A 57,527-nucleotide genomic window follows, 5' to 3' on the forward strand; every position below is an offset into this window, starting at 1 on the left:
ACCGGACAATATAAAAACGGCCGCATCGTTGGAAAGCGATGCGGCCTTTTGGTTTTTATGGCGCCGACAATTTATACGTCGGTATCCAATTCCTCGGCGGCCAGTTTTTTACCGGGCAGATAACTCGGCGCCACACTGATCAAAATGGTCAGAAAGGTGGCCAGATAAGGCACGGCCTGTACGGCCAATACCGCGACCCACAGGCGGCCGCTGGTGTTATCGAATTGCGGCTCCATGCGCATCGCCACGATGCCGGCAATCAGCAAACTCAGCAACAGAATCTCCTGCCAAATGACCAGCAAGCCGGCAATCAACGGACCTTGGGCTTCGTATTTCGGCGTGCGCATGAAGGGCTTGCCGGAGGTGAATAGGCCCTGCAAGGTACCGCGCGCCACCGTGTGGGTCAGGGACAAACCGGCCAAGGCCGCCCCCATGGCCTGCAAGGTCGAGCAGGCCACCCGCGCCTTATACAGCCAAAGTCCGCGGCCAACCTTAAACACAAACAAGCCTATGGTGGGCAATAGGAAGGCATTGATGGGCAATTCGCTGTGCAGCGGATTAAGTACCAACAAGGTTGTCAGAATCAAACTGGCGCCGGTAAACAACAAGGCCAAGGCATCCGAAAACCAGGGCAGCCAGCCGGCCACGAAGTAGTAACGTTGCGCGGACGTTAGCGCGGATTTCTTATTGGGTAAAAAGTGCCGCCAGTGCTTCTTGATGATTTGCATGGCGCCATATACCCAACGGAAGCGTTGCGTCATATAACCGGAGAAAGTATCCGGCATCAGGCCGCGGCCGAAGGATTCCTTGCAATAGACCGAATCGTAGCCGGCTTCATAGAGGCGCAGCCCCAGTTCGCTATCCTCGCAGATACACCACTCGCCCCAGGCGCCCACCTTATCGAACGCCGATTTGCGCACCATGGTCATGGTGCCGTGCTGGATGATGGCGTTGTATTCGTTGCGCTGCACCATGCCGATATTGAAGAAACCGGCGTATTCCCAATAACAGATGTCCTTGAAGGTGCTCTGGTGAGCATCGCGGTAATCCTGCGGGGATTGCACGAAGCCGACGTTTTCCCGGTCGAAATAGGGCACCATGGACTTCAGCCAATCAGGCGACAGGATGTAATCGCTATCGATGACGGCGATAATCTCGGCGTCTTCGGCGGTATTTTCCAGTGCATAGTTGATTGCGCCGGCCTTGAACCCCGGCCAATTATCCAAATGGAAAAACCTGAATTTGGCTCCCAACCGATCGCAGTCGGCCCGCACGGGCTGCCAAACGGACGGATCCTTGGTATTGTTATCCATCACCAGTACTTCATAATTCGGGTAGTCAACCTTGGCCAAGGCATTCAACGTCTTGCGCACCATTTCCGGCGGCTCGTTATGAATCGGCAGATGGATGGACACCTTGGGATATTTGAAGTCAGGCGAAGGCGTCAAGGGGGTAAAGGTGCGCCGCCCCTTGCGGTGCCAGAGCACTTCCGCCAGTTCCAGACTTTCCGTCAGCAGCACCAGAATCGCCATGGCCTGCATCATCAGCAATATGCCCCAAAACACCACCGAAAAACTGGTTTGGTACTGGGCCGCCGCAATGGAGGCCGACCAGAACAGTACGGAAGCCGCCAGGTTCGCCACGATGCCGAACAAAAATTTGCCAGGCAATTTCAAACTTTTGCGGGTAAACAAAAAAGCCGCCATCAAGATGACGCTGAGTATCGCCGCGCCGCTGGCGAAATTGCGCCACATCGGATTGGCGACTACCTCGCCCTCCATCGGAAACTTGGGCTGGCGATCGGCGTTGAACAAGCCCCAATAGGCGCCGGCGGTACCTTCGAGTTCGATTTTCCAGGGCTGATCGAATGCCTCGATCACATAATAGATGATGTTTTCCGCCGTGGCCCGATTCAGAAAAGCCCGCAAGAATTTGGCTTCGTTGACCAACGACGCGGTTGCGTTTCTTTGCGGCGGCCCGTCGGAAGGCCAGCCGGCTTCGGTAATCACGATGGGTTTGTTGGGATACTGTTGCTGCAATTCGTAATAACGCTTGAATACGTAATCGACGGCCCCAACACCTTCGGCCCCCTTGGGCAGGTCGACGGGCACTCCCTCCCAATAGGGCAGAATATGTACGCCGATATAGTCGACTTCCGCCACCAAGTCCGGGTTAGCCGCCCAAATATCCCAGGTTTCGGAGGTACTTACCGGCTTCCAGGTGCGTTTTTTGACTTCCCTGATGTACTCGATCAACTGCTTGGCTTTCTCGGCAACTTCGAGCTTTACTTGTTCTTCAATTTTGTCCTTGAGCTCCCTATCGCTCAGTTGTCCGCCAAATTCCGCCCGAACTTGCGCGGCTACCCGCCCGGAAAGTTTGGAACGCGCCCGCAACAGCGATTCGTTACCCACCAAGGTACGGACTATGGTTTTGGGGTACTGGTTGCTTAAATTGATCAGGCTTTCGATTTCGCGGCGATTTTTTTCCTCGATAGCCTGCTTGTCCGCTTCGGTGGTATTGTCGTCGAACAAGTCTATCCAGGCGCCCATCGCCAAATTGATGCCGGTTTTGGAAGCCAATTCCGGCACGACTTCCATACCTTCGGTAGAGGTATAGGTTCTGATGGAATGAACCTTGCCGGCAAAAAGCTCCAGATCCGCCTGCACTTGTTCGCGGGTCGGGTAGTTTTTCTTCTCCGGGTTGAAATCTCGCGGGGTACCGTTGTAGGTAACCCCCATCATGGTGCTGTTCCAGGACGGCAGTTGCAACGGGTTATTGATATAGGTCCAGATGGCATAGTTGCCGGCAACCAGAACTATCAACGTAAATAAGGTAGCTATTTTGGCTTTCATTTCGAGCGGAAAACTCCAAATCTAAAAAAAGGGACCGGTAAACTTTAATTTGCGGAATGGATACGCGGACGGCTAAAAATCGTCATGCCTGTTTTAGCGCTTACAGTAGTGTAGTCCGGTTTCGGTCGGTATACAGAATTACCACGGACATCCGCGCAAAAAAAACCCCGCAAAACCCGACCTAAGTAAAGCGTTCATCACTGCGGGCGAATGCCCCGCCAGTTTGATCGACGCTGCTTAGGCCAAGCTTAATGCGGGGCCCGTGGGAATCTTATTTCAGAGACAGGGTTTCGGCGCGCCCTATGGTCTCGACATTCAATTTATCTTCTTTCAACAGCCAGCCAATCGCGCGCTGGACTTCATTTTTGCCCAAGCCGGTTTCCGTTGTAACTTTCGAGACACTGGCTTCACCATTTTCATTCAGATAGTGCCAAATTTTACCTGCCGCATCACCAATTACATCTCTCATTTCACCACCTCACATTTCAACAAAAAAACCATCTTTGGCCTTGCCCGAGCAATCCCGCGAAGCTTATCGCGGCGAAAACACTAGCGGTCGTCGGGTAACACAATATTCAATTCCAGGGTTTCTTGATTGCCATCCTGCTCAAAATTCACCGTAATGGCATCCTGGCCGACGTTGACATATTTCCGGATGACCGCCAGCAATTCCTGCTGCAATTGAGGCAAATACGAAGGCTGGTTGCGCGAGGAACGTTCGTGGGCAACCAGAATCTGCAATCGCTCTTTCGCCAGCGAGGCGCTGCTCGGTTTCGACGATCTGAAATAATCCAAGAGACTCATTACTTTCTCCCTAACAGCTTGCTGAACAAGCCTTTCTTCTCTTCCTCAATGAAACGATGGGGTTTGTCTTCCCCTAAATACCGGGCCACGATGTCCTGATAGGCTTGACCGGCGTCGCTTTGTTCGTCGAGGATGACGGGCGTGCCCGAGTTTGAAGCATTCAATACCGATTTCGATTCAGGAATCACACCCAACAAATGCAGCGACAGAATTTCCTGTACATCGTCCACGCTCAACATTTCGCCCAGTTTGACCCGATCCGGCGAATAACGCGACAGCAGCAGATATTCCCTGATGGGGTCCTCGCCTCTTTCCGCGCGACGCGACTTGCTGGACAAAATACCCAGCATGCGGTCGGAATCGCGCACCGAAGAGACTTCGGGATTGGTGACCACAAAGGCATCGTCGGCAAAGTACATGGCCAAGGTGGCCCCGCGTTCGATGCCGGCCGGCGAGTCGCAAACGATATATTTGAAATCCTTTGCCAGTTCTTCCAGAATCTTGCCCACGCCTTCGGTAGTCAAGGCATCCTTGTCGCGGGTTTGCGAGGCGGGCAAAATATAAAGCTGATCGCAACGTTTGTCCCGGATCAAGGCTTGATTCAGGGTGGCTTCATTGTTGATGACGTTGACCAGATCGTAAACCACCCGGCGTTCGCAGCCCATGATCAAATCCAGATTGCGCAAACCCACGTCAAAATCGATAACCGCGGTTTTATGACCTCTTTTTGCCAAGCCCATTGCGATAGCCGCACTGGTTGTGGTCTTGCCCACACCACCTTTTCCCGACGTGACGACGATAATTCTGGCCAATGTAATTCCTCCGAGGAAAGCTTAAATATCTTTAATAATTAGGGTCTGATTGTCCAGACTGATCTGAACTGGCTTGTGCGCTGTTTCCGGACTTAAATCGTCGCTAAGCTGATAAATACCGGCAATGGAAATCAATTCGGCCTGCAGGTCGGAGCAGAAAATCCGGCTGTTGATGTTGCCCGGCACGCCGGCCAGGGCTCGCCCGCGCAAGGTGCCGTAGACGTGAATATTGCCTTCCGCCATGATTTCGGCGCCGGCACTGACCGTCGCGGTCACGATCAGGTCGCCCTTGGCATATACCCGTTGGCCGGAACGCACCGGCTGGGTGATCAATTTGTTTTCGAGGGTTTGTTCGGGCTGTTTGCTTGCTTCCACTTCCGACGACACGGCCAGGGTTTTTGCCGCCGGCTTATGCGTCGCGGCTGAATTGCCACCGTGCAGTGAGTGCACCGGCAGGTTCATATCCAGCGCCGCGCGATTTTGCCTGTCGTTGCCGCCGCGAATGCCTATAGGCAAAAAACCCAAATCACGCACCTGTTTAACCAGGGACTGTAAATCCATATCCAGCCCCTGGCCGTTCAATTTTTGCAAATCGATCAACAGGGGCGAGTGCTTGAAAAATTCGGGCGCCTGGGCGATTTTTTCCTGTAATTGCAGCTCGATATGCTTCTCGTCAATACTGGCCAGCAGCAGCACCGGCACCGTCAAAGAGGTGCTTTTGAATTCCAAGGCGGCTTTCTGTAGGGACGGGGAACTGGTCGACATCGAGTTTCCAAGGGGAATCAGCTATTTGTAAGGGAAATACTATCATTATCCATCGGAAAAAGCATAGCGGGACTTAGAGCAGGAACAGGGTTGCCAAACCCAGGAATGCCATAAACCCCACCACATCGGTGACGGTGGTCAACAATACCCCGCCCGCCAAAGCCGGATCAACGCCCAATCTATCCAACACTACCGGAATGGCCACTCCAGACAAGGCCGCGCAGACCAAATTTATCATCATTGCCGCCCCCAACAGCAAGCCCAGATGCGGATCATGAAACCAGAAACCGGCCACTCCGGCCACTACCGCGGACCAAACCAAACCGTTGACCAAACCTACCGACACTTCCTTAAACAACAGACTGATGGCGTTGCCGGCGGATACTTGCTGCAAGGCCAAGCCGCGAATTACCAGGGTCAGGGTCTGACTGCCGGCTATACCGCCCATGCTGGCCACGATCGGCATCAATACCGCCAAGGCCACAATTTGCTGAATGGTATCCTCGAACAAATCGATCACCCAGGCGGCCAAAAAGGCGGTCAACAGATTGATGCCCAGCCAGACCGCCCGCCGCTTGGCGCTGGTGACCACAGGCGCGAACATATCGTGTCCCTCGGTCAAGCCGGCCATGCCCATCAACGAATGATCCGCTTCCTCGCGAATGACGCCGACGATATCGTCGATGGCGATGCGGCCCATGACCTTGCCGTCATCCGCCACCACCGGCAACGACAAAAGCTTACGCTGTTCGAATAAGCGCACCACGTCTCGGCTGGGTGTACTGTGAAGCACTGCAACACCGCGACTATCCATCACGTCGGCCACCTTGCTATGCGGGTCGCTGGCCAGAAACTGGCTTAGCGGCAATATGCCCCGGAACTGCTCGGTGCGGTCGACCACAATCAGGCTCTCCGTGCCCGGCGGAATTTTACCGCGCTTTCTCAAATAACGCGCCACCACATCCAAGGTCACATCGGCGCGTACCGTCAACACTTCGCGGGACATCAGGCCGCCGGCGGTATGCTCGCCGTAACCCAAGGCGCTTTCGAAGCGACTGCGATTGCGCGCGCCTATGGTTTCAATGACTTGCGACAACAATGGCTCCGGCAGCACGTGCAACAGATCGACCATGCTATCGGAGCCCATGTTTTCACAGGCGGCGATCAAATCCTTGCGGTCGGTGATTTTCAAAAGACCGGCGCCGACTTCGACATTGACTTCGACCAATATCTCACCCATCACGCTGGGAGGAATAACCGCCCAAATTTTGGCGCGATGCTCGGCTTCCAACGATTCCAGAATGTGCGCGGTTTCGGCGGGATATAAGGAATGCACCCAATTCCGTATATCCATTTGGGTTCCCGACCGCAGGATCTCGGCGGTTCTGTCCAGCAGTTGTTTGCGGTTTTCCAGCGCTAATGATGACATGGTGAAAAATTGATATTGAACCGGCCGCATTGTCCGTTACCGCAGTTCGCGGTGTCTGACAATCACATTCGGAATTTTGTCTTTAAAATACCGGCTCAGCTCCTCGACCAGAAAAACCGAGCGGTGCTGTCCGCCGGTACAACCGATGGCAATGGTCAGATAACTGCGGTTGTCGGACTCGAAGCGGGGCGCCCAGCGCTCGATGAATTGGCCGATATCCCGCAAAAACTCCCGCACCACGGATTCGTTCTGCAAAAAATCGATTACCGGCTGGTCTTTGCCCGTACATCCCCGCAATTCCGCTACCCAATAAGGATTGGGCAGGCTGCGGGCGTCGAAGACGAAATCGGCATCCAGCGGAATACCGTATTTAAATCCAAACGATTGAAATAATATCGACAATCGGCTTTTGCCCTTCTCCCCCAGGCGGTTTTTCAGCAAATCCCGCAACTGGTGATAATGGGTATAACTGGTATCGACGGTAATGTCGGCATGCACGGCCAATGGCCGCAACACTTGCTGTTCAATTTCCAGCGCCTCGCGCAAGGGCCTGCTGGCGGTAGTAAGCGGGTGTCTGCGGCGGGTTTCGCTATAGCGCTTGAGGATGATATTTTCCTCCGCATGCATATAGACCACCTCGCACTCTATCCCCTTGTCGCGAATGAATTTTAATTTGTTGGGAAAATCCGCCAGACTTTCGGTTTGATTGCGAGCATCTATGCCTATGGCGGTTTTTTGATAAATATCCCGGCCTTCCAGCATGACATGGTCAACAAAGTCCCGCAGCAAGGCAATCGGCAGATTGTCGATACAGTAATATCCGCAATCTTCCAGGGTATCCAGTGCGATGCTTTTTCCCGAGCCCGACAAGCCGCTGATAATGACCAATTTCATAAACTGTAACAGGGCGAAGCCGGGCTTCGCCCTGCCCTGGTGGCTGGATGATTAACGATGGTTTTGTAATTTTTCTTTGTGTTTGACGATTTGTCTGTCGAGTTTGTCGACCATGTTGTCGATCGCGACATACATATCTTCTTGCGTATCATCGGCGTACAGTTTGGCGCCGCTGACTTGCACGGTGGCTTCGGCTTTTTGCTCCAGTTTCTCGACGGTCAAAATAACGTGGACATCGACCACATTATCGAAATGGCGCTTGATTTTGCTGATTTTGTCTTCCACATGGGCTTTTAATGCCTCGGTGACTTCTACGTGGTGACCTGTGATACTGACTTGCATGGAAATACTCCTGTTTATAAAAAATGTGCTTCCCGTTTGATTTAAATGTGCCTCTTCCGCTGGCTGGTGGAAGGAATCGACATGGCTTCGCGGTATTTTGCAATGGTACGCCGCGCCACATTGATACCCTTCTCGTTCAATAAGTCGGATATTTTACTATCGCTTAAGGGTTTGGCCGGATTTTCATTCCCCACCAACTCTTTTATCAGTGCTCTGATCGCCGTGGCGGAACACTCGCCTCCTCCCTCGGTACTGACGTGACTGGAGAAGAAGTATTTAAATTCGATCACTCCCTGCGGAGTGTGCATATATTTTTGCGTGGTGACCCTGGAAATGGTGGACTCATGCAGTTCCAGTTCCTCGGCGATATCGCGCAAGACCATGGCCTTCATGGCAATCGGTCCGTGTTCGAAAAATTCGCCCTGCTTTTCCACGATACTCTTGGCCACCCGCAATAACGTATCGTTGCGGCTATGCAGGCTTTTGATAAACCAACGCGCTTCCTGCATGTGGTTTTTCATGCTGACATTGTCCTGGCTGTTATCGGCCCGCTTGATCATGCCGGAATAGAACGGATTGATGCGCAGTTTGGGAGCGATATCCGGATTCAGCGTAACCAGCCATTGATCCTTGACCTTGTGCACGAACACATCGGGCACCACGTACTCCACATCGGCTTCCTGCAGGCGCGCGCCCGGCTTGGGATCCAGACTTCTGATCAAGGCCAGCACGCCCTTCAATTGTTCTTCGGTGAAGCCTACCCGTTTCATCAGCCGGGCTTGGTCGCAACTGGCCAACAACTCCAGGTGCCGGGTAACGAAATCCAACGTGTCGGCTTTGTACGGCGTATGCTCGGGCAACTGCTGCACTTGCAAGCGTAAGCAATCCGCCAAATCCAGGGCGCCCACGCCGACGGGATCGAAATTCTGGATCATGTGCAGCACGGCCTGCACCTCGTCCATCTCCAAATCGTCCAATTGTTCCAGCAGGCCTTGATAGATATCGTTCAAATCGGTGGCCACATAACCGTCGTCATTTATGGCATCGATTATTCCCACCGCAATCGCGTAGTCGCGTTCGGAGACATGGGTCAATTCCAGTTGCCAGATCAAATGATCCTGCAAGGTTTGAGTTTTACCGCGAAAAGTTTCGAATTCCGCGCTATCCGACGAATCGTCACCCGCCGGCAAGGCACTCTCGTAGACGTCGTCCCAGCTGACATCGACCGGCAGTTCATCCGGCATGTCGGTTTGCGAACCTTCGCTGGTAATCTGATCGGTATTTTCGGATTTTTTATCCCTGTACTCCAGGGTAGGCAAATCATCCTCTTCAACCTCCAACATCATGTTGGATTCCAGCGCCTGCTGAATTTCCTGTTGCAGATCCAGGGTCGACATTTGCAACAATTTGATCGCCTGTTGCAATTGCGGCGTCATTGTCAGGCTCTGACCAATTCTGAGCTGTAAAGATTGCTTCATGACTACTCGATCTCTATAAGCTAAATGTGTCGCCCAAATATACGCGGCGGACTTCCTCGTTTTCAACCAATTGCCGCGAGGCTCCCTCGGCAATCACCTGCCCCGCATTCAGAATGTAGGCCCGGTCGCATATTTCAAGCGTTTCCCTAACCTTATGTTCGGTAATCAATATACCGATACCCCTTTCCTTCAGTTGGGCAATAATTTTTTGCAATTCCAGCACCGAAATCGGGTCGACGCCGGCAAACGGCTCGTCCAGCAGAATAAATTGCGGCTCCGAAGCCAGTGCCCTGGCGATTTCCACCCGCCGGCGTTCCCCGCCCGACAGGCCCAGCGACTGTTGATTGCGTAAATGGCTGATGCCGAATTCGCCCAGCAACTCATCGATCATCAATTCGATCTGGCCATCGGTCAGATCGGCGCGTATCTGCAACACGGCCCGCAGGTTATCCGCCACGCTCAATTTACGGAACACCGAGGCTTCCTGAGCCAGATAGCCGATACCCAGCCGCGCCCGCCTATGCATGGGATGATGCGTAATGCATTGATCGTCCAGATAAATCTGGCCGGCATCCGCCTTGACCAAACCCACCAGCATGTAAAAACTGGTGGTTTTGCCGGCGCCGTTGGGGCCCAATAAACCGACCACCTCGCTGGTATTGACCTCCAGACTGACCCCGTTAACGACGTTACGGCGGTTGTAGCTTTTGAAAATTTGTTCAGCTCTCAATCGCGCCATGTCAGTTAGCCGGTTTCGCCTTGGGTTTGATGACGGAGTGGACCCGCTTGCCGTCCGAACTGGACTCGCCGGCCTTCAACAGAGAATTTTTTGTATCATACTCGATACGATCGCTGGATTGTCGGGCATCGCCCTGCCAAACCGAAGCGTTCTTCATAAAAATCAACAGATTCTTGTCCGGATAAAATTCGTTGATCAGTCCTTCTCCGTACATCTTGTCTTTCCCCACGGCGGGCAACTGTTCGAACTTCGACGGGTTACCGGTCGCCACCAACTTGATAATGTCGCCGTCTTTCAGATAGACCACCAATTTATCGGCATCGATTCTGATACTGCCCTGTTTGGCCACCACCTTGCCGGTATAAGTACTGATTTGGGCCTTTTCGTCATAAACCGCGCTGTCCGAATCGATATAGACAGGCTGCTCGGAATCGCTTTCCAACCCCAAAGCCGGACCCACGCACAGCAATAGCCCCAAGCCGATCAACTTACTTAATTTCATAACGCCCTTTAACCTTGGACAATAATTTCAAGTGAATAGGACTCACAAAGGTTACTTCCATGCCGGTGCCCGATGTTTGATTGGGTGGGCTGACGATATCCGCCCAAGCCGCTGTTTCCGCATAGTGGGTTGACAATTTAACCCGCAAATCCGAAGTACTGATTTTCATGGCGGACGAACCCTTGGAGGCCTGGCGCTCTATCAAGGCCTTGCCGTTCAAGCGCAGATTGTCCCCGTCGGCCGCCATGATACCGCTATCGGATCGAATCACCCATGGCGCGGCATTGGGGCTGTGCAAAACCATCATCGGCCTCTCCAGATGGGTGGAGCCATCCGCCTTGAAATGCCGCAACTTTTCCGCCGTCAACTCGCTCTTGGGCAAACCGTCCAGATCCATTTCTTTTTTGTAATAACCGGAACTGAAAAAATCGGGGCTGTTTTCGGCCACTTTGATCTCGATGGCGCGCTGTTCGTACAACTGCTGCAACCACCAAGTCAACAAAGCGGCCCCGGCCACGTAAATGAACAGCTGGTATTTATCCCAAAAGTTCATAAATAGTTCCGCAACATCGCGTCAAAACTACCCTGCACCTGCATGATCAGGTCGCACACCTCGCGCACGGCTCCCATGCCGCCCGGCGTTTGCGTGCACCAATCCGCCCGCTGTTTGACCGCAAAGTTGGCATCGGCAACCGCCACCGCGAAACCGGCTTGCAACATAATCGGCAAATCCAGCACATCGTCGCCGACGTGGGCAGCTTGCCCGGGACGCAAGTTCAGGTTTTGCAGGATCTCGGCAAAGGCCGCCCGCTTGTTTTCATGCCCTTGGTACACCAAATCGACGCCGAGAGTCTGCATGCGCAACGTCACGGAATTCGATTTGCGCCCGGAAATCACCGCCACCTCGACGCCGGATTGCCGCAATAGTTTAATACCGTGGCCGTCGCGGGCATGAAAGCATTTGTATTCCTGGCCGTGGTCGTCGAAGAAAAGACGTCCGTCGGTCAACACGCCGTCGACATCCAGTATCAACAATTTCAGCCGTTTGATTTTATCCTGTTGCTCCCGCGACAAATTCAGCATGCCCCCTCCTCAAACAATGCCGGCCCGCAACAAATCGTGCATATTCAATGCACCGTGCAGATGTTTATCTTCATCGACCACCAGCAGGGCGTTGATCTTTTTGCTTTCCATGATTTGCATGGCTTCGGCGGCCAGGATGTCCTGTTTGATCACCGCGCAAGGCCGCGTCATAACCTCCGCAACCCGGGTACCGCGCACATCGAGATTCTTTTCCAGCATGCGCCGCAAATCGCCGTCGGTAAATATGCCCGCCACCTGCCCATCCTCATCGACCACCGCCGTCATGCCCAGCTTCTTTTCCGTCATCTCCAGCAAAGCTTTACTGACCGTCACCGAATCGGCAACCATCGGCACTTCGACGCCTCTGTGCATAATGTCGCCGACCTGCAGCAACAAGCGCTTGCCCAAACTGCCGCCCGGATGCGACAAGGCAAAATCATCGCGGGTAAAGCCCTTGCTTTGCAACAACGACACAGCCAGCGCATCGCCCATCACCAAGGCCGCCGTGGTGCTGGAGGTCGGCGCCAAACCCAATGGACAAGCCTCTTGTTCGACAGCCACATCGATATGCACGCTGGCCAGCTTGGCCAAGGCCGATCCGGCGTTGCCCGTCATGGCAATCAAAGGCACGCCCAGCCTCTTAATGATAGGCAAGATCGTCAAAATTTCCTCGGTTTCGCCGGAATTGGACAAGGCCAACACGACATCCTGCCGGGTTATCATGCCAAGGTCGCCGTGACTGGCCTCGCCCGGATGCACAAAAAAAGCCGGAGTACCGGTGCTGGCCAGGGTAGCGGCGATTTTGCCGGCGATATGGCCGGATTTACCCATCCCCGTCACCACCACCCGGCCCTTACAGGCCAGAAGCAAATGGCAAGCCCGGATAAATTGTTCGTCTATGCGCTCCGCCAACATGGCAACGGCTTTGGTTTCGGTTTGAATAACCGCCACAGCCAAGGCCTGAATATCCTGATCGCACACCAAACCAATCCCCCACCAAAAACGCTAAAAAAGGAACCATTATTGCATGTTATTGCCGACCTTTTCATCCCGAGTCATTGACTTATTATTGACCCCTCATACAAAATAGCCCACTTCACTCCCCAAATTATGTAATTCCGGCAGATGCCCACTAGCGCAAGCTCGACAAATCATATCGTTAGCGTCGAAAACCTCAGCTTTTCCCGCGGCACGAGAAAAATTTTTGACGATGTCAGCCTGAACATACCGCGCGGCAAGGTCACCGCCATCATGGGCCCCAGCGGAACCGGTAAAACCACGCTGCTGAAATTGATTGGCGGGCAGTTGTATCCCAACGCCGGCCGAATACTGGTGGACGGGCAAAACGTGCATCAGCTAAAGACCAGGGAGCTATATAACTTGCGCAAGCGCATGGGCATGTTGTTTCAAAGCGGCGCCCTGCTGACCGATATGAATGTCTACGACAACGTGGCCTTTCCATTGCGGGAACACACGCATTTGCCGGAATCCATGATCCGCACGCTGGTGCTGATGAAGTTGCAGGCCGTCGGTTTGCGCGGAGCCCATCAATTGATGCCTAACGAACTGTCCGGCGGCATGGCCCGGCGGGTGGCGCTGGCCCGTGCCATCGCCCTCGATCCGATGATGATCATGTATGACGAGCCGTTCACCGGACAGGACCCTATTTCGATGGGAGCCTTGGTACATCTGATAAAGTCTCTGAATACCACCCTGGGCCTGACCAGCATCATCGTCTCGCACGACGTGCATGAAACGGCCGCCATCGCCGACTATATCTACGTACTCTCCGAAGGCAGAATCGTCGGCCAGGGCACGCCCCAGCAACTGGCAAGCTCGGATTCGGCCTGGGTACAACAATTCATGAACGGCGACGCCGACGGCCCAGTGCATTTTCATTACCCGGCCAGGGATTACCTCGACGATCTGCTGACCGCCAAATAACCCGGACTCGCGATGCTTGAATTTTTAGAACTTCTGGGAAAGACCGCCCGCGGCAGTTTCGCCAAACTGGGCCGGGCCACCTTTTTCCTGATGCATGTGCTGGCGGGCATACGCGAAGTATTACCGCGCCCCAACCTGTTGAACAAACAACTGTACTCGGTGGGCGTGCTGTCGTTTCTGATCATCGCCATTTCCGGCCTGTTCGTCGGCATGGTGCTGGGCCTGCAGGGCTATTATATTTTGTCGGATTTCGGCGCCGACGAATCCCTGGGCCTGATGGTGGCGGCTTCGCTGGTGCGCGAACTGGGGCCGGTGGTTTCAGCGTTGCTGTTCGCCGGCAGGGCCGGGTCGGCGCTGACGGCGGAAATCGGCCTGATGAAAGCCACCGAACAATTGTCCGGCATGGAAATGATGGCGGTGGACCCGATCAACCGCATCATCACCCCGCGTTTTCTGGCCGGCCTGATTTCCACCCCGCTACTGGCGGCCATTTTCAGTTCGATAGGCGTCATGGGTGGACACTTGGTTGGCGTCGGCATGCTAGGCGTCGACGACGGCGCCTTCTGGGCCCAAATGCAAAACGGCATAGACTTTAACGAAGACATCATCAACGGCGTCATCAAAAGCGTGGTGTTCGGATTCGTGGTGTCCTGGATCGCCTTGTTCGAAGGCTACGACAGCGTACCCACCTCCGAAGGCGTCAGCCGCGCCACCACCCGCACCGTGGTCAATTCCGCCTTTTCGATTCTGGGACTCGATTTCATTTTAACCGCTCTGATGTTTGGAGACATTTGACATGCAGCACTCAAAAACGCAGGACACCCTGGTCGGCATGTTTGTCGCCGTCGGTATTGCCGCCCTGTTTTACATGGCCCTGCAAATCAGCAACCTGGGCTCCTACAGTAACGGAGACAGCTACACCGTCAGCGCCCGCTTTCAGAACTCCGGCGGCCTGAAGATCAAATCGCCGGTATCGCTTGCCGGGGTAAAAATCGGCCGCGTCTCGTCCATCACGCTGGACAAGAGCTCGCACGAAGCCGTGGTGGAAATGCGTATCGACAGCCAATACGACAATCTGCCCGACGATTCCAGCGCCAGCATTTATACCGCCGGCCTGTTGGGCGAACAATACATCAGCATAGACCCCGGTTCGTCCGAGGATTATTTGAAAGACAAAAGCCGCCTGGACATCACCAGCTCGGCCATCGTGCTGGAAGAAATGATAGGCAAGTTCATGATGAACAAAGCGGAAGGCAAATAATGGCCAAGCTGAGCTTGAGCGAACAATCGCCCGGCTATTTTACGGTGGAAGGCAATCTGACCTTCGCCAGCATAGACAAACAAACCTTGCAGTCCTTCAGATTTTTGAAGGGCATAGAGACCATTTACATAGACTTGTCGAAAGTCGGCAAAACCGACAGCGCCGGGCTGGCCCTGATGATCGAATGGATCAAGCAAAGCCGCGCCATCCGTGCCGAACTGCGCTTCAAAAACATTCCGGAGCAACTGATGGCTCTGGCCAAATTGAGCGGCTTCGACGAAACCGAATATTATTCCGGCAGTTCATCCGGTTCTGCCCCCAACAATGTAAGCAACATCAATGGATAAATTACTGATTACCGGCGGCGAACCGCTCGACGGCGAACTGCGCATTTCCGGCGCCAAGAATGCCGCCCTGCCGATTCTGGCGGCCACCATATTGTCCGAAACGCCGGTCAGCGTCGGCAACATTCCGCATTTGCACGACATTACCACCACGCTGGAACTGCTGGGCCAAATGGGCGTCGGCCTGATGGTCGACGAAAAAATGAATATCGAGGTCGACTCCAGTACCATCGATAAATACGAAGCGCCTTACGAACTGGTAAAAACCATGCGGGCCTCGATTCTGGTACTGGGCCCGTTGCTGGCCCGCTTCGGCGAAGCACACGTATCACTGCCGGGCGGTTGCGCCATCGGTACCCGGCCGGTGGACATACATATCGACGCCTTGATCAAACTGGGCGCCGACATTCAAGTGGAAGCCGGCTACATCCACGCCAAGGCCAAGCGCCTGCAAGGTTGCCGTCTGGTGCTGGATAAAATCACCGTCACCGGTACCGAAAACATCCTGATGGCCGCCACCCTGGCGGAAGGCGTCACCATTATCGAAAACGCCGCCAAGGAACCGGAAGTCTCCGATCTGGCCCACTTTTTAAACAAAATGGGCGCAAAAATCAGCGGCATCGGCACCGACATTCTGACCGTGGAAGGGGTGGAAAAACTCGGCGTGCCCGGCTTGCACTACGACATTCTGCCGGACCGCATCGAAACCGGCACTTATCTGGTGGCCGGCGCCATCAGCCGCGGCCGGGTCAGATTGAAAAACACCGATCCCACCACGCTGGACGCGGTACTGGACAAACTGAAGGAAGCAGGCGCCGAAATCACCACCGGCGACAACTGGATAGAGTTGAACATGCACGGCAAGCGACCCAAGGCGGTCAGCGTGCGCACGGCGCCCTACCCGGCCTTTCCCACCGACATGCAGGCCCAGTTTACCGCGCTGAATGCGGTAGCCGAAGGCGTGGGCCTGATCACCGAAACCGTGTTCGAAAACCGCTTCATGCACGTACAGGAAATGCAACGCATGGGCGCGCAAATCAAACTGGAATCCAACACCGCCATCATCACCGGGGTTGAAAGACTGACCGCCGCGCCGGTGATGGCAACCGACCTGCGCGCCTCCGCCAGCTTGGTCTTGACCGGCTTGGTAGCCGACGGCAGCACACTGGTGGACCGCATTTATCATATCGACCGCGGCTACGACCACATCGAAGAAAAACTCACCCAGCTTGGCGCCACCATCCGCCGCGTGCCTAATTAATAGACGACTGAAATCATGTTGACCATAGCCGTATCCAAGGGCCGCATTTACGAAGAAGCCCTGCCGTTTTTGCAGCAAGCCGGCATCACGCCGGTTGACGACCCCGACAAAAGCCGCAAGCTGATCTTGCAAACCACCCGCCCGGACGTGCAACTGGTGATCATCCGCGCCACCGACGTGCCGACCTTCGTCGAATACGGCGCGGCCGATATGGGGATTGCCGGCAAGGACGTGCTGCTGGAACACGGCGCCGAAAGCCTTTACGAGCCGCTGGATCTCGGCATAGCCGGCTGCCGGCTTATGACCGCCGGCCCGGTCAATGCGCCGGAAGTCAAGGGCCGTTTGCGTGTCGCCACCAAATACGTCAAAACCGCGCAACGCTATTACGCCGACCTGGGCATACAGGCCGAAATCATCAAACTCTACGGCTCGATGGAACTGGCGCCGCTGGTCGGCTTGGCCGATTGCATCGTCGATTTGGTTGACACCGGCAACACCCTGAAAGCCAACGGCCTGGAACCGCGCGAATTGATCGCCAACATCACCTCCCGGCTGGTGGTCAACAAGGCGGCGATGAAAATGAAGCACCAAGCCATCCAGGCGTTGATAGACCAGTTCGAAACTACTTTGGCACAACGGTAATCACCATGACAGCAATCCAAATGTTGCGCCTCGACAGCGCCGACCCTCACTTTGCCGATGCGTTAACGCAAAGACTGGCCTGGGATGCCAGCGACGACTTGGAGATACACCAACGGGTATTGGAGATCATCGCCAACGTGCGCAAACACGGCGACCAAGCCTTGCTCGACTACACCAACCGCTTCGACCGCACCAACTTTAAAGCCGCCGCTGAATTGGAATTGGGTCAAGCCGCCTTGAAGCAAGCCTGGGACAGCCTGCCGACGGATCAAGCCCAAGCCCTGCAAATCGCCGCCGAGCGCGTCCGCGCTTATGCCGAGCATCAAAAACTGCAATCCTGGCAATTTACCGAAGCCGATGGCACGCTGCTGGGGCAAAAAGTCACCCCGCTGGATAAAGCCGGATTGTATGTACCGGGCGGCAAAGCCGCCTATCCATCCTCGGTATTGATGAATGCAATTCCGGCCAAGGTTGCCGGGGTCGGCGAATTGATTATGGTTGTACCCACACCCGGCGGGGAAACCAATGCCATGGTACTGGCGGCCGCCTATATCGCCGGCGTCGACCGGGTTTTCACGATAGGCGGCGCCCAAGCCGTAGCGGCGCTGGCTTACGGCAGCGAAACCGTGCCGGCGGTGGACAAGATCGTCGGCCCCGGCAACATCTACGTCGCCACCGCCAAAAAACTGGTATTCGGCCAGGTCGGCATCGACATGATTGCCGGCCCGTCGGAAATTTTGATCATCTGTGACGGCCAAACCGATCCCGACTGGATCGCCATGGACCTGTTCTCGCAAGCCGAACACGACGAAAACGCCCAGTCGATTTTGATCAGCGACAACGCCGAATTTCTGGACCGGGTCGAGGCCAGCATCAACAAACTGCTGCCGGAAATGGAACGGGCCGAGATCATTCGCGCATCGATGACCGGGCGCGGCGCTTTCATCAAGGTCAACGATTTGACCGAAGCCGCCGAAGTCGCCAACCGCATCGCCCCGGAACACTTGGAATTATCGGTCGCCGACCCGGAAACCCTGGCCGCGCAAATCCGCAACGCCGGCGCTATCTTCATGGGCCGCTACACAGCCGAAGCCTTGGGCGATTATTGCGCCGGCCCCAACCACGTACTACCGACTTCCAGCACCGCCCGCTACTCTTCACCGCTGGGTGTGTACGACTTCCAAAAACGCAGCAGTTTGATCAATTGTTCGGCTGCCGGCGCTTCCGAGCTTGGCAAGATTGCTTCGGTGTTGGCGCGGGGGGAGAGTTTGACTGCTCACGCGCGGTCGGCGGAATATCGGATTTAAGAACTATTCCCTCTCCCGCCGGGAGAGGGTTAGGGTGAGGGGAGTTTTAAATTTGTGTCGCTGCCGCGACAGTCATTTAGAAGTCGGTTCGCGGACCGACAGCCGCGATACTTTCTTTTGCGTCGCCAAAAGAAAGTATCCAAAGAAAAGGCGACCCGAATCCCGCGTTAATCCTGCGCTCCTCAGGTTTGAGCGGGGTTTCCCGAAGGGGCCTCCAAGCCCCCGCGGAAAACGCGATGCATCCCTGCATCGCCCCTAGCGGGCTAGTCCGCCCAAACCCTCCGGTGCTCGGCGCGGCATAACGGGAACAAAACCAATCCGTAATTTAAAGAAAACCAATACGATATATACAGTTCCAAAATGTAAGAAGTGGCAATAACAAAAGCCAGTCAATCGAGAATAATATCATTCTCACGCTACTTAACAAGCTCTAACGGCTAACCTGTACTAATAATAACGAAAAAAGTAAGTGATAAAATTAATGACATTTTTTATTAATAGAGAAATCAATTCATTAGCTTTAGACAAGAAGCAATCTAAGCATATTAAATCCAGTTCATTAAAAAACTGCATTATCAAAATACAAATAACACCCAATACAACAAAATGGGTTCGTCTTTCGGTTTTCCTATAAGCGCTAATAGAATCATTCAACGGCTTTTTTGCTAAAGATTGATAGTCATTGTCATCTAGAAACGCATAGAGCTTCGTACGCCACGATTCTCTTGATATTTCAATAATCCGCAAGAAATTATTATTCGTTGTAATAGTAATCCAGTATGAAATTCCAATATACATAGCTATCAAAATAAAAATCCCCGCATAAGCAACTGATATTTCAGTAACTTTGCCATTTGGCATAGAATAACGCACAGCAACTGCACCAATGGCAATAGCGACATCACGCCAAACGGAACCTGATAAATCTTTTGATTGCTGTAAAAGTTTCTGAATTTCTTCCGCTAGCGTTTTTCTCAGGTCAGCTAGCGACTTTAAAGTCTCTTTGCTACTGGTTCTTAAATGCGCCTTATAAACGAGCCGAGCTGAATCAAGTGCACCTGGTAATCGTAAAGCCAAACCTTCACAAAACGAAACATCAGAGCTCCAAGAACGAGCTAATTCAGAGGTTAAAAAGGTATGCCTTACCTCAACATCCTCACCTTCTAAGTAGACCCAATTTGCGGAGTCTTGAAGTATTTGAAATGGAATTTCTTCTGCCAAAAAACAACCGAAATCGATTATTTTTGGAGGCTGTCCTGATAAATTAAGCTTAAAACTGTCGCCTTCTGTATAAAGCTCATTTGGCAGCGATTTAGCCAACATCTCTGACGCCACTTCTTGCCATATAGCAAACGCAGGGCAATCATCCGGAGCTGATCCGTTTAAAAGCCATGGTTTAATAGACACTGGAGCCATCAGCTCAGACGATTGACATCTGACATATTTTCTTGGCCCAACAAAAGGTTTTGATTTGAAGTCATCAAGGGCGTAACCCTGTGGAGCATTAACCCATGGCTCGACCATAAAGGCTTTTGACTCGAATCCATTCTGAATAAAAGCCAGCTTGATAGCGTTAGCCGATATTAGCTTTTCTTCACTACGAAGTAATGCTTTCCATCCTTCTAATGAAAAAAGATGCGGAACGTTAATTGGGCATTCAAATGTCAGGTCTAACCGAAACTTATCTCCTTCATTTCCAGCTTCTGGATAAATAGAATCACCTGTCTCATCCTTGCATACTAAAGTTAACCAAGGGATACTCTCATCAACAACAGCTTGCCAAGCTGTTAGAGTCGCGCCGTTTAGCCTTCCACCTACCCAAAGATGGCCTGGATCTTCGGATATTCTGAAATCAGCAGAACTTCGGCTAAGTTCAACAGCCTTAAGAACCCTTTCCAATATCGATGTCATCGGTAGTTATTTCGGTAGTAACGATCACTATTTTCGTCCTGACTCCATCTTCATGAGGTATTCGCTCAGGGGCATGCTCCTCATCGTAAATAACTTGTGTCCCTTCCACAGTTTCCAATCGCCGGCGAGGAGGCTTCTGAATACTTTCCGGAATGATCTCAAATGACTCTTCAGCGATACCCAAATCTTTTAAATTCTTAGATAACGTATTTCGAATAGGCGAGTTTTCATCTACAGCTCCAAAAATAGCAGATATCAATGGTTCATAATTTTCAGCATCAAATTGCTGTCCATTTTGGCGTAAGACAGCATAAATATGGCTAACACCGCTCCGTTGAATTTCGATTGGCAATGAAGTTCTATGCTTTTTAAATGTATTTTTGAAAGCATCCACTAATTTACTACTCATCTTTTCAGGTGAGTTTACTCGGCGAACTTCCAAAAAACTCTGAAAATAATCTGAGATATGAGTTGGCTTACTTCTATCTTTTACGATTACTTTGCCTCCTTGATCATCTTGAAGACGTACTAGGGCAATTTTTTGCATAGCCTCCGCTTTACGCACAAAGGTTTCCCGAAACCTCTCCAATTGAGGCACTATCTCTGTTCCATTCTGATTTAAGATATAACGAACAACATCCTCGTTATCATATTTTATGAGAGCATAAATTGTATTATCTTGCCCCGCCATCAATTCAAAAACAAAGAAAACACCTTCACTTGTATTACCACCAGAATGAAGTCTTTGAAAATCGCGCGCTAATGCCTTAGTAGAGTTGGAAAAGTTATTTTCATTTTCTCCTATCGAACGCAGTGTGGCTTCCGTCGGAGAATGCAGCTTGAATTCAAAGAGATTCCCTTTTAATGCGGACTTGACGCGCTCTAAGAAGAAGTCCGTAAATTGTGGTGGCTCAATTTCTTCAAGCAAGATCGGCTCTTCGAGAGATTTCCCAACAACATGAAAAATCATTCGACTAATAGAGAGCATCTGTTTTTCTGCATCAGTCAAAAAGCTCATTGAATTTCCTTAACTCAATCAATTATCCAAAAACAAAGAAATAAGTCGCAACCTAGGGTTGTTAAAAAGGCATAGCAATTAGGGGGTGCACACGATACCTACTAAATATTAAACGATTTCAAGTTTCGCTACGGGGTTTTTCCCGTTATGCCGCGCCGAGCACCGGAGGGTTTGGGCGGATTAAGGCCGTAAGGTGCAATCGTAGGGCGTCAATAGGCGCAGCCGTATTGCGCCGTATGTTAGCCTTCAAGCATTCGGCGCATTACGCTATATCGGGTCAGAGGGAGCCGCAGCTCCCGTCTGCCCACAGAACCGTGCGTACGGGTCCGTACACGGCTCCTCACGCAAGACGAATCCACTGAGAAACATCAAACCAATGTGCCAATTGTCGGTCGGATCGTATTTCCTGGCCCATCAGGTTGATAAACCAACTATTCGGATAGGCTCTTGTCACCGCACGGGTGACTGAAAGCGCCCATCGTTTCTGGTTGGAAAAGACCGTTTGGGCGGCTTGCTTTCGCGGTACACCTCGTTTGACCAGATGTCGATACAGATACGGCTTTCGCTTCTGTTGGCTCACCAGTCTCGCCCGCAAACGCCTTCGAATGTGGGCTTCGATCTTCCTCAATTGGGACGGGTACTGAGTCAGACTATAAGGCCGTAAGGTGCAATCGTAGGGCGTCAATAGGCGCAGCCGTATTGCGCCGTATGTTAGCCTTCAAGCATTCGGCGCATTACGCTATCGCTAATGCGCCCTACAAACTTCCAAAATAGTAAACGATTTCAAATTTCGTAATGGGTTTGCTCCCGTTATGCCGCGCCGAGCACCGGAGGGTTTGGGCGGATTAGCCCGTTAGGGGCGATGCAGGGATGCATCGCGTTTTCCGCAGGGGCTGGGATGCCCCTTCGGAAAACCCCGCTCAAATCCTTCGGCGCGCAGGATCAACGCGGCATCCGGGCCGCCTTTTCTTTGGATACTTTCTTTTGGCGACACAAAAGAAAGTATCTCGGCTGTCGGGCCGAGACCCGACTTCCAAACATCCGTCGCGATAGCGACACCTTAAAAAGCCGGAGCTTGGGAGCCAGAAAGCTACCCCAACCAATTCTCCATCAACAACCCCGGCACCCTCTCAAATTCCCGCAAATTATTGCTCACCAAAATCAAACCATGACTACGTGCATGCGCGGCAATGTGCAAATCGTTAACAATTATCGTTTGACCAATGCGTTCCAACGCGGCGCGTATGCTGCCGTAATGCGTGGCGGCGTTATCTTTGTATGGCAACACCTGCAAACGGCTGCAAAAATCTTCTACCACTGCCAGATTACGCTCGGGAACTTGGCTTTTTTCCGCGCCATGAATCAACTCGGCCAACGTTATAGCGGAAATCGCCATGCGTCCATGATGCCGATTGAAGGTTGCCAACACCTCAATTGGGCGCTGTTTGATTACGTATATAACGATGTTGGTATCGAGCAGATATTTCAACATATGAAACTACAAACTGTCGCGTTCGTTCTGCTGCTGACTGGCCCGCTCGCTTAAAAAATCGTCGCTGACAGTCGGACCGTTGACGAAAAAACTGTCCCAGGCAGAATCCGCTGGGGCAATAATGCGTTCCGCGCCGACAGCCCTGACTTCCACTTTTTTGACGCTCTCCGGAAAACGCATGTCGGCGGGCAGGCGCACGGCCTGGCTACGATTGTTGGTAAAAACGGTACTTGCTGTCATAGACGCCCTCCAAAATGCTATATACCAGCAATATATCCCTGGACAGTGCTTGCGTCAATTCGCTAAGGCCGTAAGGTGCAATCGTAGGGCGTCAATAGGCGCAGCCGTATGTTAGCCTTCAAGCATTCGGCGCATTACGCTAGCGCTAATGCGCCCTACAAACTTCCAAAATTTCAAACGATTTCAAATTTCGCAGTGGTTTTCTCCCTTAATGCCGCGCCGGGCACCGGAGGGTTTGAGCGGACAAATCGGCAGGGTTGCCGGTTTGCATGCGTAGCAGCCGAAGGGCGAGGTACAAGGAAGTACCGAGTGATTTGCCCGTTCGGGGCGATGCAGGGAGGCAGCGTGTTTTCCGCAGGGGCGGAGATGCCGCTGCGGAACCGGCATTAAATTATCGTCGCGACAGCGGCACGAAAAAAGCTAAGGTCGCGTAGGTAGTTGAAACAATTACCCCACAACACTGGATGCGCAATCCCGGCCATCCACCGCTATACTGGCGGCATTGCAATCAACACTTTCACGGATATACCACCACTTATGTTAGAGCTTTATCTGGACAGCGCGAATCTGGCGGACATTGAAACCTTATCCCGCAGCTTACCCCTGGCGGGGGTCACCACCAATCCATCCATCATGGCTGCGGGCGGCATGGGCTTGACGCGTTTGCTACCGGCATTGACCGAAATACTGGGCGCCGATGCCAGATTTCATGTGCAGGTGCTCAGCAACACGGCTGACGGCATCATTGCCGAAGCCCGAAAACTGCATGCGCTGCCGTTCGACATCGTGGTAAAAATTCCGGCCCACGCCGAGGGTTTAAGCGCCATCAAAGCGCTAAAAAAACATGATATCCCCCTGCTGGCCACCGCGATTTACAACGTTCAGCAGGGCATGCTGGCGGCCTTGCACGGCGCCGATTATCTGGCTCCCTATTTGAATCGAATCGACAACCTGGGCGTCGATGGCCTGCAAGTGGTCGGCGATTTGCAAGCCTTCATCGATCAATACCAATTGCCCGGCAAATTATTGGTGGCCAGCTTCAAGAGCGTCCAGCAAGTGTTACAGGTATTGAAACTCGGCGTAAAAGCCGTGACATTGCCAAGCGATATCGCCCGGCAATTTCTCGCCACCCCGGCAACCCACGCGGCGGTGGAGAACTTCAGCCAAGACTGGCGGGCGGTGTTTGCGGATAACTTATCGTATGACAGTTAAATCCGCTTGCAGACACTTGCGGGGCGGATAGGGCTCGCCACCCGCCGCGAAAATGCCAATTGCCTGATTCCCTCGATCAGGTTAGGGTAAGGCTTTTACCGGCAGCGAACACCCAGCATGATTCAGCAAAATACTCCAAACGCCTGCTCCGGCCGGTGAACAGCATGCCATCACCGCTTTCCCTACCGGACGAACCCTCTGTCGACGACGCCCGTGGCGTTGTGACGGCGATTCGCGGCAGCGTGGTGGACGCCTGTTTTTCCAATCACCTGCCGGCGCTGAACAACGCGCTCAAGGCCGGCAAGGTGATCATAGAAGTCGTTGCGCACCAAAGCCCCACCAGCGTGCGCGGCATCGCCTTGACGTCGACCCAAGGCCTGTCGCGCGGCGCGGTGATCATCGATACCGGCCTGCCGTTGCGCGTACCGGTAGGCACACGTTTGTTGGGGCGCATGTTGAATGTGTTCGGCGAGGCGATAGACGGCGGCGCATCACTCGCGGGCGGCGAATGGCGCTCCATCCACCAGCCGCCTCTGCCGTTGGCCCGGCGTTCGGCCGGGATGGCAATGTTCGAGACCGGCATCAAGGCCATAGACCTGTTGTCGCCGCTGCAGCGCGGCGGCAAGGCCGGCATGTTCGGCGGCGCTGGCGTCGGCAAGACCGTGGTAATTGCCGAATTGATCCACAACATGGCCGGCCGCTACCAGGGCGTCAGCCTGTTTTGCGGCATCGGCGAGCGTTGCCGCGAAGCCGAGGAAACCTATCGCGAAATGCGCGCCAGCGGCGTACTGGATAAAGCCGTGCTGGTATTCGGACAAATGAACGAAGCCCCCGGGGCCCGCTTCCGGGTCGGTCATGCCGCCTTGAGCATGGCGGAATATTTCCGCGACACTGAAAAACAGGACGTGCTGCTGTTGATCGACAATATTTTCCGCTTCATCCAGGCCGGCACCGAAGTCTCCGGCCTGATGGGGCGCATACCCTCCCGGGTCGGTTACCAACCCACCCTGGCCACCGAACTGGCGGAACTGGAAGAACGCATCGCCAGTTCGCCAACCAATGCCATCACATCGGTGCAAGCGGTGTACGTGCCGGCGGACGACTTTACCGACCCCTCCGCCAGCCACACCTTCTCGCATTTATCGGCCTCGGTGGTGCTGTCGCGCAAGCGCGCCGCGCAGGGCTTTTACCCGGCCATCGACCCCCTGGCGTCCAACTCGAAAATGCTCAACCCCGCCGTGGTGGGCCAGCGGCATTACCAAGTCGCGCTGGCCGTAAGGCGCACGCTGGCCGAATACGAAGAACTCAAGGACATTATCGCCATGCTGGGACTGGAAGAACTGTCCGCAGCCGACCGCCGCACGGTGAACCGGGCCCGCCGGCTGGAGCGTTTTCTGACCCAACCCTTCTTCGCCACCGAGCAATACACCGGACAACCCGGCCGCTGGGTCAGCCTGGAACAAACCCTGGCCGGCTGCGAGCGTATTCTGGCCGACCGCTATGCCGACGTCCCCGAACAGGCCTTGTACATGCTGGGCGCCATCGACGAAGCCAAGCTCGACGCCGGCGTGGACCAAGCCTAAGATGCGACTCAAGGTAATGCTCCCCAACGAGGTATTGCTGGATGTCGCCGTGACTAAAATTATCGCCGAAGCCGAAAACGGCTGGTTCTGCCTTGAGCCGCGCCACGTCGATTTTGTCTCCGCCCTGGCACCCGGATTGCTGCGCTATGTGACGCCCGAAGGCGTTGAGATGTTTCTCGGCATCGACGAAGGCATCTTGGTCAAATGCGGCGATTTGGTGCGGGTGTCCACCCCCGACGCGGTAACGGACAGCGACCCGGAGACACTGAAGCGACGCATGCAAGGCCGCCTCGATGCCGCCGATGAGCATAACCGCCATGCCCGCGGCGTGCTGGCCCGACTGGAAGCCGGCCTGGCGAAGCGTTTTACGGACATGCAAAAACGGCGCTGACATGGCTAAGCCAGGCAAATTCCGCAAGCTACCACTTGCCGACCGCATCGGCGGCAAGGCAGACCGCCACCGACGGGCGCGCATAAGGCCCAAGCGCAGCCTGTGGTTCGGCCTGGGCATGTTCGGCTTGGTGGGGTGGGCGGTTATCGTGCCAACCCTGCTGGGTATCGCCGCCGGCATCTGGCTGGACCGTCTGTGGCCCGGCCGGGTATCGTGGACCTTGACGCTGCTGTTCGGCGGTGTGATATTGGGCTGCAGGAATGCCTGGTATTGGCTGGAACGTGAACGACAGGACAAGCATCATGACCAATAATCTCGCCATCGCCGCCGACTGGCTGATGGCCGCAAGCGTGGGCGTATTACTGGGCTGCGTGTATTTCGGCGGTCTGTGGCTGACCATTCGCCGGCTAGCGCATGCCCGGCAACCCGGTTTGCACATGCTGGCCAGCCTGCTGCTGCGCCTGGCCTTGCTGGCCTGGGGGCTTTACCTGCTGACCGACGGCCATTGGCAACGCTTTGCGGCCGCGCTGGCCGGTTTATTGCTCGCCCGCTGGTGGTGGATACGCCGCATTGCTCCCACCGGAGCCGAACGATGAAGCTGAGCAGCGACGGCACCATCCTGGCCTGGTTCGGCCCGTGGCCGATCAATGCCACCCTAGCCTACACCTGGCTGGTCATGGCCGTTTTGGTGCTGACATCCTTTCTGGTCACCCGGCGTTTGCAAGACGAGCCGAACATGAGCCGCTGGCAAAATCTGCTGGAAATACTGGTCGACGGCCTACGCGAGCAGATTCGCCAAACCAGTTGCCAGGATCCCGGCCCCTATCTGCCTTTCGTCGGCACGCTGTTTCTGTTCATCGCCGTGTCCAATCTATTGGCCATCGTACCCGGTTACGCGCCGCCGACCGCCTCCTTGTCCACCACCGTGGCGTTGGCCCTGGCGGTTTTCGCCGCCGTGCCGATTTACGGCATCGCCCAGCGCGGCGTACGCTCCTATCTGGCCGACTATCTGAAGCCCTCGTTTTTTTTGCTGCCGCTCAACATCCTGAGCGAAGTTTCCCGCACCCTGGCCTTGGCCGTGCGCCTATACGGCAACATGATGAGCGGCACTATCATCGGCGGCATCCTGCTGGGCATCGTGCCGCTATTTTTCCCCGTGGTGTTGCAGTTCCTCGGGCTGATCACCGGACTGGTGCAGGCCTACATCTTTGCCGTGCTGGCGATGGTATTTATTGCCTCGGCGCAAGCCGCCCGGGATGAACGCAAGCCTACTCAAACCTTTGGAGATTGATATGTCCGAACTCGGTCCCGACCTCATCATAGGCGCCGTATCCATTTTCACCGCCGGCATCACCATGGCCATCGGCAGCATTGCGCCGGCCCTGGGCGAAGGCAAGGCGGTTGCGGAAGCCTTGAACGCCATCGCCCAACAACCGGATGAAGCCCCGACCCTGACCCGCACGCTGTTCGTCGGCATGGCGATGGTCGAATCGACCGCCATTTATTGTCTGGTGGTCAGCATGATTTTGATTTTCGCCAATCCGTTCTGGGAGTATTTCATCGGCAAGGCCGGAGGCTGAGCCGTGCGGATCGACTGGCTGACGGTCGGCGCCCAATGGATCAATTTTCTGCTCCTGATGTGGCTGCTGCGGCGTTATTTGTATCAACCCATCCTGCGGGCCATGGATAAGCGCCAGCAGACCATTGCGGCCCGCTCGGCGGCGGCGGCCGAAAAATCCGCGCGGGCCGAACAGCTGGCTCGCGACTATCTCGACAAACTAGCCGAGCTGGATGCGCGACGGGCAGAACTGCTGCTTGCGGCCAGGGCAGCCGCCGATGCCGAGCGGACCAAGCTGATGGAACAGGCCCGGGCCGATGCCAAGGCCGAGTCGGACCAATGGCGGCGCGATCTCGCGCGGGAAAAAACCGACTTCCAGCGCCAAATCAACCGCCAACTTGGCGGCCTGATAACCGCCACCGCCCGTAAAGCCGTGCAAGAGTTGTGCAGCAAGCCTTTGGAGCAAGCCCTGTGCGACCGGTTTCTGGAACGCTTGCAACAGTTGCCGGCCGAGGAAAAGCGCCTGTTTACCGAACCGCACCCTGGAGAACTGCTGCTGGCCAGCAGTTTTGAACTCGATGCCGCGCAGCGGAACCGCTTCGAGTCCGCGCTGCGCGACATCCTGGCCAACGATGTATCGCTGCGTTTCGAAACGCTGCGGAATAGCAGTTTTGGCGTAGTGTTGAGCAGCGCCGACCACACGCTGGAATGGCAACTGGAACGCTATTTCGCCGAACTGCAAGCCGAACTGGACGCCACGCTGACTCAAACCGAACGAAAGCCGCCGGCAGATGCCGAACCCGGCCTGAACCTTGAATTTCCTCAAGCGTTACCGGAATGAAGGCCAGGAAAGCACATGTTGAATGAAGCCATGGCCAGCACCACCGCCGCGCTGACACAACTGTTGGCAAAGCATCGGGCCGAATTATCGGCACGGGAAACCGGCAGCGTCCTCCAGATAAGCCACGGCGTGGCGCTAGTGGACGGTTTGCCCGGCGTACAGGCCATGGAATTGGTCGAATTCGAGGCCGGCCTGTTCGGTTTGGCCTTCGACCTGGATCCCGAACAAATCGGCGTCGTGTTATTGGACGCCGGCGCGGCTATCGTCGCCGGCAGCCGAGTGCGGCGTAGCGGCCGGGTAGCTGACGTGCCGGTGGGCACGGCCTTGCTGGGCCGGGTCGTCAACGCCCTGGGCCAGCCGCTGGACGAACAAGGACCGTTGACCACATGCGAACGCAGCCCCATCGAACGGGAGGCCCCCGCGATACTGGAGCGTGCGCCCGTCACCGAACCCTTGCAAACCGGCATCAAAGTCATAGACGCCGCCATCCCCATCGGCCGCGGCCAACGCCAACTCATCGTCGGCGACCGCCAGACCGGCAAGACCGCCATTGCCTTGGCCACCCTGGTCAATCAGCGCCATAGCGATGTGGTCTGCGTCTATTGCGCTATCGGCCAGCGCGGCGATGCGGTGGCGCGCGCCATCGAAACCTTGCGTACCGAACAGATAATCCGGCAAACCGTTGTCGTGGTGGCGGCCGCCGAAGACCCGCCCGGCCTGCAGTTCATCACACCCTACGCCGCCACCAGTATCGCCGAATATTTCATGCGGCTGGGCCGCGACGTGGTGATCGTCTACGACGACCTGACCCATCACGCCCTGGCCTACCGGGAACTTTCCCTGCTGCTACGGCGTCCGCCCGGCCGCGAGGCCTACCCCGGCGATATTTTCCATATTCACGCCCGCTTGCTGGAACGCGCCACCCGCCTGGCGGCCGGCGGTTCGCTGACGGCCATGCCCATCATGGAAATCGAAGCCGAAAATCTGGCCGCCTACATCGCCACCAATCTGATTTCCATTACCGACGGCCAGATTTACTTGTCGCCGGAGCTGTTTCACAAAGGCTTGTTGCCGGCCGTGGATGTCGGCAAGTCCGTGTCCCGGGTCGGCGGCAAGGCGCAATTGCCGGCTTACCGGCTGGTGGCCGGCGTCTTGAAACTGTATTACGCCCAATTCGAGGAATTGGAAATGTTCGCCCGCTTCGGCACCCGGCTGGATAAAAGTACCCGGCAAATTCTGGATCGCGGCCAGCGGGTACGCGAAATCCTTAAGCAACCGGAGCGGGCAGCCTTGAGCCCTTTCGAGCAAATCCTGGTGCTGCTGGCCGTAACCGAAGGCTTGTTCGATGCCGTCCCCTTGCACGACGTCGCCCAGGCCGAATTGATGCTGAGAGCTGTCGCCACCCGCCAGTTGGCCGCTCTCGGACAGCGCGTTCAGCGTGGCGAAACCTTGACCGGCGACGATCGCGCGGCACTGCTTGGCGCGGCACAACAAGCGCTGGCGACGAGAGAGGCGGATGGAAACCGAACAAACCCTTAGACACCGCATCGGCACGGTTCGCGACCTGCACGCCATCGTCCGCACCCTGAAAGCCCTGGCCGCCGTCAACGTCCGCCAATGCGACGCAGCGTTGAACGCCCTGCGCGACTACACCCAAACCGTGGAACTGGGTCTACGGGCCGTGCTGAGATACAACGCCGTCAAAACACCAGATACAATCCGTCCGCCGGCGCGGCTGGCGGCGTTGATCTTTGGTTCGGATGTAGGCTTGTGCGGGCGCTTCAACGAAGAACTGGCCGCCTTTTCGCTGGCGCAAATGCGGGATTTGCCAAGCCAGCCGGCCGAGCGCGCGGTCCTGGCGATTGGCTCGCGCATCCAGACCCGACTGATAGAGCTTGGCCATCCGGTGGCGGATACGCTGCCCACACCCGGCTCCGCGTCCGCCATCGGCGCAACTGTCCGGCTGTTGCTGGAAAAAGTCGAGGCATGGCGGGAACAAGGCATGCAGCGGGTGCTGCTGTTCTATAGCCAGTCCGGCTCGCCAACCCTGCTGCAATTGATCCCTGTCGATCTGAACCGATTCGGCCGCCCGAACCGGACGCCCTGGCCCAGCCGGACCCTGCCCCGCCACACGCTGGATGACGAGCCCTTGTTGGCGGCCTTGATTCGGCAACATCTGTTCATTTGCCTGTTTCGCGCCTGCGCGGAATCCTCGGCTTCGGAACATCAAATGCGCCTGCGTACCACCCAGGCAGCGGAAAAAAATATACAGGAAACACTAGACGCACTGGAGGCTGAATTCCGCATGCGCCGCCAGGACAGCATCGATGCGGAATTGCTGGAAATCGGCGCCGGCTTCGAAGCGGTTAAAAACGACCGGAATGGCTGAGTTTTCCCTGAGGTCTTGCGGCCCCGTAATGCTTGCGATTGCCGATCGACTCGGCCAAATTGCGGCTGGACCGATTCGACACCGCTTTCAGGGGACCGCCGGAGATATTGGCATGCGGCGCATGTTGTTGAGCTCAAGACCGTAAGGCGGATTCGAAGCGGTAACGACAATCCGCCAAAACCTCGAAACCACCCGGCGTTTTGCTAGCGCGAAAACGCCCTACGGTCCTTCATGGCAATATATTGCGTTATCGCCTAAACTTCACGGACTGCCGCTGCAGCATCCTATTTGTTACCGCTATCAGGCTGGCATTTATAGGTTCAATTTGCGTCGAAGGCCTGCCGAATCCCGGGAAATTTAATTATGTTTAAAAACAGCCGTATTTTGATTGTCGACGATGTGGTCGACAATATCAGGGTAGCCATGAATATCCTGAAGGAAGGCAATTACGAATTTTCCTTTGCCAATAACGGTACCGAAGCGCTACGGCTGGTTATCGACGAACCCAAGGGTTTCGATCTGATCCTGCTGGACATCATGATGCCCAGCCTCAACGGCTTTGAAGTCTGCCAGCTATTGAAAGCCAACCCGGTCACCAGGGACATACCGGTGATATTTTTAACCGCCAAGGTCGATGTGGACTCGGTCAGCAAGGGCTTCGAACTGGGCGGAGTGGATTACATCACCAAGCCGTTTCATGCCAGCGAACTGCTGGCCAGGGTCAAGACTCATCTGGAACTCTATCAGGCCAAACAAACGCTGATAAAACACAATCTCGATCTCACAACCAAGGCCAGCTTCGAAAAGGTGCGCCTGTTGAGCGAACTGGAAGACAGCCAGAAGGAAATGATTTTCATCCTGGCCGAATTGATGGAATCCACTTCCGACGAAACCGGCAAGCACATCAAACGGGTGGCGGAAAACTCGGCCTTGCTGGCCAAATACCATCCCTGTCTGAACGAAGAAGATATGGAAATTCTCTACCACGCCTCGCCGATGCACGACATCGGCAAAATGACCATTCCGCTGGAGATTCTGCACAAGGCCGGCCGCTATACCGAGGAGGAATTCGTGCTCATGAAGCAACACACCTCCAACGCCCACCAATTGCTATCGCATTCCAACCGCAAGCTGATCAAGGCCGCCGCCATCATCGCCCACGAACATCATGAAAAATGGAACGGCAACGGTTATCCGCGCGGCCTGAAGGGCGCGGAGATTCATATTTACGGCCGCATCGTGGCGCTGGCCGACGTATTCGACGCCCTGACTCATAAACGCCACTACAAGGACGCCTGGGACATCGATACAGCGGTCAACTACATTGTCGAGCACCGGGAAACCCAGTTCGACCCTGAACTGGTGGATATTTTTCAAGCCCATCTGGACGAGTTCATCGCCATCGCCCGATCCAAATAACCCAGCAGCATCCGACGGCATTGGAGTCCCAGTTGCATATCCGCTCCTTCGCCAAGCGCTGTTTCCCATCACTGATGCGCTTGCCGCTAGTGGCTTGGCTATTGTTTGCCTGCTGGCCGGCCGCCGCCGAACTCGACAAAGTCAGCATCCAACTCAAATGGCAACACAGCTTTCAATTCGCCGGCTATTACGCCGCCATCGAGCAAGGTTATTACCGCGAGGAAGGCCTGGACGTCAGCCTGAAGGAAATCGATTTTAAGCAGGATTTTGTCGAGCAGGTATTGCGCGGCGATTCCGAATACGGGGTGTCCGACAGCACCCTGTTGATATACCGCTTGAAAGGCGCCCCGGTAGTGCTGGTAAACCAGTTTTTTCAGCACTCTCCGCTGGTTTTCCTGTCCCGCCGCGAGTCCGGCATCGTCAGTCCGTATGAGATGGCCGGTAAAAAACTGGCCTTCAATACCACCAATCAGGGCGACGCCTCATTAAACGCACTGCTGCTGAAAACCCTGGGCGACTTGCAAAAAGTCAAGGAAGTCGACTTCAACGACAACGTGTACCGGGATTTTGCCGCCGGCAAAATCGACGTGGTCTCCGCCTACTCGACCTCGCAGCCTTTTCTGCTGAGACAGCAAGGCATAGAGGTCAACATCATAGACCCGCAAAACTACGGTATCGACTTTTACGGCGACAATTTTTTTACCACCCAAAAAGAACTGACCGAACATCCGGCCCGGGTCGCCGCCATGAGCCGGGCCACCGTCAAGGGCTGGCAATATGCCTTGGAGCATCCCGAGCGCATCATCGAATTGATCGGCAAACGCTACAACACCGATCTGTCTCCGGCGCATTTGAAATACGAGGCGGATGCCACCCGCCAGATGATCATTCCGGAATGGGTGCCGCTCGGCGCCATAGACCCCGGCCGTTATCGCATGAGCGCGGAGTATTACCGCAGACTGGGGTTTACCGAAACCAATAATGTAGACAACGATTTTTTCTATCGCCCCAATCTGCTGGAAGCCGCCGCATCGCTGCCCTTGAGCGCGGAAGAAAAAGCCTGGATTCGCGAGCATCCCGTGGTGATATACGGCGCGGAAAGGGATTGGCCGCCCTACGATTTTGTCGACGACCAAGGCAAACACAGCGGATTGAGCGCGGACCTGTTGCAACTGATAAGCCAATACAGCGGCTTGGTATTTCAGGCCAAAATCGGCGACTGGGAATCATTGCTGAGCCAGGCCAAGACAGGCGAAATCGACCTACTGCCGGCGCTGTTTCATAACGCAGAACGCGCGGCTTACCTGGACTTTTCCAAGCCTTACCAGCAAATTCTGGCCTATTTTTTTATTCACGAGTCGGTACTGGCCCTCAATCTGGAAGATTTGAACGGCAGGATCATCGCCATCCCCAAGGGATTTGCCCAAATCGACGAGGTGAAACAACGTTTTCCCCGGCTAAAGATCTTGGAAACCGAAAACCTGATGGCGGCGATTCAGGCGGTGCTGGAAAGAAAGGCCGACGTGTTGCTGGAGACCTACCCGGTCATGAACTATTTGCTGCGGCAAAACAGCATCGGTTCCATCCGCCCCTTCAAGCCGCTGCCGTCCGGCGAAAGCCGCCAACTGCACATGGCCGCCAACCGCGAACGGCCGTTGTTGTTGTCCATCGTGCAAAAAGCCCTGGAGGCGATTCCGCCCACGGAACTGCAGAACCTGAGCAACCGTTGGCTGGGTTACACGGAATCTCCCCGCGACGATTTCGCACTGACCGCCGCCGAGCGGCAGTGGCTGGCGGAACATCCGCTGATCCGCTTCAGCGGCGATCCCAACTGGCTGCCTTATGAAGCGTTCGACAGCAACGGCCGCTATATAGGCATCGTTTCGGAATATTTACAGTTGATAGAACGCAAACTCGGCATTCAATTCGACATCGTGCCGGTCGGCAGCTGGCGCGAAGCTGTCGACATGGCCAAGCGCGGCGACATCGACGTACTGTCGGAAACGGTGGACTCCGATTTACGCTCCCAGCTCAGCTTTACCCAGGCTTACTTAAGCAGCCCGGTGGTGATCGTGATGCGCGATAACGAGGAATATGTCGATACGATTGCCCAGATCAAACAGCGCCGGCTGGCCGTCATCAAGGACTACGGCTACAACCCAGCCATTTTCCAGGCCTATCCCGATATCCGCTTCGAAACGGTCGACACCGTTCAAGCCGGTTTGACGGCGGTTTCGACCGGTCAAATCGATGCCTTGCTCTGCACGCTGGCCCAGGCCAGCTATCATATCGGCGATCAAGGCATCAACAATGTCCGCATCGTCGGCAAAACCGAGTTCACCACCCAATTGGGCTTCGGCATCCGTAAGGACTACGCTCCGCTGGTGGAATTGTTCAACCGGGCCCTGAATGCCATCAGCCAGGGCGAGCGGCAACGGATAGGCGACCATTGGGGCAAGGAACGCTTCGCCGCCCGCACCGACTATTGGTTACTGGCGAAAATCGTCGGCGCGTTTCTGATTGCCCTGCTGTTGATTGCGGCCTGGAATCGCAAGCTCAGCCGCGAAGTGGCCCGCCGCAAACGCAGCGAACAACAGGTGCGCCTGTTGAACCAACGTTTCGAACTGGCGGCCGGGGTGGTTTCGCTGGGAGTCTGGGAGCTGGATTTGACTGTGCCCAAACGCTTGATTTTCGACGCCAAAATGTTCGAACTGTACGGCATGTCAGCGCAACAGCCGCCGAAATTGGAGAATTGGTTGCAATACCTGCATCAGGAGGATAGACCCTTGCTGCTGCGCAGCATCGAAAAACTGCAACAAAGCCGGTGCGAAGACCATATCGAGTTCCGTATCGTCCGCCCCGACGGCGAAACCCGCACTCTTTACTGCGGCGCCCGTAGCGTGGAAGCGGACAATGAGCCGGTCAAAATTACCGGCGTGAATTGGGACATTAGCCAACGTAAACAGATCGAAGCCGCCCTGCACAAAGCCAAGCAGCAAGCCGAAAACGCCAACCGGGCCAAATCGCAGTTCCTGGCCAACATGAGCCACGAAATCCGCACGCCGTTGAATGCCATCATAGGCTTTACCGAATTGCTCAACGAGCAGATCAAGGAAGATCGGCTGAAATCCTTCGTCAAAACCATCCAAAGCGCCGGCCAGAACCTGCTGGCGTTGATCAACGACATTCTGGATTTGTCCAAAATAGAGGCCGGTAAACTGCGCATCGATAAAAGCGCCTGCAATCCTCACAGTTTATTCAGCGAACTGGGACAGATTTTCATGATGAAAATGCGCGAACGCAATCTGGACTTTATGCTGGACATAGACCCGCGCATCCCGGAAAACCTGCTGCTGGACGCCACCCGCCTGCGGCAAATTCTGTTGAACCTGATAGGCAATGCCGTCAAATTTACCGAGCAGGGCCATATTTGCCTGCGGGCCCGCGTCGGCAACGAAGATTCCATCCGCAGCAAGCTGGATTTGTTTATCGATGTCGAGGACAGCGGTATCGGCATATCGGCGGATCAGCAACAGCAAATTTTTCAGGAATTCGAGCAACTGGAAGGTCAGGACGTGCGCAAATACGGCGGTACCGGCCTGGGCTTGGCGATCAGCAAGCGCCTGACCGAAATGATGGGCGGCGAAATCTCCCTGGTCAGCGAAGTCGGCAAGGGCTCGACCTTTACCCTGCATCTGAAGGGAGTGGATATATCCTCGCTGGTGCCGGAAGCGGAAACCGCCCCGTCCGCCGGCAACATCCGCTTTCATCCGGCCAGCGTCCTGGTGGTGGACGATATCGCGGACAATCGCGGCCTGCTGCGGGAATGTTTTGCCGGCGGCCCGCTGTCGGTATCCGAAGCGGAAAACGGCCTGCAAGCCGTGGAAAAGGTTGAACAAGGCGGCATCGATCTGGTGCTGATGGATATCCGCATGCCGGTGCTGGACGGTTACCAGGCGGCGGAACGCATCAAGGCATTTTCCGCCATCCCCGTGATCGCCCTGACCGCTTCGGTGATGCAGGACGAATACGAACGCGCCAAAAGCCTGCATTTCGACGGTTATTTGAGAAAGCCGGTGTTAAAAGCCGATTTAATCGCCGAACTGAAACGCTTTCTGCCCTACGAGATTATTGAAGAAACCGCGGAGGCGGACGACGCCCTGAGCCTGTCGCCGGCAGAATTACAGGCCTTGCCGCTGGCGCTTGCCGCGCTGGAAAAACTGGCCGAGCGCTGCGAACGGATTGCCAAAAACAACAACATGACCGAAATCGAGGCTTTCGCCGCCGACCTGCTGGCGCTTGGCCGGCAATATGCCATCGCCGCCGTCGAGGAATTCGCCGCCCGCCTGGGCAGCGAGATCGATTGTTTCGACATCAGCGCCATCAAACAATCCTTGCGCGCCTACCCGGAACTGCTGTCGCGCCTGTCCGCCCAAAGCGGCCGATAAACGCCTAACGATCATGAGACCGGTGATCGCCCCGGCAAATGAAAGACAGTCCCGTAGGAGCGACGCACAGTCGTGATTCGCAAGGCCATCATCGCGACTGCGCGTCGCTCCCACCATGACGTTAAGAGTAGGGATTCCGCCCGGAATAATTTCCGCATTCCGTTCCCTCTCTCCGGAGGCTGTCGCAAAAGCTCCCTCTCCTTGCGGGAGAGGGTTGGGGTGTGGGGTATAAATAGGGAAGTTATAGGGCCGGGATCCTAACCGTTACTGGCTGACACCCGATAAGAACGGCACGAAAATGACCGGCTCGAGAATTTCGTCTTCAAAGCCGTTTTCGGTGCGGGTGATGCGGTGCAGGTCCTGCCGGCCTTCCCGGCCGACCGGTATCACCATCACGCCGCCGACGGCCAGTTGTTCCAACAGCGCATCCGGTATTTCGGCCGGCGCGGCGGCGGCCAGGATGCCGTCGAACGGCGCGTGTTCCGGCCAGCCCCAGCCGCCGTCGCTATGCTTGAACCCGACTGTCTTGATATCCAGCTCCCACAGCAAATCGCGGGCTTTTTTCATCAGGGGGGCGATACGTTCCACCGAATACAATTGATCGACCAACTTGGCCAATATGGCGGTCTGGTAGCCGCAGCCGGTGCCGATTTCCAAGACCTTGCTTCGCGGACCCTTTTCCAGCAACAGCTCGGTCATTCTGGCCACGATATAGGGCTGGGAAATGGTTTGATTGTGGCCTATCGGCAAGGCGGTGTCTTCGTAGGCACGGCTTTCCAGCGCTTCATCCACAAACACGTGGCGGGGAGTTTCGGCCATCGCCGCCAACACCTTGCCGTTGACGATGCCTTGCGCCCGCAGCCGCGCTACCATGCGTTCGCGGGTGCGCCGCGAGGTCATGCCGGTACCTTGCAAACGTTGCTTCATGCTTATGCCTCTGTTGTCAGCCACTCGCGCAGCCCTTCCAAACGGTCGAACCGGGTCAAATCCAATTGTAACGGGGTGACGGACACATAGCCGTTACGAATCGCATCGAAATCGGTGCCCGGTCCGGCATCCTGCTCGCTGCCCGGCGGCCCCACCCAGTAAATAGTCTGCCCGCGCGGATCGCTGGAGCGGATCACCGCTTCGGCCTTATGTCTTTGCCCCAGCCGGGTGCACTGGAAACCCTTGAGCCTATCGAAGGGCAGGTCGGGCACGTTCACATTCAGCAAGGTGTCGTCCGGCAAGGGATGGTTGCGGATTTTCTTTAACAGCACCACGGCCACTTGCGCGGCGGTATCGAAATGCTTGGGGTCGCTGCCGACCAGGGAAATCGCCACCGCCGGCAAGCCCAGAAAACGGCCCTCGGTGGCGGCGGCCACGGTGCCGGAATACAGCACGTCGTCGCCCAGGTTGGCGCCGTGATTGATGCCGGCAAACACCATATCCGGTTCGCGCTCCAGCAAGCCGGTAATCGCCAGATGCACGCAGTCGGTAGGCGTGCCGTCCACCCGCACGAAGCCGTTATCGCAGGGCACGGCCCGTAACGGCATATCCAGCGTCAACGAATTGCTGGCGGCGCTGCGGTTTTTATCCGGCGCCACCACCGAAACATCGGCGTAATCCCGCAAGGCGGCCGCCAAGGCGTTGATGCCTTGCGCCAAATATCCATCGTCGTTGCTGATCAGAATGTGCATGCTGCCGGGAATAGCTTAAAATGCCGGCATATTAGCAAAAAAACCGCAAAACCAGCAGCTTACGTGACAAAAAAAACCACTCATACAGACGATGGCGCCCTGTTCAGGGACGCCGTCGGCAAAGTCAGGCCGGTGGACACCAATACGGTGATTCTGAAACCCGCCAAAAAACCCCGCCCGCTGCCCACCGTAAAAGTGCTGGAGCAGGCCGATCCGCTGCAAAACGAGGTGGTCGACGGCCTGGAAACCCTGTACCAGGAAGACAAGGTGGGCTTCATTGCCCCCGGCCTGCAAAAAAACGTGCTGAAAAAGCTGCGCAAGGGCTACTACGGCGTGGACGCGGAAATGGATCTACACGGCATGAGCAGCCGCGACGCCCAACGGGAACTGTTGCGCTTTCTGCATTTTTGCGTGGAAGACGGCTGCCGCTGCGTGCAGATTATCCACGGCAAGGGTTATAACTCGCCGGACAACCAGCCGGTACTGAAAAACGATATCAACCTTTGGCTGCGCCAGCACAAGGACGTGCTGGCGTTTTGCTCCACACCGCCCAAGGCCGGCGGCACCGGCGCGCTGTATGTGCTGTTGCGCCTGTCGGATAAATTCGGCCAAGCGGAAGATGGGCTGGAATAACCCGGTTTATGTCGGATATCCGAAGCTTTCCGCCCATTGCCGGTAAAAATGCCCGCATCCTGATTTTGGGCAGCATCCCCGGCAAAGCCTCGTTGGAAGCCGGCCAATATTACGCCCATCCGCGCAACCAGTTCTGGACTATCATGGCCGAATTGCTGGCTTGCGGCCCGTTGTCGGACTACCCAGGCAAAACCCAAGCTCTGCTCGATGCCAACATCGCCTTGTGGGATGTGATGCAATCCTGCTATCGGCCCGGCAGCCTGGATGCGGCTATCGATAAAAGCTCGGTGGTCGCCAACGACTTTAAAAGCTTCCTGGCCGACCATCCGCATATCCGGCAGATATTCTTCAACGGCGCCACCGCCGAGCAGGCGTTCCGGCGTCTGGTACGGCCGGATTTGCTTAAACCCGATCTACATTTACAGCGCCTGCCCTCGACCAGCCCGGCCCACGCCGCACTGAATTTTCAACAGAAGCTGGAATGCTGGCGGGTGATTGCAAGCGGTTTAAATTCGGTTGCGAATCACTGATCCTGTTGCCGGTATTGAATCTATCGCGAAAGATATACGGAAACTTGGCTCAGCCAAATTTTCTCTATATTTTCTGGAGTCCTCATGGGTGCAAAAACTTGGATGCTGGTTTATTCCGATGGCGACGCCTCGGAAAAATTTAGGAACAATCCAGTCTTGGATCGCACCTCTACCGACAATCTAGTGAACAAACTTTTTCCTAACGAAAAGTTGGCGACCATTGACGACGGTAACCTATCGTACACATGCCCTCCGGGCAATGTAATTTACGCCGGTTGCTTTGCCGGCGTTTCCGTTATTGCGGCAAAGGAGTTTGCGGGCGACTATCCGTCCAAACTCGACGACAGGTTTATAGCGCATGCACATAGTCAATTCATATATCTGCATGCCATGCATAGCGTGGTGGATTGGTTTGCCTTTGCGAAGTGGGAAAAAGGCAAAATACTAAGGTCGCTCAGCCTTTCACCCGATAGCGGCGTATTGGAGGATTTGGGCACCAAACTCTCTTTCGAAAAAGCGTATTGGGAAGGCATGTACCCTGCAACCGAGCCAGATGATGAGAACGGTTATCCGTTCCCGTTTCACCCGTTGGAATTAGGCGAAGAGGTGCTAAAAGCCTTTTTCGGCTATCAGCTGGAAGGCGCTATCGACGCTGGCTTATTAGAACCGGAAAAAATTCCTTTGGTTGGCTATAAGCGCAAAAAACCTTGGTGGAAAATTTGGTAAAACTCAAGCGGCTTGCCGAAATAGCTCTCCCGACAACCTTTCAACTTCATTCCAAGCCGGAAGACCGTGTCTCTACCACGAAACCTCCACCTCGTATCCGCTAAACTTGCGGATATTGATCACGCCGCTGTCCAATAGCAGATATTGGCCCTTGATACCGTGCAGCAGGCCTGACACCTCGGGGTCTTTGTCCAGGTTGAAGGACTTGACCTTGGCCGGGTATTGCAGCACCGGATACTGAATATCCAGCATTTCGGCATCGGCCAAAAACCTTATCGCCTCACTGCCGAATTGCTCGGTAATGGCCGCCAGCTCGGCGCTGCATTTTGCCAGCAACTCATCCCGCAGCACCGGCAAATCCAGCGGCTTGACGTTGTTTTTCAACATCTGCTGCCAGCTGGTTTTGTCGCTGACATGAGCGGCCAAGGCGACTTCGATCAAGCCCGAAATATGCCGGGAGGCGACCTGGAACACCGGCATGGCCTGCACCGCGCCTTGATCAATCCAGCGGGTCGGGGTTTGCGAGCGACGGGTGATGCCTACCTTGATGCCGGACGAATTGGCCAGATAAACGATGTGAGGTTGAAAACAGAATTCCTCGCCCCAGGCGGGTTCGCGGCAGGTGCCGGCGGCGTAGTGGCAGGTTTCCGGCTTCATGATGCACATGTCGCATTGCGCCAGCTTGATGAAACAGGGATAGCAATAACCTTGATTGAAGCTTTTGGCGGTCTTTTTTTGACAATGCACGCAAAATATCCGCCCGCTATGGCGTAGCCGGATGGATTGCCCCAGTAGCGGATTCAAATCCAATTCGGCGTCGCCCACCGGCAACTTATAGCTGACACCGTCCGCCAATTGCGCGGTCATTTTTTGTAAACTGCCCAACACGGTATTTACCTCGTCTCGTCGATTCAATTGGCTATAATGACAGCGTTTTCGATTTGTACAAGGCTGCCGTCAGAATGGTTAACCCCTTAACGTCCATGCCTGTTATTTCAGCCTCGCTCCCGCCGCCAAACACCCAAGCTTCCAGTGGCCATTAGTCCGAAACCCGCCGTTTCCCGCCCAAGACCGGCCACCGGCAAGCCGAATAAAGCCCCGGCTTCCGCCGGCAAAAAGCCGGGCAAACCGCGCAAAACAACGGTGCGCAAACCACGCCGGCAAGCCGAGTTCTGGAGCCGGCGGAATCTGTTGCTGTTGAGCCTGGAATGGTCCGGATTGGCAATTTGCGCCGTTCTGGGAACCATGCTGATTTTGGGTTCCTCGGCCAGTTCATTTTCCGGCTCGGGCTTTTTCGGCAGCCTGCTACCCTTCGCGGCGGGAGTAGCGTTGTGGGTGGTTTTTTGCGCCGCGGCCCTGTTGGTTTGGCTGCAATGGCGCGGCCGGATGAAGGCCGCAATGGCGGCCTTGCCCGCCGGACTGGCTATTAGCATGGCCATCGGCTTGCTGTGGTTTGTGCTTCACGACGGCTATATTCCGGTGTTCAGCCATTTTCGCGGCTTGGTGGGCGGTAAACAACAAGCTGCGCGGGCGACTTTGGCGCATCAGGTCTATGCGGCTTATCGCCGCCACAATCAGGCGCAATTATTGAAAATGATCCAGCGCGCCGAACCGTTCGCGGCCGATATTGCGCGGGCCGCTAAAGCGTTTGCGGTGGACGAACATCTGTTGTACGGCATCGCCGCCACCGAGTCCTCTTTTCAACCGCGCACCAGTCGGGACGGCGGCCAGGGCTTGTTTCAAATCACCGCCGTACCGAAAGCCATTTTGCGGCAAGCCGAGGAAAAACTGGACGTCAAACAGCTGGATTTGGCCAATCCGCGCCACAATGCCTTCATTGCCGCCGCCACGCTGAAACATTATCTGGCGGAAATGAAAGGCGACTTGTTCATGGGGTTGCTGGCTTACAACATCGGCCCGCATAACGGCGGCCCGCGCTTCATCATGCAACAATACGGTGCCAGCGACTTTGTCACCATGCAGCCCTACATCCAGCAACTGCCGCGCGATTACCCGATTCGGGTGTTGGCTTACGCCCTGGCTTTCAAACTATGGCAACGGGAGGGCGGACTGTTGGCCTATGAAGAAGCCGATAATGCGGCGCGGATACAGAAACTGGGCATCCCCGGCCTGTTGCAGGATTTTTAAAGGCTAAATTTAAACGCATCGGCGGGAACCGGCCGGCCGTAGTAGTAGCCCTGATAAAACGAACAGCCCTTGGCTTTTAAGAAGTCTATCTGCGCCTGCTCTTCCACCCCTTCGGCGATCACATTTAAACCCAGGCTTTTGGTCATCATGATGATGGTTTCGACGATAACCGCCGCATTCGGATCATTGATGTGGCGAACAAAGCTTTGATCGATCTTTAACTGGCTCAGCGGCAGGCTTTTCAGGTAAGACAGCGAGGAATAACCCACCCCGAAATCATCGATGGATATCCTAACTCCCATGGCCTGCAAGGCGTGCATTTTGGCTATGGTGTCGTCGATGTGTTCGATCACGCAACCCTCGGTCAACTCGATGACCAAGCGTTTGGCGTTGACGCCGGTATCCAGCAGGGCCTGCCTGACCTGTTGCACAAAACCGGCCTGGCGGAATTGCCGGGAACTGACATTCACGGCCACATGGTCGATTTTATGTCCTTGCTCGTCCCAGGCCTTGATCTGCCTGCAGGTTTCATGCAGCACCCAGGCGCCTATCGGTAAAATCAGATGGGTATCTTCCGCCAGCGGGATGAATTCGGCCGGCGAAATCATGCCTTTTTCCGGATGCTGCCAGCGAATCAAGGCTTCGGCGCTTACCACCCGCGGCTCGTCGTTGACCTGCGGCTGATAATGCAGCACGAACTGTTGCTCCTGCAAGGCTCGGCGCATTTCTTTTTCCAGCGTCAATCGCCTGTCCGCCGCCGCCTGCATGGCCGGCTTGAAAAAGCTGATACTGTTGCGCCCGCTTTCCTTGGCCCGATACATGGCGGTGTCGGCCTGCTGAATGATGTCTTCGGGCTGATCGGCGGTTTCCGGATACAAGGTCACCCCGATACTGGTGGAGAAATGGTGCTCGCTGCCTTGCACCTCAAAGGGATGATTGATGGCCAGTAAAATCTTCTCGGCCAGCATGGCGGCGTGATTGGTGGCCTGTTGCAGGCTCAAAAAGCGGCCGGGCACCATGACGATGAACTCGTCGCCGCCCAGGCGGCAGGCCGTGTCCTCTTCGCGGATGATTGACTGCAAGCGCCGCGCCACTTGAATCAACAACTCGTCCCCCACCTGATGACCGCGGGAGTCGTTGAGTTTTTTGAAATGATCCAGATCCAGAAAGAACAACGCTCCATAGCGCAATTGGCGCTTGGCGGCGGCGATTTCCTGTTGCAGCCTGTCCAGCAACAAGCGGCGATTCGGCAGGTTGGTCAAGGGATCGTAAAAGGCCAGATTATGAATTTCCTGTTCGGCGGCTTTTTTATCGCTGACATCGGAAAATATCGCCACGTAATGCGTCAATTGATTTTGCTCGTCCCGCACCCCGGTTACCGTCAACAGTTCGGGAAACACGGTGCCGTTTTTGCGCCGGTTCCAGATTTCGCCCTTCCACTGATTGTTTTTGCTCAGCTGTTTATACATTTGCCGGTAAAACTCGTGATCGTGATAACCGGACGACAATAGGCGCGGGTTTTGCCCCACGGCTTCCGCCGCGCTGTAACCGGTGATTTCGCTAAAGGCCCGGTTCACCCGCAAAATCGTGCCCGCGGCGTCGGTAACTGCAATCGCTTCGTGCGATTCAAAGGTGGTTGCGGCCACCCGCAATTCGTGTTCCTGCCGACGGCGAATGGCAATTTCCTGATTCAGGGCCTCATTGCTGCGCAACAGATCCTCGGTGCGTTTTTCGACGATCTCCTCCACGCGCGCCGTGCGCCCCGTCAACAACAGCAAACCGAAACCGGTCAAACCGCACAATAAAAAGCCGCCTAGAATTAACCAGTTAAAGCGCAAGGACTGCTGCTGATCGAAAAAATTGGCGGCGGGCAGGTAATCCACTCGCCACTGCCGGCCGGCAAAATCGATTTGCTGGCTAAGGCCCAAGTCGGAAAACTGCAGGGTACGGTGAAAATCGGCCGGCAGATTGCTGTAAATCAATTCATCGCCGTCGTGAATGGTCAGCAACAGCTGCAATTCCCTGTCGCCCAACTTCTCGAATATCAATTGAATATCCAGATCGATCCGAAAGACGCCGGCGACGAAACCCAGGAAGGCATGTTTGCGCGCTTGCGGGGTCTGCAAGGCTTTCGAGCGGTATACCGGCGAGTAAATCACCACGCCCTGCCGGCCGACATTATCCTGGACCAGCCGGATCGGCCCGGTAGCCAGCGTATTGCCGCTTTCGAGGCTTTGAAAAATTTGAGGCGCTACCTTGGGGTTGCTTGAAATATCGAAGCCCAGAGCCATTTCATTGCCGGACAAGGGAACCAGGAAGGTGACCGGAAAATATTCGGCCTTGGGCCTTGCCGGCTCCAGCCCGCCTTCCCCGGTCAACTCGCGAATCATGGCTTGATGCCGACTTTCCCAGTCCGCGCGCTCCGCGCCAGCCACCCGTGGCGTCCACTCCAGAATGCTGCTGCGCCTATCATGAATCGACTCGGCGAAAAGCTTAAAGTTTTCCCTATCGACCTGTTTGGAACTGTCGAACAGCGCCTTAAGCGCCGAATTGGTCGCCAAATGGTCGTGCAAATGCTCTTGTATCGTGGCGTGCAACAAGTCGACCTGCCTCTGAAACTGGCTGGCCAGACGTTGATGTTCCTGGCGCATGCTGAGTTCGAAGGCGGCAACCACCAGTAAAATCACGATCAACAGCGGCAGCAAGACAAAGTTGCGCCGGGCGCGCCAGAGCGGCCTGGGCCGCCCGATAAATATCAGGCTCATAGGGGCAAAAACCACCGCGCCTATCGTGTCTCCCACCCACCAGGTCGCCCAACTGCTGGCGACATTCGACAGGCCTATCACACCGCGAAAAGTCAAATACGTCACCCCCACCGTGGCCGACACCAGACAACTGGCGGCAATCAAGAAAAAAAAACGCAGTATTTTTTTATCTTCGATCAGGGGATCGTGCCGGCCCACGTAACGGTTAACCAACCACATACCCAGCCAGGCCTGGGCACAGCAACCGATAGCCACCAGCGAGCCCACCCATGCCGATTCCAACAACTTGGCGGGAGAGGACAATTCCAGAAAGGCATAAAACTGCGCAAACAATGCGCCCAAAAAAATCCCGGGCAACACGATTTCGCCGTATACCAGCATCAACGCCAAAGCCACGCCCGCCGCCGGCCAAATCGGGCTGGCGTTGCTCGGCGGAGTAGCCAACAAGGTACCGAACCAGCCGGCCACCAAGTAAGCCGCCGCCGCCGCCATATTCAGCACAATTTTATGTTTTAAGGTTTGCATAATCCTTTAAAAAGTTTAACGCCAGACTCACACGGTTTATGGAGAAACGGGCATGGCTACAGCAAACGCCCCTTGCCGTCGACGCTGAAGGCTTTGCCGAACCCGGCCACAAACCGCCCCTGCTCGGGTTGCAACAACAGCAGATGAAAGTCCGGCAGGCTACGCAAAACCGCTACGATTTCCCCGAATTTTGCCGCCATGGCATCCAGCTTCAATGCATGACGCTCGTCGTGCTTGCCGATTTCCACCACCCGGCAAGCAAAGGTCAGGCGCCGGCGGGCGAACGGGTTGCCGGCATCGGCCTCCGGTTCCATGAACAAAATGGACGCCCGGGGGCGGGCAAGCAGATTTTGGGTATGCGAGGCCAATGCACTGACAAAAATATAAAACCCGGCATCGTCGCGTATAAAAGGCGCATAGCTGATGGCGGCTTCCCCGGCAACGGAACTACTCGCCAACAACAGGCTGTTCGATCGGGCGATCAATGCATCGCAGCCGGTTTGTAGACTATCCGGTTCCGAGTCGGTCATGTCCATTCCGCCGTGGCCAATTGCGCGTGACGGAAACAATCGATAGTGTGATCGTTCACCATGCCCACCGCCTGCATGTAGGCGTAACAGATGGTTTTACCAACAAATTTGAAGCCGCGTTTTTGCAGATCCCGGCTCATGGCGGCGGACTCTGCACTGAAAGCCGGGATTTGGCCGTGCGTCCGCCAGGCATTTTGTTTAGGTTCGCCGTCGACAAAGCCCCAAATATAGGCATCGAAACTGCCGTGGGCCCGCCGCACCGCCAAGAACGCCCTGGCATTGGCCACGGCGGCCTGAATTTTCAAGCGATTGCGCACGATACCGGGATCGGCCAGCAAGGCATCGAGTTTGTCTTGGCCGTAGGCGGCAATTTTTTCCGCATCGAAACGGTCGAATGCCCGCCGGTAGGCTTCGCGCTTGTTCAAAATGGTACGCCAGCTCAGGCCGGCCTGGGCGCCTTCCAATACCAGAAATTCGAACAGTTGCCGGTCGTCATGCAGCGGCACGCCCCATTCATGGTCGTGGTAATGCTCTTCGGAGCTGCTGGCCAAGGCCCATTTGCATTTGTTCATTTGTTATTTTGCAACATGCTCTTCAAATCGGCAAACGGACTAAAGGTGGCTTGCGGCCCCTTGGCTTCCGTGCCGCCCTTGCCGCCGTACCGGCTTTGTTCTTCGTAGCGTTGATGCTCGTTATCGTGGCAATACAAACACAATAGCTCCCAATTGCTGCCGTCGGCGGGATTGTTGTCATGATTATGATCGGTATGATGCACGGTCAATTCGCGCAGGTTTTTATGGTCGAATTCGCGCGCGCAGCGGCCGCAAATCCAGGGAAACAGTCTTAACGCCTGCTCCCGATAACCTTTCTCGCGTTCTTCTTTGTTGCGCCGGGCTTCGGCAACGATTTGATGGGCTTTGTTGTGCGACATGGCTTTCTCCGCTTGCGTCAACCGCCGGTAGCGCTCATATGACGCAGAATGACCGGCTGTTCATGGATATTGAATTCGTGTTTTTCGGGCTTGATCCGCATGGCATCAATGATAGCCTGCTTCAATGCGGGCATGTCTCCCGGGTATTGCCTGACCACGGCTTTTAAATCGACCGAATGCTCGTTACCCAGACAAAGCAGCAAACGGCCTTCCGCCGTCAGGCGCACCCGATTGCAACTGGCGCAGAAATTGGCGCTGTGCGGCGAAATGAAACCCACATTGGTTTCGCTGCCCACTACCCGAAAATAATCCGACGGGCCACCGGTTTTGTGGGGTACGGCTTGCAAGCCAAAACGTCGCTGTAAATCCTGCTTGATAGACTGGCTGGGGTAATAGGCTTCGGCCCGATTGTGGCTATCCACAGCGCCCAAGGGCATTTCTTCGATAAAGCTGATATCCAAACCCCTGTCAACGGCAAACCGCACCAAATCGGTCGCCTCGTGATGGTTGCGATTTTTCAGTATCACCGCATTCAGCTTGATGCGCTGAAAACCCGCATCGCGAGCCACGTTGATACCCTTGAGCACATTTTCCAGATCGCCGGTACGGGTCAAGACTTTAAATAGCGCCGGATCCAGGGTATCCAGACTGATGTTGAGGCGTTTTACGCCGGCTGCCCTTAAATCGTGCGCCATATGCGCCAATTTTGAGCCGTTGCTGGTCATCACCAGCTCATTCAGATTCGGCAACGTTCCCAGTTGCCGCAACAAGTCCAGCGCACCCTTTCTTACCAAGGGCTCGCCACCGGTAACCCGTATCTTGCCCACCCCCAACTCGGTAAAGGCGCGACAGATAAACTGAATTTCCTCCAGCGTCAAAATATGTCTGCGCGGCAAAAACACCATGTCTTCCGACATGCAGTAGACACAACGAAAATCGCAGCGATCGGTAATGGAAACCCGTAAGTAATTGACGACACGGCCAAATCGATCGACTAGCTTGGCGGGGTGGTTGGAATCATTCATGGCTATGCTGTAAATGTAGACTTGCAAATGGTAACACAGGCTGGCAACGCTGATTATTTCCAAGCTTTCCGGCCTAAAGCCCAGGTTTTTTTACCTGCTCCGCAGCTTGTGGCGGATTGCGCAAACGGAAATATATATCGATGCCGGCCGAGCAGTTTTTAACTTACGGATCAGACAGCCAAGTCGGCAACTGGTTGCAAAGACGGCTTTCACCTGGAAGAAAATCAAATGGCGCTGAAATTTGCAATTTTGGGTTTATCGGCTAAACCTATTGCATAAGAAGAGTTTTTACAGGAGAAAAATCATGAAGACCGTTGATTTTTTTTGCCTAGACCACCGTTTGATTAAGCCCCTAATACTTGGTTCTTTACTGAGTCATGCCCTGGCCGCCGCTGCCGAACCCCCGACCCCGGCCGACTTTGCCAAAGCAGACAAACTGGTACTGACCTTATCGGACAAATGGCTGGACCCCAATGCGCAAAACCAACCGCGCGCCGGAAATTCAAACCCCGCCAATAAACCCTTGTCGGAACCGGCCAAACTCCAGGACACCCCCATAGGCTGCGACATGGACGTTACCCCCCTGGAAAGCAGCGATAGTTCATTTGCCAATCGGGTAGTGGGAAAGTGTAAGCTCACGCTACGTTATTGAGGCCACGCCCATCGGTCATCGGGGTTCGTGGGAATCGTTCCCAAGCGGCTTATGCCCCGTCGGTACCGAACGCATGTTTTCGGAGCAAAACATCAAGCCTATTCAGCCCGGAAACATTCTCCGATTGCCCTTGCCTGCGTTAAAATTGCCGCTCGCTTAAATCAAACCGGTCGGGTTTTACGATGACATCCAAAATTCTGTTGTTTGCGTTTTTCACCTTGTTCTCCAACCTCGCCAGCGGCGCGGAACCAACGAGCATACGCCTGGGCGTGCTGGCATCGGGCACCTTGGCCTGGGAATTGGCGGCGATGCGAAATCAAAACCTGCTGGAAAATGCCGGCTTCAAGTTGGAAACTGTCGAACTTGCCAATCAGCAAGCCGGCAAAGTAGCCTTGCAGGCGGGTAGCGTGGACATGATAGTTTCCGATTGGATCTGGGTGTCCGCCATGCGCGCGCAAGGCGGCGACTTCACCTTTTACCCTTATTCCACCAGTGCCGGCGGTTTGCTGGTGGCCGCCGACAGCGGCATCAAAACCCTGGCCGATTTGCAAGGCAAAAAACTCGGCATCGCCGGCGGCGAGCTGGACAAAAACTGGTCCTTGCTGCAGGCCCTGGGCTTACAACATGGCCTGGACTTGAATAAATCCGTGGAAAAAGTCTATGCGGCGCCACCCTTGTTGAACCAGCAATTATCCAGCGGGCGCATAGACGCTTTGTTGACGTATTGGCAATTTGCCGCCCGCCTGGAAGCGCGGGGTTACCGGCAATTACTGAGCGGCGAAGACATCATTCGCCAACTGGGCATAACGGAAGCCGTTCCCAGCTTGGGCTATGTCTTCAGACGGAACTGGGCGGATCAGCATAGAGCCGACCTGCAACAATTCATGCAAGCGGCGCAAACCGCCAAACGCAGTTTGTGCGACTCGGACAACGCTTGGCGGCAAATCGCCAACCTGACCGAAACCGACGATACCAACACCCAAAACCAACTGAGAAACCGCTATTGCCAAGGCCACATTAAACAATGGGGCGATGCCGGGCATAAGGCCGCCGAGCAGATTTATCGCCTCTTGCATCAATTAAGCGACAACAAACTCACCGGCAAAAGCGAACAATTGCAACCCGGCACCTTCTGGTCCGCTGATTGATGCCTTCTAAGGAAAGCCGACGTAACAAAATACTGGCCGTTGCATCGATAGCATTATTACTGGCAGTCTGGCATCTTCTGGCGCTGACGCTGCACAGTCCGACGCTGCCAGGCCCCGCCTTGGTGGCCGCAACTTTCTGGCGAGCCACTCTTTCCGGCGAACTGCCCTATCATCTCGGCATAACCCTGCTACGCTTGCTGGGCAGTTTTGGCGTGGCGATGTTGCTGGGTTGCGCGATAGGCATCGTCCTGGGCAAAAACAAGACATTGGACGCGTTCTTCGATAACTGGTTGGTGATTTTTCTGAACATCCCGGCCCTGGTCACTATCATTCTGTGTTATGTCTGGTTCGGACTGGTCGAATCGGCGGCAATACTGGCGGTGGTGATCAATAAAATACCCAACGTCATCGTCACCATCCGCGAGGGCGCGCGCGCCCTGGACAAGGATTTGCTGGAAATGGCGCAAAGCTACCGCTTCGGTAAGGGCAAAATCTTTAAATATGTGATTTGGCCGCAGTTGCATCCCTTCGTGATGGCCGCCACCCGTTCGGGTCTGGCCTTGATCTGGAAAATCATTCTAGTGGTGGAGCTTTTGGGCCGTAGCAACGGCATGGGCTATCAATTGCATATTTTTTTCCAGCTGTTCGATGTAGCCAGCCTGTTGGCGTATAGCTTCGCTTTCGTGGCGGTAATCCAGCTGATGGAAGTGGGTTTCTTGAAACCGCTGGACAGAAGAAGCCAACGGTGGCGGCGATGAGCGACATCCGTATCCGCATCGACAACAAAACCTTTGCGTTGCCGAACGCTGCCGACCAACGCCACCATGCCATTGCCGAACTGGAGCTTGTGGTCCATCCCCACCAGTTCGTTTGTCTGGTGGGTCCGTCGGGCTGCGGCAAAACCACGCTGTTGAACATGATCGCCGGCCTGGACCGGCATTACGATGGCCGGATCGACATGGGTACGGCCGGCAAGAATCCGTCCATCGGTTACGTATTTCAAAATCCGCGCCTGCTACCTTGGCTCAGCGTCAGACAAAATATCGAAGTGGTTTTTCAGCAGGCTCCGCCGGCCGCCTTGATAGACAGCCTGTTGGACAGCATGCAACTGCTGGATGCCCAACATCAATATCCAGAGCGTTTATCCCTGGGCATGCAGCGCCGGGTCGCCATCATCCGCGCCTTCGCCATAGACCCCGACATTTTGTTGATGGACGAACCCTTCGTGTCCCTGGACGCGCCCACGGCGCGCCAAGTCAGGAGTCTGCTGTATTCATTGTGGCTCAAGCGACCGCATACGGTTTTATTCGTCACCCATGATTTGCGCGAAGCCATCGCCCTGGCCGATCGGCTGATTTTCCTATCGCCTTCGCCAATGCGCGTGATCAGCGACATTGAAGTGCCTATCGCCCGCGACCGGCGCCACGATGAAGCCTTCACCGAGAGTTTTCGCCAACAATTGCTGCAAAATCACCCGGAAATCGGCGGACTGCTATAAGGTGAAAATCGTCGTCAAACCTTGCGAATGCGAGGAAATCATCAAGAAATCCCGTTTCATCGGCACGATCAGTCCTTGCCAATCCGAAGCCGAGGCCTTGGCACAGTTAAAAAACCTGCATGCGCAACATCCCAATGCTAGTCATATTGTCTATGCCTACCGGATTAAAACACCGGATGGCCTGGTCTGCCGCTTTTACGATGCCGGCGAACCCAGCGGCACCGCCGGCAAGCCCATTTTTCAACATTTGGAAGGAAAACAATTGATCAACCTGTGCGTCGCGGTAATCCGTTATTTCGGCGGGGTAAAGCTGGGAGCGGGCGGTCTGACGCGAGCATACGGCAATATCGCCAAGCAAGTCATCGAGTCCGCCGAAATTGTCGACCATGTGGAACGGGTGGTTTTACAGCTGAATTTGCCATACAGCCAGCTGCAAATGCTGGAATATCAATTAAAAAAACTGGACGGCGAAATCATTCAACAAGATTTCGCCGCGGAAATTCGGCTTCGGGTTCAACTCCCAAAACACCAACTGGAGGCTTTTCGGCTTATATTTCAATAACCTAGTAATTTACTCAAGAAATATGACGAGAATATGACTTATTGTTTCATTTTAAGGAACAAACCATGCACGAGGCACCATATTGTAAATAAAAAAATAGCCGTTATAGTTAAGTCGTCTTCATTGCATCGACTGAAATTCAGTCTAGGAGCTTCAAATGAGCAAATCCAGCAATCTGTATAAAGATATTTTAACCGGCGTATTTTTTACCGTTGGCGTGTTCGGCTTCATGTCCGGCGAGTTCATGCTCTCCACACTGTTGTTCGGCGCGGCCACTATTGCTAGTAATCTCGATTTTTCCGGCTCGTTCCGAGCATAAGTTTTGTTGTACCTCCCTCGTTGTACCCTGACAGTCATAGTCCTGTTAACTCCTTAGCCCCGCCCCTCGGCGGGGTTTTTTTTGCCTTTCGCTTAACTGTCCCGCCGCACGGGTTTGGGTTCCCTGCTATCCGAAACACCGCCGGCTTCAAACTGCAACTTATGCAGCTTGGCGTAAGCCCCGTCCAATTTCAGAAGTTCGTTGTGGGAACCTCGTTCGATTATCCGCCCCTTGTCCATCACCAAAATCACATCCGCGCCCTCGATAGTGGACAAGCGATGCGCAACCACGAATGTGGTGCGTCCTTGCATGACACGGCTTAACGCGGCCTGAATATAGCGTTCCGATTCGGTGTCCAGGGCGGAGGTTGCTTCATCCAGAATCAAGATCGGCGCGTCTTTCAACAAGGCTCGCGCCAATGCCAGCCGCTGCCTCTGACCGCCGGACAATTTGACGCCGTTTTCGCCGATTTCGGTATCCAGGCCTTGCGGCATTTTGTTGATAAAATCCATCGCATAAGCATCGCTTGCGGCCCGCTCTATCTGACTGCGCCGCGCTCCCTGCAAAGTACCATAGGCTATATTATTGGCCACGCTGGTATTGAACAGCGTGACATTCTGATTCACCAACGCAATTTGCCCGCGCAAACAAGCCAAGGAATAGCGTTTTAACTCGACCCCGTCGATCAGAATCTCTCCCCGCGCGTAATCGTAAAAACGCGGCAATAGATTGATCAAGCTGCTCTTCCCGCCTCCGGAGGCGCCTACCAGGGCGACAGTCTGGCCCGGCTCGACCACCAAGTCGATATTCGACAAGGCCGGCGCTTCGCTCCCCGGATAACTGAAACTGAGGTTTTTGAATTCTATCCGTCCCCGCACGCGATCGGTTTGATAATCGCCGCTATCTACCTCTACGGGTTCGTCCAGTACCTCAAACAGGGTTTCGGCCGCCGCGATGCCGCGCAATATCTCGGCATTGGCATCGCTTAAATTGCGGATCGGCTTGGGCAACAGGAATGCCGCCGTGAAAAAACCGACGAATTCACCGGCGCTCGAGGATTCCATCATGATAAGCGCCAAGTACATCATGCCGGCCAGGGCAAAGGAAATCAGCAGTTGCATCAAGGGATTGTTCAGCGATACCGTCATGATCAACTTGCGGTATTGCTTGCGGTTTTCCAGGCTGCAATCCTTGAAGCGCCGCCGCTCGTAATCCTCGCCGCCGAAGCTTTTGACGATGCGGTTGGCGGACACCATTTCCGAGGTGATGTGGGTTAAATCACCGACCGTATCCTGCATGTTGCGACTCAAGCGCTTCAAGCGCTTGCCCACATATCGCACCATCACCGCGACAACGGGTGCAATCGCCAAAAACACCAGCGACAGCTGCCAGTTGGTATAGGTCAGATACCAGAGCAATCCGAGCGCGGTAAAACCCTCTCGCACGTAAGACCTGACGGAATCGGAGGTGGCTCGGGTAACCTCGCCGATATTGTTGGTGATCCGCGAAATCATGTAGCCGCTGTTATGGCTATCGAAATACTGCACGGATAAGCGGGTATAATGATCGAAGATGGCGCAGCGTAATTTGTGAATCACATTGCCCGAGATACGCGCCAGATAATAATTACCCAAAAAGGCGCCGATGCCGCGGATCAGGAACAACACGATAAAAAGCAGCGGCAAATACTGAATATTGCTTCTGTCCGGACTGCTGAAACTGTCAATGATGCGCTGAATAATCATCACCACCGCCGGCTCCGTGGCGGCATAAATCGCAAATCCGACGGCGCTAACGATAAACATGCGCCAATACGGCAACACAAAACGCATCAAACGCTTGTAGACTTGGCTATCCGTCATGCTTTTGTTTGAATTTTCCAACCTGTTCAATAGTTTTTACCCTTAAAATTGACCTTCGCATCCAGCTACACATTTCTTTAATGCCCGCAGCCGAACTTATCAATATACAGCCTAAACGCGTTTTGGTGATAACCCTGCGCTTTTTGGGCGACACCTTATTAACGACGCCACTGATCAGCTCATTGAAACAGACCTACCCGGACGCGGGTATCGACGTGCTGTTGCCGGCCGGCAATACAGCCATGCTGGAAGGCAATCCCGACATCAAGCAATTGATCCCACTGCCGAAAAAAATCAGCGTACCGGCATTTGCAAAATTACTGTGCAAATTGTACCGGCGTTATGATTTGGCTATTTCAACCCAGGCCGGCGACCGGCCAGTATTATGTGCCGTTTTGGCGGGCAAGATCAGCCTGGGCTTTGTACCGGACGATCCCGGCAAAGCCTGGTGGAAAAAATGGCTTTTGAGCCGTTGGCTGATATTCCGCAAGGACTATGACCATGCCGTACTCGAGAATCTGCGTTTTTGCCCATTGCTGGGCATCGCGCCCCGCTACCGGCTAACGCCGCCCCGCGCCGACAAGATTTCCTATTCGCCGCCGACACAGCCCTACGCGGTACTGCACATCATGCCGCAATGGCGCTATAAACAATGGCATGCGAAAGGCTGGCTGCAACTGATGGCGTTTTTGAACCAACGCGGCCTAGCCATCGTGTTGACCGGCAGCGGGGAAAGCGACGAATTAAACCGCTTGCGGCAATTTCAGCAACAGCTGCCGGCCGAGACGATGAATCTGGCCGGCAAATTAAGCTTGGCGGAATTGACTGCATTGATAAGCGACGCCGAATTGTTCGTCGGCCCAGATACCGGCATCACGCATTTGGCCGCCGCGACCGGAACCATGACTTACGCGCTATTCGGCCCGACCGATCCGAAAAAATGGGCGCCGTGGCCACGAGATTATGCGGCGGATGCAGCGCCCTTCGCCTCGGCTGGCACGCAACGGGTGGGCAACGTTTATCTGATTCAGGGTCAAAACGAGCTGGGCTGCGTGCCCTGTCAACTGGAAGGCTGCGAAAGAAATAGAAACAGCCACAGCGCATGTCTAGATACTCTCAAGGCGGCTCGGGTCGTCAACATCATAGCCGGATCATTGCCTGGCATGTCTTAAACCCCATTCCAACCAACAAAAACATGCCGCTTTTCAGCCACCCCAAGCAACTACAAACTCAGGCATTGTCGATCGGTGAAAAAACCCTGCCTGTTTTGATCGTCGCCATTCATTTTTCAACCGCCCTCACGCTTGTGGTATCGATTTTGATATTCCTGTTATGGCTGACAGCCGGCTGCTACAAAAACGCCGCCGCTATCGTCAAACATAACCAAGCCACATTTTTTGCCCTGTTATTGTTCAGCGCACTGATACTCAGCGCCAGCTATTCCTCGGCCCCATTTCCAAAAGCCTTGGCAATGATATCCAAATATCGAATACTGCTGCTTTTGCTGATATTGCCCGCTTTCCTTTCCACGCAACAGCGGCAAAAACTTTGCGAAAAGTTTTTGCTTGCCGCCCTGATAAGCAGCTTGGCTTTTTCCTTGCTGGGTTACTTTGATTTGTTATCGCCCGAATGGGTTGACCGTTTCCTTAAAAGCCGTATCACCCACAGCCTGTTCATGGCATTTTTAGGTTTTTTCAGCATGCACAGACTTTACCGAAATGACGCATCCCGCTTACTCTGGGCGACGGTATTACTGCTGGTGGGTTTCGATCTTTTTGTCGCCACCGACGGCAGAACGGGCCAACTAACTTTTCTGTTGCTGACCGCCTTATTTTTTTTGCAGGTTTTCAGTTTTAGAACGGCTCTTTTATTGGGCATGGCTACCGTGGCCTTGTTTTGCGTATTTATGTTTTTCTCCCCTTATTCGGCGCGCTTTTTTGAGGGCATAGAAGAATCGATAAATTTTTATCAACGAGACCCGAGTGTTGAGCATACCTCCATGGGCTTACGCCTGGGATTTTGGCGAGATACCTTAACCATCATCGGACAATCTCCCTGGCTGGGCGAAGGTGCCGGCGGCATCCCGTATAAATTTCAACAGCTGTTCCCAGGCCACCCCATTTTGATCAACCCGCATAACGAATATTTATTGATGGCAGCACAATTGGGTATACCGGGCTTGCTGCTGTTCCTGGCATTTTTGGCGGCGGTTCTGCGTTCAACGGCCGGTTTGCCGCAAGCGCAACGCTGGCTGCCGCAAGGCGTTTGGCTTAGCCTGCTTACGAGCTGTCTTTTCAACTCATCTCTGATGGATCACACGGAAGGCCATTGGTTTATGTTTTTGCTGGCGCTCTACTTGACACCGCAGTCATCCCCGCAAGGCGAAGCGCAGCGAATATCGGATCAGACACCCAACGCTCGTAATTTCGCAACATCATCACCCAGCGGAGAAACGCCGCTAAGGATGTCGCCCAAAATCACTTCCGCATTTGTGTCACTTATGTCTGCTCACAAGTTGCCTTGAGCCAAAAAATTGTCACTTTCAGAGCAAATGAAGACAGAACACTTATCCCTCCGCCGAATTAATTTAGGATTTGCCGCATGACCAACCCCATATCCCCCGACCCGGCAATACAGTGCCCCAAACTCAGCGTCTACATCATCGCTTACAACGAGGCCGACAAAATCGCCGATGCGATTCAAAGCGCGCAATGGGCCGATGAAGTGCTGGTGCTTGATTCCAACAGTAGCGACGATACCGCGAAAATTGCGCAAGACCTAGGCGCTACCGTTAAGCAAATCCCGTTTACCACCTTCGGTAAATTGCGCAACGATGCCATAGCTTCATGCTCGCATGAGTGGATTTTCAGCCTGGATGCGGATGAGCGCTGTACCCCGGAAGCCAAGGCCGAAATCTTGAGCATACTTGCGAACCCCACGGCGGACGCCTATTATGTGCCCCGGCGCAATTGGTTCATGGGACGCTGGATCGGGTATTGCGGCTGGTATCCGGATTACCGCCAGCCGCAACTG

At 54.9% G+C, this 57,527-nt stretch carries 59 protein-coding genes (1 of these 59 running past the window's edge); 32 read left to right on the forward strand and 27 right to left on the reverse strand.

From position 1 onward, the window contains the following. Positions 1–71 precede the first annotated feature (71 nt). From NP590_RS12465 to NP590_RS12530, 14 genes are all read right to left on the reverse strand, one after another. Complete coding sequence (locus tag NP590_RS12465) at positions 72–2,852, reverse strand: glycosyltransferase (protein ID WP_256602761.1); 2,781 nt, start codon at positions 2,850–2,852, stop codon at positions 72–74. 271 nt (positions 2,853–3,123) lie between these two features. Further along, positions 3,124–3,321, reverse strand: a complete 198-nt coding sequence (locus NP590_RS12470) for a winged helix-turn-helix domain-containing protein (protein ID WP_256602762.1) — start codon at positions 3,319–3,321, stop codon at positions 3,124–3,126. A gap of 80 nt (positions 3,322–3,401) precedes the next feature. After that, a complete protein-coding gene (gene minE, locus NP590_RS12475; protein WP_256602763.1) occupies positions 3,402–3,656 on the reverse strand; it encodes a cell division topological specificity factor MinE in 255 nt (84 codons plus the stop codon). Next, the gene (gene minD / locus NP590_RS12480) at positions 3,656–4,468 is read right to left on the reverse strand and encodes a septum site-determining protein MinD (protein ID WP_256602764.1); all 813 of its coding nucleotides are present in this window, start codon (positions 4,466–4,468) and stop codon (positions 3,656–3,658) included. The genes minE and minD overlap by 1 nt, the downstream gene beginning before the upstream one ends. Positions 4,469–4,489: 21 nt before the next feature. Next, a complete protein-coding gene (gene minC, locus NP590_RS12485) occupies positions 4,490–5,233 on the reverse strand; it encodes a septum site-determining protein MinC (RefSeq protein ID WP_256602765.1) in 744 nt (247 codons plus the stop codon). 73 nt (positions 5,234–5,306) lie between these two features. Then, positions 5,307–6,662, reverse strand: a complete 1,356-nt coding sequence (gene mgtE / locus NP590_RS12490; RefSeq protein WP_256602766.1) for a magnesium transporter — start codon at positions 6,660–6,662, stop codon at positions 5,307–5,309. 36 nt (positions 6,663–6,698) lie between these two features. Then, positions 6,699–7,556 carry an RNase adapter RapZ gene (rapZ, locus tag NP590_RS12495; RefSeq protein WP_256602767.1) on the reverse strand — a complete coding sequence of 286 codons (858 nt, stop codon included), beginning with the start codon at positions 7,554–7,556 and terminating at the stop codon, positions 6,699–6,701. Positions 7,557–7,607: 51 nt separating this feature from the next. Further along, on the reverse strand, positions 7,608–7,898 hold the full coding sequence (gene hpf / locus NP590_RS12500; RefSeq protein ID WP_256602770.1) for a ribosome hibernation-promoting factor, HPF/YfiA family: 291 nt from the start codon (positions 7,896–7,898) through the stop codon (positions 7,608–7,610). A 41-nt stretch (positions 7,899–7,939) separates the two neighbouring features. Beyond that, positions 7,940–9,376: an RNA polymerase factor sigma-54 gene (locus NP590_RS12505; protein ID WP_256602771.1), complete on the reverse strand. Its 1,437-nt coding sequence runs from the start codon at positions 9,374–9,376 to the stop codon at positions 7,940–7,942. A 13-nt stretch (positions 9,377–9,389) separates the two neighbouring features. Continuing rightward, complete coding sequence (lptB, locus tag NP590_RS12510; protein ID WP_256602772.1) at positions 9,390–10,115, reverse strand: LPS export ABC transporter ATP-binding protein; 726 nt, start codon at positions 10,113–10,115, stop codon at positions 9,390–9,392. Between the two features lies 1 nt (position 10,116). Further along, positions 10,117–10,617, reverse strand: coding sequence for a lipopolysaccharide transport periplasmic protein LptA (lptA, locus tag NP590_RS12515; RefSeq protein ID WP_256602773.1), 501 nt, complete (start codon positions 10,615–10,617; stop codon positions 10,117–10,119). Next, positions 10,604–11,170 (reverse strand): LPS export ABC transporter periplasmic protein LptC, encoded by a 567-nt coding sequence (lptC, locus tag NP590_RS12520; protein ID WP_256602774.1) that lies wholly within the window; start codon positions 11,168–11,170, stop codon positions 10,604–10,606. The genes lptA and lptC overlap by 14 nt, the downstream gene beginning before the upstream one ends. Then, positions 11,167–11,700: a 3-deoxy-manno-octulosonate-8-phosphatase KdsC gene (kdsC, locus tag NP590_RS12525; RefSeq protein ID WP_256602775.1), complete on the reverse strand. Its 534-nt coding sequence runs from the start codon at positions 11,698–11,700 to the stop codon at positions 11,167–11,169. Before kdsC ends, lptC begins: the two co-directional genes overlap by 4 nt. 9 nt (positions 11,701–11,709) lie before the next feature. Then, the gene (locus tag NP590_RS12530; RefSeq protein WP_504222746.1) at positions 11,710–12,681 is read right to left on the reverse strand and encodes a KpsF/GutQ family sugar-phosphate isomerase; all 972 of its coding nucleotides are present in this window, start codon (positions 12,679–12,681) and stop codon (positions 11,710–11,712) included. 144 nt (positions 12,682–12,825) lie between these two features. On the opposite strand from NP590_RS12530, the gene NP590_RS12535 reads away from it, so the two are divergent. From NP590_RS12535 to hisD, 7 genes are read left to right on the forward strand one after another with little or no spacing between them, the layout of a single operon-like run. After that, a complete protein-coding gene (locus NP590_RS12535) occupies positions 12,826–13,644 on the forward strand; it encodes an ABC transporter ATP-binding protein (RefSeq protein ID WP_256602776.1) in 819 nt (272 codons plus the stop codon). Positions 13,645–13,656: 12 nt separating this feature from the next. Next, positions 13,657–14,439, forward strand: coding sequence for a lipid asymmetry maintenance ABC transporter permease subunit MlaE (mlaE, locus tag NP590_RS12540; RefSeq protein WP_256602777.1), 783 nt, complete (start codon positions 13,657–13,659; stop codon positions 14,437–14,439). A gap of 1 nt (position 14,440) precedes the next feature. Beyond that, complete coding sequence (mlaD, locus tag NP590_RS12545; RefSeq protein ID WP_256602778.1) at positions 14,441–14,905, forward strand: outer membrane lipid asymmetry maintenance protein MlaD; 465 nt, start codon at positions 14,441–14,443, stop codon at positions 14,903–14,905. Then, on the forward strand, positions 14,905–15,252 hold the full coding sequence (locus NP590_RS12550) for an STAS domain-containing protein (RefSeq protein ID WP_256602779.1): 348 nt from the start codon (positions 14,905–14,907) through the stop codon (positions 15,250–15,252). Before mlaD ends, NP590_RS12550 begins: the two co-directional genes overlap by 1 nt. Further along, on the forward strand, positions 15,245–16,510 hold the full coding sequence (gene murA / locus NP590_RS12555; protein ID WP_256602780.1) for a UDP-N-acetylglucosamine 1-carboxyvinyltransferase: 1,266 nt from the start codon (positions 15,245–15,247) through the stop codon (positions 16,508–16,510). The genes NP590_RS12550 and murA overlap by 8 nt, the downstream gene beginning before the upstream one ends. A 15-nt stretch (positions 16,511–16,525) precedes the next feature. Then, positions 16,526–17,152 (forward strand): ATP phosphoribosyltransferase, encoded by a 627-nt coding sequence (gene hisG / locus NP590_RS12560; RefSeq protein ID WP_256602781.1) that lies wholly within the window; start codon positions 16,526–16,528, stop codon positions 17,150–17,152. 5 nt (positions 17,153–17,157) lie between these two features. Beyond that, a complete protein-coding gene (hisD, locus tag NP590_RS12565) occupies positions 17,158–18,459 on the forward strand; it encodes a histidinol dehydrogenase (protein WP_256602782.1) in 1,302 nt (433 codons plus the stop codon). A gap of 447 nt (positions 18,460–18,906) precedes the next feature. On the opposite strand, the gene NP590_RS12570 is transcribed toward hisD, so the two are convergent. From NP590_RS12570 to vapB, 4 genes are all read right to left on the reverse strand, one after another. Then, positions 18,907–20,370 carry a hypothetical protein gene (locus NP590_RS12570; RefSeq protein ID WP_256602783.1) on the reverse strand — a complete coding sequence of 488 codons (1,464 nt, stop codon included), beginning with the start codon at positions 20,368–20,370 and terminating at the stop codon, positions 18,907–18,909. Next, complete coding sequence (locus NP590_RS12575; protein WP_256602784.1) at positions 20,342–21,388, reverse strand: nucleoid-associated protein; 1,047 nt, start codon at positions 21,386–21,388, stop codon at positions 20,342–20,344. The genes NP590_RS12570 and NP590_RS12575 overlap by 29 nt, the downstream gene beginning before the upstream one ends. A 1,090-nt stretch (positions 21,389–22,478) precedes the next feature. Next, entirely contained in the window at positions 22,479–22,880 is a 402-nt protein-coding gene (vapC, locus tag NP590_RS12580) for a type II toxin-antitoxin system tRNA(fMet)-specific endonuclease VapC (protein WP_256602785.1), read from the reverse strand. Positions 22,881–22,886: 6 nt separating this feature from the next. Next, positions 22,887–23,120 (reverse strand): type II toxin-antitoxin system VapB family antitoxin, encoded by a 234-nt coding sequence (gene vapB / locus NP590_RS12585; protein ID WP_256602786.1) that lies wholly within the window; start codon positions 23,118–23,120, stop codon positions 22,887–22,889. Between the two features lie 537 nt (positions 23,121–23,657). On the opposite strand from vapB, the gene NP590_RS12590 reads away from it, so the two are divergent. The 12 genes from NP590_RS12590 (at position 23,658) to NP590_RS12645 (ending at position 36,961) form a co-directional block, all read left to right on the forward strand. After that, complete coding sequence (locus NP590_RS12590; protein ID WP_256602787.1) at positions 23,658–24,332, forward strand: transaldolase family protein; 675 nt, start codon at positions 23,658–23,660, stop codon at positions 24,330–24,332. Between the two features lie 164 nt (positions 24,333–24,496). Continuing rightward, complete coding sequence (gene atpD, locus NP590_RS12595; RefSeq protein WP_256602788.1) at positions 24,497–25,915, forward strand: F0F1 ATP synthase subunit beta; 1,419 nt, start codon at positions 24,497–24,499, stop codon at positions 25,913–25,915. Position 25,916: 1 nt separating this feature from the next. Further along, positions 25,917–26,306, forward strand: a complete 390-nt coding sequence (locus tag NP590_RS12600) for a F0F1 ATP synthase subunit epsilon (protein WP_256602789.1) — start codon at positions 25,917–25,919, stop codon at positions 26,304–26,306. 1 nt (position 26,307) lies between these two features. Further along, positions 26,308–26,619 (forward strand): AtpZ/AtpI family protein, encoded by a 312-nt coding sequence (locus NP590_RS12605; protein WP_256602790.1) that lies wholly within the window; start codon positions 26,308–26,310, stop codon positions 26,617–26,619. Next, entirely contained in the window at positions 26,609–26,902 is a 294-nt protein-coding gene (locus NP590_RS12610) for an ATP synthase subunit I (protein ID WP_256602793.1), read from the forward strand. The genes NP590_RS12605 and NP590_RS12610 overlap by 11 nt, the downstream gene beginning before the upstream one ends. Continuing rightward, complete coding sequence (locus tag NP590_RS12615) at positions 26,899–27,597, forward strand: F0F1 ATP synthase subunit A (RefSeq protein WP_256602794.1); 699 nt, start codon at positions 26,899–26,901, stop codon at positions 27,595–27,597. The genes NP590_RS12610 and NP590_RS12615 overlap by 4 nt, the downstream gene beginning before the upstream one ends. 1 nt (position 27,598) lies before the next feature. Beyond that, the gene (locus tag NP590_RS12620; protein ID WP_256602795.1) at positions 27,599–27,886 is read left to right on the forward strand and encodes a F0F1 ATP synthase subunit C; all 288 of its coding nucleotides are present in this window, start codon (positions 27,599–27,601) and stop codon (positions 27,884–27,886) included. Positions 27,887–27,889: 3 nt separating this feature from the next. After that, positions 27,890–28,705: a F0F1 ATP synthase subunit B family protein gene (locus tag NP590_RS12625; RefSeq protein ID WP_256602796.1), complete on the forward strand. Its 816-nt coding sequence runs from the start codon at positions 27,890–27,892 to the stop codon at positions 28,703–28,705. A gap of 15 nt (positions 28,706–28,720) precedes the next feature. Next, complete coding sequence (locus tag NP590_RS12630) at positions 28,721–30,244, forward strand: F0F1 ATP synthase subunit alpha (RefSeq protein WP_305888675.1); 1,524 nt, start codon at positions 28,721–28,723, stop codon at positions 30,242–30,244. Then, positions 30,222–31,094: a F0F1 ATP synthase subunit gamma gene (locus NP590_RS12635; protein WP_256602798.1), complete on the forward strand. Its 873-nt coding sequence runs from the start codon at positions 30,222–30,224 to the stop codon at positions 31,092–31,094. The genes NP590_RS12630 and NP590_RS12635 overlap by 23 nt, the downstream gene beginning before the upstream one ends. Before the next feature lie 363 nt (positions 31,095–31,457). Next, entirely contained in the window at positions 31,458–32,513 is a 1,056-nt protein-coding gene (locus tag NP590_RS12640; protein WP_256602799.1) for a response regulator, read from the forward strand. Positions 32,514–32,545: 32 nt separating this feature from the next. Beyond that, positions 32,546–36,961: an ABC transporter substrate-binding protein gene (locus NP590_RS12645; RefSeq protein ID WP_256602800.1), complete on the forward strand. Its 4,416-nt coding sequence runs from the start codon at positions 32,546–32,548 to the stop codon at positions 36,959–36,961. 264 nt (positions 36,962–37,225) lie between these two features. On the opposite strand, the gene NP590_RS12650 is transcribed toward NP590_RS12645, so the two are convergent. Further along, positions 37,226–37,888 carry a protein-L-isoaspartate(D-aspartate) O-methyltransferase gene (locus tag NP590_RS12650; protein ID WP_256602801.1) on the reverse strand — a complete coding sequence of 221 codons (663 nt, stop codon included), beginning with the start codon at positions 37,886–37,888 and terminating at the stop codon, positions 37,226–37,228. Positions 37,889–37,890: 2 nt separating this feature from the next. Beyond that, on the reverse strand, positions 37,891–38,640 hold the full coding sequence (surE, locus tag NP590_RS12655; protein WP_256602802.1) for a 5'/3'-nucleotidase SurE: 750 nt from the start codon (positions 38,638–38,640) through the stop codon (positions 37,891–37,893). Between the two features lie 63 nt (positions 38,641–38,703). Here surE and NP590_RS12660 point away from each other — a divergent pair, with 63 nt between their 5' ends. The 3 genes from NP590_RS12660 to NP590_RS12670 all read left to right on the forward strand — a co-directional run bounded on the left by NP590_RS12660 (position 38,704) and on the right by NP590_RS12670 (position 40,529). Further along, a complete protein-coding gene (locus tag NP590_RS12660) occupies positions 38,704–39,273 on the forward strand; it encodes a Smr/MutS family protein (RefSeq protein WP_256602803.1) in 570 nt (189 codons plus the stop codon). A gap of 8 nt (positions 39,274–39,281) precedes the next feature. Beyond that, positions 39,282–39,803, forward strand: a complete 522-nt coding sequence (locus NP590_RS12665) for a DNA-deoxyinosine glycosylase (RefSeq protein WP_256602804.1) — start codon at positions 39,282–39,284, stop codon at positions 39,801–39,803. A gap of 84 nt (positions 39,804–39,887) precedes the next feature. Further along, positions 39,888–40,529 (forward strand): DUF6928 family protein, encoded by a 642-nt coding sequence (locus tag NP590_RS12670; RefSeq protein ID WP_256602805.1) that lies wholly within the window; start codon positions 39,888–39,890, stop codon positions 40,527–40,529. 72 nt (positions 40,530–40,601) lie between these two features. Here the strand turns inward: NP590_RS12670 and NP590_RS12675 are convergent, their stop codons facing one another. Next, on the reverse strand, positions 40,602–41,417 hold the full coding sequence (locus tag NP590_RS12675) for a DUF2797 domain-containing protein (protein WP_256602806.1): 816 nt from the start codon (positions 41,415–41,417) through the stop codon (positions 40,602–40,604). Positions 41,418–41,561: 144 nt separating this feature from the next. On the opposite strand from NP590_RS12675, the gene NP590_RS12680 reads away from it, so the two are divergent. Beyond that, positions 41,562–42,677: a transglycosylase SLT domain-containing protein gene (locus tag NP590_RS12680; RefSeq protein ID WP_256602807.1), complete on the forward strand. Its 1,116-nt coding sequence runs from the start codon at positions 41,562–41,564 to the stop codon at positions 42,675–42,677. Here the strand turns inward: NP590_RS12680 and NP590_RS12685 are convergent. From NP590_RS12685 to moaA, 5 genes are read right to left on the reverse strand one after another with little or no spacing between them, the layout of a single operon-like run. Next, on the reverse strand, positions 42,674–45,967 hold the full coding sequence (locus NP590_RS12685) for an EAL domain-containing protein (RefSeq protein ID WP_256602808.1): 3,294 nt from the start codon (positions 45,965–45,967) through the stop codon (positions 42,674–42,676). The genes NP590_RS12680 and NP590_RS12685 overlap by 4 nt on opposite strands. Positions 45,968–46,023: 56 nt before the next feature. Next, positions 46,024–46,497: a HugZ family pyridoxamine 5'-phosphate oxidase gene (locus NP590_RS12690; RefSeq protein WP_256602809.1), complete on the reverse strand. Its 474-nt coding sequence runs from the start codon at positions 46,495–46,497 to the stop codon at positions 46,024–46,026. Further along, positions 46,494–47,069, reverse strand: coding sequence for a DNA-3-methyladenine glycosylase I (locus NP590_RS12695; protein WP_256602810.1), 576 nt, complete (start codon positions 47,067–47,069; stop codon positions 46,494–46,496). Before NP590_RS12695 ends, NP590_RS12690 begins: the two co-directional genes overlap by 4 nt. Beyond that, positions 47,066–47,428 (reverse strand): YajD family HNH nuclease, encoded by a 363-nt coding sequence (locus NP590_RS12700; protein ID WP_256602811.1) that lies wholly within the window; start codon positions 47,426–47,428, stop codon positions 47,066–47,068. The genes NP590_RS12695 and NP590_RS12700 overlap by 4 nt, the downstream gene beginning before the upstream one ends. A 17-nt stretch (positions 47,429–47,445) precedes the next feature. Then, positions 47,446–48,453, reverse strand: a complete 1,008-nt coding sequence (gene moaA / locus NP590_RS12705; protein WP_256602861.1) for a GTP 3',8-cyclase MoaA — start codon at positions 48,451–48,453, stop codon at positions 47,446–47,448. A 304-nt stretch (positions 48,454–48,757) separates the two neighbouring features. On the opposite strand from moaA, the gene NP590_RS12710 reads away from it, so the two are divergent. The 6 genes from NP590_RS12710 to NP590_RS12735 all read left to right on the forward strand — a co-directional run bounded on the left by NP590_RS12710 (position 48,758) and on the right by NP590_RS12735 (position 52,632). Next, positions 48,758–49,105 carry a hypothetical protein gene (locus tag NP590_RS12710; RefSeq protein ID WP_256602812.1) on the forward strand — a complete coding sequence of 116 codons (348 nt, stop codon included), beginning with the start codon at positions 48,758–48,760 and terminating at the stop codon, positions 49,103–49,105. A 182-nt stretch (positions 49,106–49,287) separates the two neighbouring features. After that, complete coding sequence (locus tag NP590_RS12715) at positions 49,288–50,253, forward strand: ABC transporter substrate-binding protein (RefSeq protein ID WP_256602813.1); 966 nt, start codon at positions 49,288–49,290, stop codon at positions 50,251–50,253. Beyond that, positions 50,253–51,011 (forward strand): ABC transporter permease, encoded by a 759-nt coding sequence (locus tag NP590_RS12720; RefSeq protein ID WP_256602814.1) that lies wholly within the window; start codon positions 50,253–50,255, stop codon positions 51,009–51,011. Before NP590_RS12715 ends, NP590_RS12720 begins: the two co-directional genes overlap by 1 nt. Then, positions 51,008–51,751 (forward strand): ABC transporter ATP-binding protein, encoded by a 744-nt coding sequence (locus tag NP590_RS12725; RefSeq protein ID WP_256602815.1) that lies wholly within the window; start codon positions 51,008–51,010, stop codon positions 51,749–51,751. The genes NP590_RS12720 and NP590_RS12725 overlap by 4 nt, the downstream gene beginning before the upstream one ends. A gap of 1 nt (position 51,752) precedes the next feature. Beyond that, positions 51,753–52,313, forward strand: coding sequence for a YigZ family protein (locus tag NP590_RS12730; RefSeq protein WP_256602816.1), 561 nt, complete (start codon positions 51,753–51,755; stop codon positions 52,311–52,313). A 157-nt stretch (positions 52,314–52,470) separates the two neighbouring features. Beyond that, the gene (locus NP590_RS12735) at positions 52,471–52,632 is read left to right on the forward strand and encodes a hypothetical protein (protein WP_256602817.1); all 162 of its coding nucleotides are present in this window, start codon (positions 52,471–52,473) and stop codon (positions 52,630–52,632) included. Positions 52,633–52,724: 92 nt separating this feature from the next. Here NP590_RS12735 and msbA read toward each other — a convergent pair whose 3' ends face one another. Next, a complete protein-coding gene (msbA, locus tag NP590_RS12740) occupies positions 52,725–54,494 on the reverse strand; it encodes a lipid A export permease/ATP-binding protein MsbA (protein ID WP_256602818.1) in 1,770 nt (589 codons plus the stop codon). An 80-nt stretch (positions 54,495–54,574) separates the two neighbouring features. Between msbA and NP590_RS12745 the strand changes: the two genes are divergently transcribed. The 3 genes from NP590_RS12745 to NP590_RS12755 all read left to right on the forward strand — a co-directional run. Further along, positions 54,575–55,666, forward strand: coding sequence for a glycosyltransferase family 9 protein (locus NP590_RS12745; protein ID WP_256602819.1), 1,092 nt, complete (start codon positions 54,575–54,577; stop codon positions 55,664–55,666). Next, positions 55,597–57,018 carry an O-antigen ligase family protein gene (locus tag NP590_RS12750; protein ID WP_256602822.1) on the forward strand — a complete coding sequence of 474 codons (1,422 nt, stop codon included), beginning with the start codon at positions 55,597–55,599 and terminating at the stop codon, positions 57,016–57,018. Before NP590_RS12745 ends, NP590_RS12750 begins: the two co-directional genes overlap by 70 nt. A gap of 77 nt (positions 57,019–57,095) precedes the next feature. Continuing rightward, positions 57,096–57,527, forward strand: the 5' portion of a protein-coding gene (locus NP590_RS12755) for a glycosyltransferase family 2 protein (protein WP_256602823.1). 381 nt of this gene lie beyond the right edge of the window; only the first 432 of its 813 coding nucleotides appear in the window; the start codon lies at positions 57,096–57,098; its stop codon lies off the right edge, out of view.

It is taken from the genome of Methylomonas subterranea (genome assembly GCF_024505185.1).
Classification (GTDB): domain Bacteria; phylum Pseudomonadota; class Gammaproteobacteria; order Methylococcales; family Methylomonadaceae; genus Methylomonas; species Methylomonas subterranea.

Coding starts and splice junctions, on each gene's coding strand:
- NP590_RS12465 (WP_256602761.1), bottom strand. CDS start 2,852: ATGAAAGCCAAAATAGCTACCTTATTTACGTTGATAGTTCTGGTTGCC.
- NP590_RS12470 (WP_256602762.1), bottom strand. CDS start 3,321: ATGAGAGATGTAATTGGTGATGCGGCAGGTAAAATTTGGCACTATCTG.
- minE (WP_256602763.1), bottom strand. CDS start 3,656: ATGAGTCTCTTGGATTATTTCAGATCGTCGAAACCGAGCAGCGCCTCG.
- minC (WP_256602765.1), bottom strand. CDS start 5,233: ATGTCGACCAGTTCCCCGTCCCTACAGAAAGCCGCCTTGGAATTCAAA.
- mgtE (WP_256602766.1), bottom strand. CDS start 6,662: ATGTCATCATTAGCGCTGGAAAACCGCAAACAACTGCTGGACAGAACC.
- rapZ (WP_256602767.1), bottom strand. CDS start 7,556: ATGAAATTGGTCATTATCAGCGGCTTGTCGGGCTCGGGAAAAAGCATC.
- hpf (WP_256602770.1), bottom strand. CDS start 7,898: ATGCAAGTCAGTATCACAGGTCACCACGTAGAAGTCACCGAGGCATTA.
- NP590_RS12505 (WP_256602771.1), bottom strand. CDS start 9,376: ATGAAGCAATCTTTACAGCTCAGAATTGGTCAGAGCCTGACAATGACG.
- lptB (WP_256602772.1), bottom strand. CDS start 10,115: ATGGCGCGATTGAGAGCTGAACAAATTTTCAAAAGCTACAACCGCCGT.
- lptA (WP_256602773.1), bottom strand. CDS start 10,617: ATGAAATTAAGTAAGTTGATCGGCTTGGGGCTATTGCTGTGCGTGGGT.
- lptC (WP_256602774.1), bottom strand. CDS start 11,170: ATGAACTTTTGGGATAAATACCAGCTGTTCATTTACGTGGCCGGGGCC.
- kdsC (WP_256602775.1), bottom strand. CDS start 11,700: ATGCTGAATTTGTCGCGGGAGCAACAGGATAAAATCAAACGGCTGAAA.
- NP590_RS12535 (WP_256602776.1), top strand. CDS start 12,826: ATGCCCACTAGCGCAAGCTCGACAAATCATATCGTTAGCGTCGAAAAC.
- mlaE (WP_256602777.1), top strand. CDS start 13,657: ATGCTTGAATTTTTAGAACTTCTGGGAAAGACCGCCCGCGGCAGTTTC.
- mlaD (WP_256602778.1), top strand. CDS start 14,441: ATGCAGCACTCAAAAACGCAGGACACCCTGGTCGGCATGTTTGTCGCC.
- NP590_RS12550 (WP_256602779.1), top strand. CDS start 14,905: ATGGCCAAGCTGAGCTTGAGCGAACAATCGCCCGGCTATTTTACGGTG.
- murA (WP_256602780.1), top strand. CDS start 15,245: ATGGATAAATTACTGATTACCGGCGGCGAACCGCTCGACGGCGAACTG.
- hisG (WP_256602781.1), top strand. CDS start 16,526: ATGTTGACCATAGCCGTATCCAAGGGCCGCATTTACGAAGAAGCCCTG.
- hisD (WP_256602782.1), top strand. CDS start 17,158: ATGACAGCAATCCAAATGTTGCGCCTCGACAGCGCCGACCCTCACTTT.
- NP590_RS12570 (WP_256602783.1), bottom strand. CDS start 20,370: ATGACATCGATATTGGAAAGGGTTCTTAAGGCTGTTGAACTTAGCCGA.
- NP590_RS12575 (WP_256602784.1), bottom strand. CDS start 21,388: ATGAGCTTTTTGACTGATGCAGAAAAACAGATGCTCTCTATTAGTCGA.
- vapC (WP_256602785.1), bottom strand. CDS start 22,880: ATGTTGAAATATCTGCTCGATACCAACATCGTTATATACGTAATCAAA.
- vapB (WP_256602786.1), bottom strand. CDS start 23,120: ATGACAGCAAGTACCGTTTTTACCAACAATCGTAGCCAGGCCGTGCGC.
- NP590_RS12590 (WP_256602787.1), top strand. CDS start 23,658: ATGTTAGAGCTTTATCTGGACAGCGCGAATCTGGCGGACATTGAAACC.
- atpD (WP_256602788.1), top strand. CDS start 24,497: ATGCCATCACCGCTTTCCCTACCGGACGAACCCTCTGTCGACGACGCC.
- NP590_RS12600 (WP_256602789.1), top strand. CDS start 25,917: ATGCGACTCAAGGTAATGCTCCCCAACGAGGTATTGCTGGATGTCGCC.
- NP590_RS12605 (WP_256602790.1), top strand. CDS start 26,308: ATGGCTAAGCCAGGCAAATTCCGCAAGCTACCACTTGCCGACCGCATC.
- NP590_RS12610 (WP_256602793.1), top strand. CDS start 26,609: ATGACCAATAATCTCGCCATCGCCGCCGACTGGCTGATGGCCGCAAGC.
- NP590_RS12615 (WP_256602794.1), top strand. CDS start 26,899: ATGAAGCTGAGCAGCGACGGCACCATCCTGGCCTGGTTCGGCCCGTGG.
- NP590_RS12620 (WP_256602795.1), top strand. CDS start 27,599: ATGTCCGAACTCGGTCCCGACCTCATCATAGGCGCCGTATCCATTTTC.
- NP590_RS12630 (WP_305888675.1), top strand. CDS start 28,721: ATGTTGAATGAAGCCATGGCCAGCACCACCGCCGCGCTGACACAACTG.
- NP590_RS12635 (WP_256602798.1), top strand. CDS start 30,222: ATGGAAACCGAACAAACCCTTAGACACCGCATCGGCACGGTTCGCGAC.
- NP590_RS12640 (WP_256602799.1), top strand. CDS start 31,458: ATGTTTAAAAACAGCCGTATTTTGATTGTCGACGATGTGGTCGACAAT.
- NP590_RS12650 (WP_256602801.1), bottom strand. CDS start 37,888: ATGAAGCAACGTTTGCAAGGTACCGGCATGACCTCGCGGCGCACCCGC.
- surE (WP_256602802.1), bottom strand. CDS start 38,640: ATGCACATTCTGATCAGCAACGACGATGGATATTTGGCGCAAGGCATC.
- NP590_RS12665 (WP_256602804.1), top strand. CDS start 39,282: ATGTCGGATATCCGAAGCTTTCCGCCCATTGCCGGTAAAAATGCCCGC.
- NP590_RS12670 (WP_256602805.1), top strand. CDS start 39,888: ATGGGTGCAAAAACTTGGATGCTGGTTTATTCCGATGGCGACGCCTCG.
- NP590_RS12685 (WP_256602808.1), bottom strand. CDS start 45,967: ATGCAAACCTTAAAACATAAAATTGTGCTGAATATGGCGGCGGCGGCG.
- NP590_RS12690 (WP_256602809.1), bottom strand. CDS start 46,497: ATGACCGACTCGGAACCGGATAGTCTACAAACCGGCTGCGATGCATTG.
- NP590_RS12695 (WP_256602810.1), bottom strand. CDS start 47,069: ATGAACAAATGCAAATGGGCCTTGGCCAGCAGCTCCGAAGAGCATTAC.
- NP590_RS12700 (WP_256602811.1), bottom strand. CDS start 47,428: ATGTCGCACAACAAAGCCCATCAAATCGTTGCCGAAGCCCGGCGCAAC.
- moaA (WP_256602861.1), bottom strand. CDS start 48,453: ATGAATGATTCCAACCACCCCGCCAAGCTAGTCGATCGATTTGGCCGT.
- NP590_RS12710 (WP_256602812.1), top strand. CDS start 48,758: ATGAAGACCGTTGATTTTTTTTGCCTAGACCACCGTTTGATTAAGCCC.
- NP590_RS12715 (WP_256602813.1), top strand. CDS start 49,288: ATGACATCCAAAATTCTGTTGTTTGCGTTTTTCACCTTGTTCTCCAAC.
- NP590_RS12720 (WP_256602814.1), top strand. CDS start 50,253: ATGCCTTCTAAGGAAAGCCGACGTAACAAAATACTGGCCGTTGCATCG.
- NP590_RS12725 (WP_256602815.1), top strand. CDS start 51,008: ATGAGCGACATCCGTATCCGCATCGACAACAAAACCTTTGCGTTGCCG.
- NP590_RS12735 (WP_256602817.1), top strand. CDS start 52,471: ATGAGCAAATCCAGCAATCTGTATAAAGATATTTTAACCGGCGTATTT.
- msbA (WP_256602818.1), bottom strand. CDS start 54,494: ATGACGGATAGCCAAGTCTACAAGCGTTTGATGCGTTTTGTGTTGCCG.
- NP590_RS12745 (WP_256602819.1), top strand. CDS start 54,575: ATGCCCGCAGCCGAACTTATCAATATACAGCCTAAACGCGTTTTGGTG.
- NP590_RS12750 (WP_256602822.1), top strand. CDS start 55,597: ATGTCTAGATACTCTCAAGGCGGCTCGGGTCGTCAACATCATAGCCGG.